Here is a 57,671-nt window from a genome sequence, read left to right on the forward strand (position 1 = left end):
CCACCATGATCATAGTAAGAATCACGAAGCTCAAACTGAATCACAAACTTCTTATCCTTACCATGCGTCCAAACATCACCATTCTGGCAACGCTGACGCCACCAGCCGCCACCTATATTCTCCTCTTGCGCAACAGGAGCACCAAGACGACCAGGACCGCCATGAGCATAATATGAATCGCGAAGCTCGTACTGGAGCACAAACTTCTCGCCTCCATTAGTCCATGTTTCACGACGACCAGAACTCTTTACAGTCCAGCTACCATAGTTTCGCGTTTCTCCAGAAGGATTAACATTAGTAATAACGTTACCAAACTCAGATACACCGTTAATTTCGCCGCCATCAGCCATGCCGAATGCGTTCAAATCAACGCGACCATCAATTCCGTCAACGCTGCCGTCGGAAGTGTACTGCCATCCGCGCAACGCTGTAGAAATAGGGAATCCTACGCGAGAACCGTAGCTAGCAACCCAGCTTGTACGTTCGTGAATATACTGAGAATTTAATGGTCCTCTCAAATAATTTGCATAAGAGTAAACGCCGAGCTTATTGTAGCCTGCAGAAACTAACTGATTCCACCATGAAGCAACAATATCCTGGTAAACGTATGGGGATGTTGGTGGTTTATGACCACTCCAGCTCCACCTTTCCAAATCGTAATAAACAGGATACGTTAGATCTTGAGGGCTTACTCCAGCACCCCTTAAAAGATTTACAATGTCTGCACCTTCAGCAGCACCATCTTCAGCTTTTTCAGCATAAGAATACATGTAAATGCCAAATGGAATACCAAGACGCTTGCATTCGCTAATATTGCGCAAAGCTTGCTTGTCATAGCCATTATCCCAGCCATAGCTAATACGAATAATCGCACCATCTACTCCAGAAGCTTTTACAGCATCCCAATCAATTTCTTTTTGATGCTCAGAAACATCAATAACCGCCTTAGCGTTATTGACAAACACATCATCATTTCCATCGATAAAAGCCGAAGTACCATCGCCATCGCTCCAGTGTGCACCATACTCATTATCGACAAACGAGCTCTGATACACAGTGCCAGAATGCGATTGAATAATAGGCATAATGACATTTTTGGTATGCACATTAGAATGCACATTTGCATGCACATTAGTACGCATATGTTCAACCGATGAAGATTTTTGCGGCGCAACGACATTCATAGTGAAAGCAGTAGCAGCCGACACTAATCCAACTAATACACGTACGATAATCTGTCCCACGAGTCCTCCAGACATGTTTTTTACGTGTTTCTTCGCTACTACCATAGCAATAGCACCCTAATAACAAGCATAAATTCAATGAAAATGTGAAAATAATATGTAAAATATGCGATTTTTATAAAAAATTGAAATAAAAGAAATGCAAAAAACAAATTGCAATAAAGAAATTACAAAAAACAAAGCAAAAACAAATTACAACGCACAAAGCAAAAATAAAAAATGGAGCGGACGACGGGAATCGGACCCGCGTAATCAGTTTGGAAGACTGAGACTCTACCATTGAGCTACGTCCGCAATTACGCACTATATTCGCACGAAATATTCACGCACAAATATCGACTCGTTCAAGTATACAGATGCTTGTGACATTGACACAAGAGCGCCAAACATATTTTTCTTTTAATTCAATTCTTCTATAAGACTTCAAGCATTACAACAGATGATGCGAAAGCTGAATTATCGTCTAATAATCCGTCATGGCTGAGCGAAATATGCCAACGGATATTAGCTACGCGATAGCTATTAGCTATATGCTCGCTACTATCCACGCACTCGCTGTGCGCACTTAAAAGCGATTTTACAAGTTGCGAATGCACATCTGCGCTGAGAATAACTCGTGGGCAACCATGGGAATCGTTAAGAATCTCAATACTCGCCCACGGCATGTTATCTAAAGTATACGGGTAAGAGATATTTGCTGTAGACAACGCCTCAGACCACGCTTTAATCACAGCTTCTTTACCAGCCCAACGTGCTGCAATATGTAAAGCTTTTTCATCATTCTTAGCTTGCGCACGAAGATCACATTGCCGAAGCTCTCGCACAGAAAACAGAGCACGCCAACCGTTGCCATCCTGCATCTGCTCAGCAAACTGCGCAACGTTTACTAAGTCGTGCCCTATTCCTGCAATCATATACACCTACTTTATACGCGCCTGTAAAGTTTCTGCCGTTTTTTGGCGCGGAAACGACCTTTATTTTACACAACTGTAAAGTTTCTGCCGTATTAAGGCGATAAAACGACCTTTATTTTACACGCGCGTAAAATTTAGGTCGGATTTAAGATAAAATCCGACCTTTTCTTTACATTTGCGACTACTTATACCTAGCAGTAGTATCCGTTCGCGTTAAGGCGAGCTTCAGGATTAAGCAGCATCGCCTTTTCCGCTTCGTGACCGTCGTAGCGAGTGCCATCCGGAAGGCGCGTGCCATCCTTCAGCAAGTGACGATTCTCAACAGGCTCGAACAAAGCAGATCGACCCATCATGCCTTCCTCAAATCGCCTCTGGCCTGCAGCCAAACGCGCATTTGCCTTGTTACGCCAATTCTTAAGAGCATCAGAACCGGCGCTAGCAGCAACAGCAGCTTCAAAAGCACCAGGATGAACCAATGCCACAAATCCGCTAACGTGACCGAAACCGAGCGAAGTTGCAAGAGCAGCCTTCACTGCACAAGAGCCTGCACCATCGCCAATGCGCATCGGCTCACGCAACCAAACCATGTGGTCGTCGCGCGCAAGCTTAGGATCCACGCAGTCAAGCGATGCGTTTCCAGGAATTACGCCACTTCTAAACAGTTGCGTCAAACCGTTGATTTGGAAGATGCACGCGCCGCCCTTTGCGTGTCCGGTCAGCGTCTTTTGGCTGATTACGAACAGTGGATTGCCGTCCGTGCGCCCGATTGCGTGCGCAAGAGTATTGTGCAACTCGGATTCGTTTGGATCGTTTGCATTCGTAGACGTATCGTGCTTAGAAACCACAGCAATATCGTCCGGAGTAACGCCGAGAGCTGCCAAATCGCGCACGAGCTTAGACTTAGCTCCACCCATGCCTGCAGCCAAAGCACCCAAGCCCGGAGCAGGTATAGAAGTATGAATGCCGTCAGCATACGAATGAATGAACCCGACTACGCCAGCAACAGGCAAACCAAGCTTCAAAGCAATATCGCCGCGCGTAACCAAAATCGTACCGCCGCCTTGTGCTTCAAGGAAGCCTCCACGTCTGCGATCGTTTGCGCGAGAGAAGAATCGTGGATCGATGCCCTTCGCATACATTTCTTCGCTATTGGCAGTTGCGTTCATGTTGCCGAAGCCAACCACGGATTCCACACCGATATCGTCAATTGCGCCAGTTACTACGAAGTCAGCTTTGCCAAGAGCAATCTTATCGACGCCTTCCTCGAGCGAAACCGCTGCAGTTGCGCATGCAGACACCGGCTGAACCATATTTCCATAGCCGCCGATATAGGTTTGCATTACGTGAGCTGCAACAACGTTTGGTAGCGCTTCTTGCAGTACGTCCGTAGGAATTTCGTGGTTAAGGAAGCGATCCAAGTACAGTTTTCGCATTGAGCTCATGCCACCGAAACCGGTTCCTTGCGTGGAAGCAACCATTGACGGATGCACAGATTGCAAAATCTCCGAAGGTGTGAAACCGGCGGAAATGTAAGCATCCACTGTTGTGACGATATTCCACAACGCAATCGTGTCAACGCTTCCAACCATCGAAGCTGGAATGCCCCACTTTAGCGGATCGAAGCCCTTAGGGAATTGTCCACCGACAGTTCTGGTCATTGCAGCCCTACGCGGCACGCGAATCATAGAACCTGCCTTGCGCGTAACAGTCCATTCGCCTGATTCTGCATCGCGAGCAATCTCAGTATGCGATTCGTCAAGTGCCACGTATTCGCGCGCAATTGTTTCTGTTGGAACGCTGAAACTCACATCGTGATCGAGGAAGATTTCTGCTTCTTCTTCGTTTGCTCCATCCTTGTAGTCGCCGCCCATGCCGGTTTCGAATGGTCGAATACCGGAACGTGCCACTACTTCATCGCGATATTTCTCTGCAATATCTTCTTCTGGAACAAGCGTGCCTTCAGCATCGTACCAGCCTGGCTTTGGAGAGTCTTGCCAAGTAAGCAAGCCCATATTCCAAGCCAATTCCAGTACTGCTCCTGCAGAAAGCTCCACGGATCCGTCTTCGCGAATTCCAAGTTCTGCTTCGAAACGAGTACGCCCGGAACCCCATGGCCCAAGCTCGCCAACGGAGACGATTACAATTTCGTCTTCTGGACGCGCTGTCACATTCTTCCAATCAGCCAAGTTGACTCGTGGCTGAGTTGGAACGTAAGGCGTTGGGAGTGCTTTGTTGGTTGATTTAGCAGTTGATTTAGCGGTTGATTTAGCAGCAGACTCGCCAGATTCTGCAGCTTCCGCAGCTTCTTCTGCTTCTTCCGCACGCTTTTGATCTTCCAACGCTTCTGCACGAAGAGCATTCAAATCAAGAGGCTCCTTGCCTAATCCGCCCGTAAAATCAACATCCAAAGGTGCAATTGCTGCCTGTTCGCGCGCCTCGCGAGTGCACAAATCAAGCAAACGATCTGCCATTTCTTGCGTAGAGTAGGTAGTTAATCCGTGACGCTCAACTACAGCCACAAGCGGATCATTTCCGCCCATTAAGCCAGTTCCACGCACCCATCCAATCTTAGGATGCGCGAAAGTCACGCGATCCGACCACACACTTTCCGCATGCGCACGGTTCACAATCGCATCGAAAGCGCTCTTGACTTCGCCATAGGCACCGTCGCCGCCGAACATACCGCGATTTGGAGATCCAGGTAACACAACGTGCATACGATGTTGCACATCCGTATCTGCTCCAATTTGCGCAAATCCAGCGATTGCACGCTCCACTCCCCACAGCATTAAGCGAGATTGCGATTCAAAAAGCGAACCAGAATCAGCCAAAGTACCGTGAACTGGAGGCGCTGCAAACGGGAAGAACATACTCGGCTCGTACGCAGGCTTCAAAATCGTAGTTGTTGCGCCGCTAACTTTCTTCGAAACTGTGCCAACCCACTTTACAAGCGCGTCGACATCGCGGTAGCTAGACAAGTTTGCTGGAACAAGCCACAACTTTGCGCCCATTTGAGCGTTTTCGCGATACGCTTTCTTTGCCCAAGACTTAACGCTCGGCTTGAAACTGTGCGAAGTTGCAATAACCGTAGCTCCACCCTTAAGCAAGCCCGTTACTACGCGAGCAGCAATCGAGTTAGGAGCAACGCCTGTAACTACTGCAACTTCTCCTGCAAAACGAGTTGCTTGAGCAGTATCAGCGTTGTTTTGCGCAAGTTTAGTGCGAGAATCGCGAGCAATACTATTAAATATTGTTGCAAGATTGTTTAATTCGCGAGATTTAGAAAGACTTGCAAACCACTCAGCTTCCGAAGCTACTGCTTCCCCGGCACCGAGGAAACTACCAAAATCATTTAAGATTTCAGAAACTTCATTTACCTGAATATCAACATTCTTTCCGGCATACTTGTAGTACAAGCGAGCAACGTCTTCGCGAGCAGAAGCCCAGCGGTCGTCGAAAAGAATCGCCTTTCGCTCATCAAATCGAGGAGCCACTTGCTTTGGCCAATCCGCACCTAATTCTGCTTCAACAGCAGCTACAACAGCAGCATTTTCGTCACTTTCAGTTTCTGCTTTAGGAGCTTCAACACCAAGCTTTGCTAACACAAACTTAGCTGTTGCAGCAAGTACGCCGTCTGCGCCAACAACTTGCTGCGCAAAAGCGTCAAGAGCTGCAGAATCAACAACAGCACCACCGGCTGCGCCAGCAGCGCCAGGCTGAGAAACGCTAACGCCGTGAGCTTGTGCAACTTGCTGTATAGCCGAGTCGATTAAAGCGTCGGCTGCAGCAGTATTCTTTGCAGGATCAGTTGAAAGTTGCGCAAGATTTTCACCGCGCACGCTAGCACCTTCACGCGTTTGCAAAACCAGAGCCGCAAGCACGTGCGCACGCCAGCCTTCGCCAAGCTGCCAGACTTCCGAAATACGCTTGTCGATTTGCGCTGGCTTCACACCTGCAGCACCGAAAAGCGCACGCAAACGTTCGCGCACAATATCGGAAAGCACTGCACCAAAAGCCTTGTAGCGAGGAGCAACCGAATCCACAAGCTTTCGCAACGCACTCATTGGAGCTTCTGCAGCACCGTCCACGCTAGCCACGCCAAGCTCGGAACTAATATCCATAAGAAGCTGGTTTCTGCGCGAAGATACGCCGTTTGTGAGCGTATCAGTTGTATCAGTGTCGCCGATTTGGTCAAGACGGATTTTTGCACTATACGCAATAAGCATTGAGATTGCGTCAGATGCTTTGAATGGCAAGTCTGCTACAGGTCCGCTTGCTGCTGCATTAGCTGCAGGAGCAGAAGCCGCAGGAGCAGCAGAGGCAACATTTGCGGCAGGAGCTGCAGGAGCAGCAGTCACATCAGCAGTGCTACTTGCTTCTTGACTATCTTCCTCAGTAAACACTTCAGGCACAAGCGAATCCGTGTCAGTCATATAAACGCGGCCTTCATCACGACCAACGTTGTAAACAGTCACTTTTTCGCCACTAAACTCCGGCAAAGCAAGAGTTTTAGCACCAAGATTTGCCAAAGTTGGCGCGTTTCCTAAACCAACTTCAACATACTCTTCAACGCCAAGACCACCGCGAGCGCGATCGGCAAACATAAGAGCCTGCGTTTCAATCCAGCGAACTGGAGAAGCAAATTGCCATGAAAGCAATTCGGTAAGCAACAAACGACCGAGCTTTTGCTCATCAGCAGCGTAAGACTGCCATGTAGTTTCATCTTCCAAAGCTGCTTCAATGCGCTCAGATGGCACAACATCCAAAATCTTTTGCGCAAATTCTCGCGTAAGCTCAAACGGGCAAGCCACAAGGTTTGGAATATAGCGGTCCACAAGCACAGAGTAGTCAATATACTTTGGCAGAAGCGAATCGAGCTTGTCGCGGAATTCCGGCACGCCCTTTCGAAGAATTCGAGAGTGGAACGGCACGTCAATTCCTGGAACAAACATGAATGGAGGCTTGCCACCATACTCCTTAGCGCGCTTAGAAGCGTCTGCAGCCAATGCCTTCAAGCCCTTAATAGTTCCAGCAATTGCGTACTGCTGACCTGCCAAGTTGTAGTTTACAATTTGCAAGAATTCGCCAGTAGCCTTGGAAATACCATCAACGTAAGCGTTTACGCCTTCGTCTGATACTCCAAACTGGTTTGGTCGAAGAGCACCCATGCGGTAGTTCGAGCGACCTTGTGCATCGCGCTCAATCAAGTGATGCATTGTAGATCCGCGGTGGAACACCAATTCAAGCACAGTTTCGAGCGGAATAATTTGCGCGAAGGAGCTCAAAGCATTGTACTCACCAAGCGAGTGTCCTGCAAAGTAAGCAGGCCAAATATCGCATCCTGCTTCACGCAAACGCGCGGTTTGTGCAAAGGCAACTGTTGCGAGCGCAACTTGCGTAAATTGCGTTAAGTTAAGCAATCCTTCAGGATGGTGATAAGTTACGCCGTGAGCAGTAAGTTCCTTCGGATTATCGCGCACGACTGCGAGGATTGAGAATCCAAGCTTTTCGCGAGTAAGCTTGTCTGCTCGCTCCCAAGTATCGCGCACTGCAGGCGACTTTGCACGCTCATCCAGCGACATTCCTTGCTTTTGAATACCCTGACCTGGGTATACGAATGCTGCGCGTGGAGCGCGAGTAAGCGCGCTTGCTTTAGACACGATTTGCCCATCAACTCTGCACGTAACTTCCAAAGCAAGTCCGCCGCGACGAACTTTTCCAACGCGTTCAACTGTGATTTCTACTTCGTCGTCAAGCTGAACCATGCCGTACATGTTGTATGACCAGCCAATGAGCTCGTAGCGAGCACCTTTTTCATCAACTGCTTGAGCAACATGTTGAGCTGTTGCGGAAAGCCACATACCGTGTACAAGAGGCGCAGAAAGCCCGGAAATTGCAGCACCTCGCTTAGAAGTGTGGATTGGGTTGAAATCTCCAGAAGTACGCGCGAAAGCGGTCATATCGTGAGGAGCGCGAACTACTACTCTGCGCAAAGCTCTGCGAGGCGTATCTTCAATTTCGTATCCGTGCAATCCTGCAGCTTCGCCATATTGCGCAGCTGGAGCAGGAAGCGCATTGCTGAAGCTTCGTCCACGAATAGCAAAACGCTCGGTTTCGTGTGCAAGTCGCGTGCCGTCAGCCGCAGTATGCACTACGTGAATAGTTACCACGCGTCCGGAAGCGGATTCTGCATACGGCTCAGCCCAGCCTAGTAAATTAATTCGCTTATCAACATACTTGCGGAAATCTTCGGCATCGACGTCAAGCTCTACTAAATGGTCTAGGTGAACAGCGTTAAGCAGACCCTCAATAATCGGGTAGCCATCAACCATTACGGAACCCAAAGCCGAGTAAATAGTTGGCCAAGCAGGACCTACTAACGCGTCTGGCACAATGCGAGAAGCAAGCAATCCATCTGGAAGTCTTCCAGCAGTAGCAGACTCGTGATCAATTCCAAGATTTCTCGAGAAAGTATAGGAAGAATGAACCAATCCAAATGGGAAATCTCTATATCCCTCTTCCAGCAAATCTTCCGGCAATTTCGCCAAACTGCCATCTTCTTTTACTGTTTCAACCTTAGGCATAGCGTCAAGCACATCGCCAGTAATCGCAGTATTTCCAATACCTGCGGTTGCTGCAAGCATTTCGTACACGTGCTTTGGCAAGCGCTCGCGGTCTACTACTGGTATGCTTCCAGCTTGACTTGCGTCAACAGTTAGCGGAATTACAATATCTCGTACTGCATGCTTGCGTTTTGGCGAGTTTGCAGCGTTTTTTGTAGAGTGTTTAGCAGCATTCTGTGCTTCCTGATTTTCTTGATTATCCCAGAATGTATCTAACTTAATATCTAAATCAAGCGAAATTACGTCATTATTAGTAGAAGTTACTGTAATTACGTAATTTTCGTCTCCTAAAGACGTTCCGTAAGCAGGGTTTGCAGTTACATGACCAACCCAAGAAATATTCGGGCATGCACGCACGTAAGCTTCAACGTTTTTAGCATCAGCAATCTGACTAAAAGCAGATTTTGAAGACTTGCTTGCAGCGTTTTCCTTATTTTCTGCTTCTACTCCAGTTTCCGCTCCAGATTCTGCACGATTGAGCATAGCTGCTTCAAAACGTCCTAGAATATCCGCAATCGGCTCATCCATAGTCGTAATTCCAGCCACGGAAATCGGTCCTGGAATTACGCGCACAGCGTCTGCCGAGTAGCGCGAATCTTCTGACTGCCAAAGCTGATCTTGACCCCACCAACGCAACAAATCGTTGTCAATAACTGGCACGAATGGCATTGGCTTCGGGTATTCGCGCACTAAAGTTGGGAACCATGCGGCATCCATTGGCACAACGTTCATCTCGCGAGCTTGAGGCAACGCATCAATCAGCGTATATAAAGCAGCTTGAGGGTGCTTAGAAACTTCTTCAATAGAAGGCAGAATAGAAGTAAATTCGCCTGAATCTTGATTAATTAAACGCGCTTCAATACGCTGCAACAAATGCATGTAGCGATCTGCGTAAGTCGGATCCACCCAAGGGTATGCCAAATCTAGGAAACGTTGAGCAAATTGCAAGTAAGTCATGCTTTCTACGTCACCAAAATATGGCTTTGCAGTAGAGTTAAGTGCTTCGATTACTTCATCGCGACGTGATTCAAGCTCTTCAGGATGTTTCATCATATGAACGAGCAATCTACCGCAGCGAGCAGAAGCGTTTTCTAACTCGTAAATATCTGCATGCAAATGGCTTAAACCACTCGTCACACCACCAATAACTTTGCCAGAAGGCACCCAACGCTCACCCATTGGCGCGAACGGATCCTCATCAAAACCTTCAATGCTAGAAGATTTCGGCATCGCAATACCCGGAGTTTCCACAAGCATACGCTTTACTTCAGGGCTTGTATGCGCTTCTTTTGCTGTCATTGCAGCTGTGCCAATCATTACAGCATCAACTGGCATATTTGGCAAACCGTATTCATTCGCCCATTCGCCAGAAATGTAGTCTGCAGCACGCTCAGGAGTGCCAATACCGCCGCCTGCAACAAGCACCAAATTTTCGCACTCGCGCACTTGCGCGTAAGTTGTCATAAGCAAATCGTCAAGAGATTCCCACGAATGGTGACCGCCTGCAGCACCGCCCTCAACCTGCACAATAATCGTGGCTGGAGCAACAGCCTTAGCAATTCGCACAACTTGACGAATTTGGTCAACTGTTCCTGGCTTAAACGTTACGTAAGGGAATCCATCAGCTTGCAAAGATGCTACTAATTCCTTAGCTTCGTCAAGTTCTGGAATGCCTGCAGAAATAACCACGCCATCAATAGGAGCTCCCGACTGCCTCTTTTTTGGCACGATTCGCTTCGAACCAAATTGCAAATTCCACAGGTAACGATCCATAAACATGGCGTTAAATTCAATAGTTGCGCCTTCGCGAAGCTGATTTTCAAGAGACTTCATATGACGATCGAAAACTTCTGCAGTTACTTGACCGCCTCCAGCAAGCTCAGCCCAGTAACCAGCATTTGCTGCTGCAGCAACGATTTCCGGCTCTACTGTCGTTGGTGTCATTCCTGCAAGAAGCACAGGAGCTTTGCCTGTAAGCTTGCTAAATTTAGTAAGTACTTTGCGTCCTGCAGGCGTGTTGATGACTCTAGGCGCAAAATCAGCCCAGCAGCCCGTACGCTCTGGCTCAGAAGCAGAGTCAGCTGTTGAAAGCTCTGCACGCGAGCGCAATGTAGCAGCCTCTACTATTCCAGCGCCTGTTCCTTGCACAAGCACTCCAGTAAGCTTTCCGAGCACTTCGCTAGGACCCATGTCTAAAATCCAAAGCGAGCGCGCGTCGTTCTGCTCCAAAACTTCGCCAATTTGCGCAGCCCAATCAACAGGAGTTACAAGCACTGCATCAGCCAATTCGCGAGCAACTGTAGTGTTCAAGCCGGCCTCATTTGCCCACTCTACTACCTGCTCAACTGCAGATTGAAGCATTGGAGAATGGAATGGCACTGTAACATCCAAATATTCAGCAACTGGCGCAAATACAGCTCCACCGCGAACTTTCATTTCGCGCAATTTTTTCGAACGCTTTGTTTCTTTTTGCGCTTCGTTTGCAACAGCTTCCATATCTTCCGGGTATCCTGCAATAACCACGTGATTGTAAGCGTTTTTAACAGCAATTGACACTTCACCGCGCGTGCGCTCTACGCGTGAAATTAACGCTTCTGCCTGCTTTTTAGTAACTCCTTTAAGTGACAGCATTGGCGTGTGCTCGCCGTCACCAGTAATTTCAAGCATGCGAGATTCGCGATCTCCTGCAGCTCCAATTAAGTAGGCAATTGCAAGTAATTCTTCGATTTGAGCGCGAGCCTTCTGCCAAGACTTTGCTTTTATGCGAGCTTTTACCATTTCTGCTGCGATTACGCCTTGAGAATGACCCAAAACTGCGCACGGCTTGTTTACTTCAAAGTTGTATCCAAGATTTGTTAAGTCGCGCACTGCACCGAACTGTGCAAGCGTAATTCCAGGCACGCTAAGAAGCGCGTTTGCAGCGTTAATATGCTTATTTTCTAGCGCATCAAACACGTTTATGTCGCCGCCTGCATTTGCTAAAAGCTCAGAATAAATTGGCGACAGCAAAGCTTTTGCGCCTGCTTCATACTCGTGAAGTTCCGCGTTTAATTCTTCGTCTGAACTAAGCTCGCGCAAAGAGTCAACCCACGGAGTTGACTGACCTGCAAACACGAGTGCATGCGGATTATTAGCGAGTTGGTCGAAAAAGTATGTTGTCATGATGTTTCCTTCTCGTCGATTTGTATAAGTTTTATAAATTCTGTAAGTTTTGTAAGGTTTATAAGTTTTGTAAGTTCTATAGTTTTTAGTTATATGTACTTATCATCCCTATAGTTTTTAGTTATACGTTTGATAATTCCTATAATTTTTATAAATCTGCTTACATTGGCTGATTTCCGTGATGCTTTCCAGTTCTGAAAACCCGCTTTTTACTGCGCAAAAGCTTCAATGAGCCGGCAATCATATCGCGAGTCTGCTCCGGGTCAATCATTGCGTCAATCTGACCAGTTTCCAACGAAAGATTTGCATTAACAGTAGTCGCCTCATACTCGTCAACCAGCTGCTTTCTAAGAGCAGCAACGTCTTGCCCACGCTCTTTAGCTTTTTGCAAATCCTTGCGGTGAATAATATTCACAGCGCCTTGCGCACCCAAAACCGCAATCTGGCTGGTTGGCCACGCGTAATTTACGTCCGCACCCATCGACTTGGAACCCATAACGATATAAGCTCCACCGAAAGCCTTGCGCAAAATAACTGTAACAAGCGGAACTTGCGCATTCGCGTACGCATAAATCACTTTTGCACCTCTGCGAATAATTCCTGCGTGCTCTTGATCCGAACCAGGCTTGTAGCCAGGAGTATCAACCAAAGTCACCACAGGCAAATTAAACGCATCGCACAATCGCACAAATCGCGCAACTTTTTCAGAAGAATTTACATCCAAAATACCAGCGTTCACCTTCGGTTGATTTGCTACGATTCCAACAGGATGACCCTCAATGCAAGCGAAACCAACCACTGCAGAAGCAGCATACAATTCTTGCACTTGCACGAACTCACCGTAGTCAACTATTCTGCGAATCACGTCGAGCACATCGTAAGGCTGACGGTCGTTATCCGGCACAATACTTGCCAACTCGCGCGCAGTTTCGCGATCCGCGCGCGTTGCAGCGTATGCAAAAGTTGGAGGCTCTGCCTCGCAGCTAGATGGCAAATAAGCCAAAACTGTGCGCGCGTAGTCAATTGCATCCGCTTCATCTTCACCCAAATAGTGAGCGACACCGGAAGTTGCGTTATGCACAAGACCGCCGCCCAAATCGTCCATGCTAATAGCCTCGCCGGTTGCAGCTTTAACAACATCCGGGCCAGTTACGAACATATTTGAGTGCTCGCGAGTCATAATAATCAAATCCGTCAATGCAGGGCAATAAACTGCACCACCAGCGCAAGGACCCAAAATAATTGAGATTTGCGGAATCAAGCCGCTCGCTTCGCAAGTTTTTTTGAAGATGCGACCGTATTGCATAAGCGCGCTCACGCCTTCCTGAATGCGAGCGCCGCCGGAATCAATTACAGCAACAACTGGCACGCGAAGTTCAACAGCCATATCTAAAAGATGGCAGATTTTCTCGCCTTCAGCTTTGCCTAAAGTTCCGCCGCGCACAGAAAAGTCTTGTGCGTACACAGCAACTTTGCGTCCGTAAACTTCGCCAAAACCGGTGATTACAGCGCATCCGGCAACATCGTTATTTATGTCACCGCCGTTAAAGCGTCCGATTTCCACGAATGAGCCTGTGTCAAAAAGCAGGTCGAGACGCTCGCGAGCAGTGCTTTTGCCTTTTGCGTGCTGACGTTCTAAAGCTTTTTGTTCTGCGTCACGAGCAAGTTGTGCTGCGTGCTGAACTGCAGCTTTTCCGCGACGAGGCTGCAAGTTTGTTTCGTCAGAATTATTCACACTTTTCTCCGAAATTTCAGACTTTTCTTTTACTAAAGTGCTCATTTCTGCTCTCCTTCCGGCTTTTCGGAAGACTTCTCGGAAGACTTTTCGGAAGACTTTTCGGAAGACTTCTCACCTTCAGACGAATCTCCCTTATTTGAACCAGAAATGTCAATCGTCACAAGCTTTGCACCCGATTCCACGCCGTCACCAGGCCCCACAAAAATTCCAGTAACAGTACCAGCTGCAGGAGCGTAAACGTAATTTTCCATTTTCATAGACTCAAGCACCACAAGCAAATCACCCTTGGCAACCTGCTGGCCTTCAGCAACATTCACGCGCGTAATAACAGCTTGCATAGGCGCTGCGATTACGCCAGGAATCTGCTTTTGTTCTTCAGATTTGTGAGTACTGCCGCGAAGCGAACGTCCACGAAGCGGCTGCGAAGCTCTAGAAACGCTACGAACGCGCGCAGAACCAGTCAAATTGTCAACAATATCTTGCGGAATCGTAAGCTTTACGCGCTTATTATCAACCTCAATAATGAAGGATTCCATTGCAGGCTGCTTATTTTCGGACTCATCAGCAGACTTTCCAGAAACAAGCGAAGCCGGCTGCCCACCCAAGGAAGCTGCAGGAACGCGGTTCAAATACTTGCGTTCCATCCACTTAGTAGACACGTCAAAACTGTGATTTTCCGCAGTAAACTCAGGGTCGTTAAAAATCTGCTCAAAAAGTTTCGCTGGAGTTGGCACGCCCTCAATGCAAAGTTCCTTCAAAGCGCGACGCACGCGAGCAACAGCAGTTTCGCGACTTTGCGCAGTAATAATAAGCTTGCCCATCATCGAATCGAATTTTGGCGAAATATTATCGCCAACTTCAACACCAAAATCGACTCGAATACCAGGGCCGGAAGGCCACTTAATCTTCGTCAAAGTGCCGGAACTTGGAGTCAAATTCGTAGCAGGATCTTCCGAAGTAATGCGAAGCTCGAAGCTGTGTCCGCGAGGCTCTGGATCCTTAATCAACTCGCCGCCGTCAGCAATATTGAGCTGTTCTCGCACTAAATCAAGTCCGCTAACTTCCTCACTAACCGTGTGCTCAACTTGCAATCGCGGATTAACTTCCAAGAAGTAGACTTTATGCTGAGAAGTCACCATATATTCGCACGTGCCAAGACCAACGTAGTCAACAGCTTCAAATAGGTTACGAGAATATCGGTAAAGCTGATCTTTTTCATCGTCAGTCAAGAACGGTGCAGGAGCTTCCTCAACCAGCTTTTGGTTTCGGCGCTGCACCGAGCAATCGCGCGTGGAATATACGGTGAAATTTCCGTGAGCGTCGCGGCCACACTGCGTTTCAACGTGGCGAGCTTTGTCAATAAAACGCTCAATAAAATATTCGTCTAAGTCGCCGCCCTGAAGAGCGTCATGATTCATGTAAAAACCGCGCAACTCGTCGTCGTTACGAACGACTGTAATGCCGCGTCCGCCGCCGCCATCCGTGCGCTTCATCATCACAGGATAGCCGTGCGTTTGCGCAAAAGTTAAAAGTTCTCGAATATCTTTTACAGGCTCCGAAATGCCTGGAACTGGCGGCACTTTCGCGCGAACTGCCACGCGACGAGCCGTAATTTTATCTCCCAAATCAATAAGAGCTTCCGGGCGCGGACCAATCCAAATAACCCCAGCATCGTTAACTTTTTTCGCAAAAGATGCAACTTCCGAAAGGAAACCGTAACCCGGGTGCACAGCATCCGTGCCGCTTCTTTTAATAATGTCAAGAATCGCATCTTCGTTTAAATAAGTATCGCGATACGTGTCTCCGGAAAGTGCGTACGCTTCGTCTGCCATTTCTACAAACTGCGCATTGCGATCAGTCGGTGCGTAAATAGCAACGGTAGAAATGCCCATTTCGTGAGCCGTGCGAATAACTCGCAAGGCGATTTCACCGCGGTTTGCGATGAGAATTTTTTTGATATTCGTAACCATACGTTACAAGATATTAGAAAAGTTGCGTTTACGGATGAGTCGACATACACAAAAGCTAGAGCAAAATTTTGTACACTTCTCCAATGCACATGATTTTTTAGGCACGTAATGTGATTAGCGAAACGGAAAACAACCGGCAAAACCGTTTAATTGACAACCTATTAGCTGCAAACGGCAAACCGGAAATAACCAAAAGAAGGTTTTCATGACTAACATAAATCAAAATAATGCAGCAACAGCATCAGCAAATTTAAACGTTGCAAATAAGTTGAAAGTAGCTGCAGCATGGCTTGCAAAGCCAGCACTTCTCACTGTGCTTTTGGCTCTTTCTACTATGGCAGGCGCAATTTATCTTCCTATTACTCCTGTGCCTATTACGTTGCAAACTCTTGTTTTGTGCATTATTGGTTTAACTTTGAGCTGGCGCGAAGGCGTAGCTTCTGTAGTTATGTATCTTGCTGTTGGCGCAGCAGGTTTGCCTGTGTTTGCTGGCTTTAAGGGCGGCTGGGCTGTTTTCGTCGGCCCTACTGCAGGATTCTTAGCCGGTTTCATTTTTGGCGTTGCTGCAACCGCTGCTTTGAAGCGCGTATTTGACGTAGCTCTTGACGCAATGATGCCAGAAAACTCCTTCAAGAAGACTTTCGCACGCTTCTGCACTTACTCTGTAGCTTCTATAATCGGCACGATTGTGATTTACGCATTCGGCATTTTCGGTCAAAGCTACTTAACTGGCATGCCACTTTCAACTGCTGCTGCAACCTTGATTATCTTCATGATTGGCGATTTGATTAAGGCTTTTGTTGCGAGCGCAGCTTGCTCCGGCTTGTACAACGCACTTAATAAAAAGCGCGCGTAACGAATAAATCTAAATGCTCTAAACGGGAACATTTGTCGGAAAATCTCCGGCAAATGTTTCCATAAAACTGCCATGCTCGCGCGCTATGCGCTCGCTTACGAAACTCGCGTTTGTGGACTTGCAGTGGGTGTATGTCCACAAATGCGCGCATGTTGTCTCGCGTTTGTGGACTTGCAGTGGGAGTATGTCCACAAATGCGCGAATGTTGTCTCGGTTTTGTGGACTTGGGTGGTGCATAAGTCCACAAATGTGCGCATAGTTCCTCGCGTTTGGAGCGTTTTTACTTAATCTCATTTTTCATACGCAACTGCGTGCACATCGCCGCTTTTTACCACGATCTCCTCGCCAGATGCCTCACGAATCGTAAGCGATGCATCTTCTCCAAGCCGCACAGCAGTTCCTGTCACCACACTTCCGTCAACTGGATGCACGTTAACTTCGCGCCCAAGAGTCCAACACACACCATTTACTTCTTGAAGCAAATCTGCAGCGTTACTTGGATAATCGCGCATAAAATCAGCAAGTCTAGAACGCAATCCAGTAACGATTTTCGCAGCAATCTCATCGCGCAATTCTTTAGCTTCCGGCAAATCAGTCATATGCATTTGCAGCGAAGTTGCCATTTTAATTGGCAATACTTCTTGCGGCACGTGCAAATTCAATCCAATTCCAAAAATTACTCCAATAACATCATCCTTGCTTGGATCAGCTACGATTTCTGTTAATATTCCGCCTTCTTTGCAATCGTGCAAAAACACGTCGTTAGGCCATTTAAGTTTTATCGCGCAAGCATCACCGTGCATTGGCGAGCTTCCGCACTCTTTAAACGTTTCTAGAAGTGCGTCACGCGCTGCAAGCCCTGCAATAATAGGCAGCCACCCATTGTGACTTGCGTCCATAACAATTGACTTCGGCAGCAAAGTTACGAATGAAACTAAAAAGCTTTCTCCCGGTCGGCTTACCCACGCGCGTCCAAGCCTGCCGCGACCTGCTGTTTGCTCGTCTGCCACAATCGCAACTATTGCTGGCTTTCCGTCATCTCGCGCGATTATTTCGCCTTTTTGTATCATTTCTCGCGCAATATTTTGCGTAGAATCTGTAATTGCGAAATATTTTACCAAATCTGCTACTTCTGAGGTCTGCGGCATCAATGCCACACTTTGCGAAGAAAAAATAGTCATATGTATAATTTACATCAGATCATATTTTTGCGCGCGTCATTGCATGTTTTGCGCGCAATAACAAACAAAGTAGCTAGGCATCAATTAAGCAGGTGTTAACACATGGAGCGCATACGTCGCAAAACGCAGTACGAAAAGCCGCGCAAATTGCGTGCTATTGCAGCACGTTTTTTAGATTACACTCTTGCTGCTTTGTTATGTTTTATACTTGCTTTTTGCACTAGCTTGGGGCCAATTTTCCGCAGTCAAAATATTAAAGTTCATTTAGGGTCAATCGCTGATTTTTCGTCAGTTAATGCTTTTATTTTCGTTGCTGCCTTCATAATATACGCACTAATATTGGCTGCGCTTATTTACTACGGTAAAAATAAAAAGTTTTTGCCTAAATATCAACCTTTTACGAAATTAATAAAGTCAATTGCGTTAAGAAAAAATAGCGAAAATAAAAAACAGTCAAAATTACAAAAATTTATTACTAAACACACTATTTTCCGCAATATTTCGCATTTTCTTTTAAAATCTGCAAAACTATTTTTTAATTGCGCTAAATGGTTTATTAACCACTCCACTCGCAACAGAAGAAACCTATTTCTTACTTTTTTCGTGGGTTGGATTTGGGTTCCAGCTACGTTACTTGCCGCATACGGAGCAGACATATGCTCGCAAATTCGCGAGTACAGTTGGACTTGGAATAAAGTTACAGGCTTAGATCAGCCTTATATCGGCTTCTTTAGCTTTGTCCCAATGGATATTTACCCAACTGCGCACTACTTGTGGCCACCTCACCCAACTTATTTAACAGATCAGCACAACATTGTTCTAACTGTTATTTATGGCGCAACAACAGCAGTCTCCAGATACTTTACCGACTCAAATGACGCTGGAATTGTACTTCTTGCTTTCATGCAATTTGCATTTGCAGCATGGTGCGTTTGCGCAACAGCACACCGCTTCTTAAACAAACCTTGGCTTAACGCAGAATCTAGCTCAACGAATTGCAACACAACAACTTTTGCAAGATTTGTTATTCTGCTTATGTTTTTGCTTAATCCGCTTGTGTTGTGCTCAACTATTGCGCTTACAAAATCTCCGCTTTTTGCGTTCGCTTTTGTTTGGTGGTTTGGCATAAATTACGAGTTAACTAATTGCTATCATGCGAACGACACTGAAAATACACCTGGCACAAAGCCGAGTGCGCAAAAGCCTAGACTTCACACTGTTTTGGAATTAATTATTTCAGTGTGCGTAATGCTTATTGCTGCAAAATACGCTTGGTATATTCTGGTTTTTCAATTCGTGCTTTTAGTTATTTTTGAGCGCAAACGCTGGCGTTTGTGGGTTTGCGGAATTTTGCTTCCAATCGTTGTGATTCACGGCTCGTTAATTATGCTTATTTCGAGCGGTGCTATTATTAGCGGCGATCCTATTGAGAGTCGTGGCATTCAGTTACAACAAATTGCACGTATAGCTAAGCTCGATCCGCATAGCATACCACGTAGCGCAAAGCGCATTATTGCACCAATTTTTAATCTGGATCAAACTGCAGAAGCATACAAACCTTATGACGCAGACCCTGTGAAATCTTCCGGATTGCAGTCTAAAAAAGTGAGTTATCGTTGGAGATACGTTACTAAAGATAATATCCGTAAATTAGATTTCGCTTGGTGGCAAATGATTACGCATAGTCCCCTCGTTGCAACTGACGCTTTTCTTGCGAAGACTTACGGATACTTTGATATTTTTGACCGCCCGTATGTTGGACCAGAATATTACATAGACACTGACAGCATACAGAAATCTGATTGGATTAAATATTGGAATCCTAAGTGGAGAGCTAAATTTGCAGAAGATATTAGCACGTTTAGCGATATTCCTGTTTTAAGTTGGCCAATTCACGGAAATACTTTCGTTATTTTTACACTACTTATTGGTGTTGCAGAAATTATTCTTCGCCGTTGGCGTACATTGTTATGGCATATTCCACTTGCCTTGCTAGTTGGAGTTATGATTCTTGCTCCAGCTAATAATTTTGATCGGCATATGCTACCGTTAGCTTTTGTTTTCTGCTTTGTAGCGCTTACTTTTTGGCGAGATACTTTTACTCAAGCGCGCTATAATAGTAAAGAATGTTAGGATCAAAGGCATAAGATGGACGAGAAGAATACACCTCAGTTTGCGCAAGATAGCAGCGCTGCTTCTTCTGTTATGTCCGAAGAGAATCATGAAGATAAACTTGAGGAAAACAACTTACTTAGTAGCGATTTTCTTTCGATACTAGCAAGCGTACAGGCAGCAGAAAATCATGCGGAAGATTCTAATATTGCCAATTCTCTTGAAAATGAACAGTTAAACAAAACGCAAGTAAACGCTGTATCAAATGATCAAGAGAGCTCTTCTAAATCAGAGCAAGAAAACGAAGAAAAGCACAAGCACCACTTGTGGCATCGTCTTTCATCAAATCAAAGTCGCTCTAGTCGTTCAAGTCAATCTTCTGAAAATAGTAGAGGCAATAATTCACCGAGTTTTACTCCATTGCCCAGCGCGCAAAAATCAACTAGCTCGGAGCCGCTTAGAATTTTCGACAATCGTGATGGTCAAGTTTTTGACGCTGCGATGCGTTTGCAATTACATTCGATTATTGCAACGTGCTTAATGAATGGTATTGCAGATGCTCGCATTGACGCTTTCATGCATTTGCTTCAATGGTCAGATTCGCCAAAAGTTATTGTTATTGCAGGAACTTTCGGCACTGCAATTAAGCCAGATGACGGGCCAAATCGCAAGCCAGCACCAGATATTCCACCTGATAACACTGACACTTTGCGCCGAAATATTTGGCCGCAGCTCGGCAGTTGCAATGCTTACGATGCGATAGTTGAGCGCGCACAAAGTAGTGCTTTGCAACGCATTACGGGAGCTTGGCAAAAAACGCAAGCACTGATATCGGCATCTACAAAAAATTCTTCTAATTTTGCAGCACCTTCTCACATTATTCTGCTTGCTGTGCGCGAAAATCCTAGCGATCAGGCTTTAGAGAAGCTGTGCAAAGTTTTTGAAAATTCTAATAAACCGATTTGTGTCAGCAGCATGGTTGAAGGAGTTGAGCAGATTTCTTCCGCTCTTACTGCTACGCTTGCCGCGATTGCTGTTGCTCCAGCAGTAAAACATTTGCAGCAAATAATTCACACGGATGATTTGCTTCCAGAGCGAGCGCTTATTGGCGATGCCACAGCTTTTGATACTCTTTACAACAAGGTTTATCAAAGCTTGGCTCCTTACAGCCACGACGATCCGACTTTGGAAACTATTGATATGTTCTTGCGCTTTGGTGGAGCTCTCGACCAAACAGCACACGAACTTAATGTGCATCCAAATACTGTGCGTTATCGTTTACGTAAAGTTGCGCAAACTACAGGATGGGATGCTACGGATCCGCGCGCCGCTTATGTGCTGCAAACAGCTATAACAATTGGCAGAATTCGCGATTCACACTAAGTCTAAATTCGCGATTCACAATAACTCTAATTTTACAAACAAAAAAAACGTGCGGCGCAAAACCAAAGGTTTCACACCACACGCTAAAGTGCAAGAAAAAGTAAGCACAAGGAATAAGAATATATTGGCTTGTGCTTACAACACTAATTTAGTGACGAATCTTGCGAAGAGCAGCGCCCATGCCGGCAAGAGCAGAAGCAACTACAGCAACCATAGCTACTGCAGCACCGGTAGGAGGAAGCTTATGAGCTGGCTTAGCTGGAGCTGGCTTAGCTGGAGCTGGAGCTGGCTTCTTATCGTTCTCATGGAAGTCGCTAGTAGTAGCTTTGTTGTACAAAGTATATGTAGCAGGCTCGCAAACTACAGTGCCCAAGGAGTTCTTGTAGCAGTGATTCCTATCAGGAACCTGGGTAGGATCAGTATAGCCCTCAGGATTAGCAGGAGCCTCATGAGTCTCTGGATACAAATTTTGTCCATTCAATGGATCTGGAGTACCGTACTCAGTAAGTACAGTATGATCTTCATCCTGAGCCATTGCTGGAGCAGCAAAAGCACAACCTGCAAGCAAAGTAGCAGCTGCAGCAAAAGCTGCAATGGTCTTCTTCTTTAACATATTAGACCTTCAATCTCTTTTATCTAACCCCTGCAAAAAAGTTAGTGCTAAAACGCAGAAGCCAGATACCAATATTAAAACTGGAATAAACCAACTCGGAATAAACCAACTCGGAATAAACCAATCTAGATTACAATAACACAGGGTACACCACTTTTTTACAAATAGAAAGCATTTTAAAGAAAAACACCTAAATAAGGGCATTTTTTGCAATAAACAAACTACTAGTAGTATAAGAGAATGTTTAGAACTTCGCGCAAAACACAACACGCAGTGAGCCTACATGCGTCGCGAATTCTCTATAGGCGCAACCTCTCCCGCGCCAAAACATCTCCCGTAACCTATTCGCGTTACTAACGCAGATAGCGTACTGCACCAGTAACGCAAAACCTCAATTATTCGTTATTAACGCAGAAACGCAGTGACGCGAGTAACAAAAAAACGCTGAAAACATGACTCAAAAGAGCACATTTTCAGCGTTTATAAGTTTTAAACTTAATTTACTACTTACCAGTCATGCTTTCGCACAAACTATGCAAGCAATAAATCAGGCAGCGATGCTGGCGATATCAACTGGAACACCAGGAGCCATCGTGGAAGTCACAGTTACCTTAGTAATGTAACGACCCTTGATGGTGCTTGGCTTCAAGCGGCGGATTTCGTCTGCAACAGCCTTGAAGTTCTCTTCAAGAGCCTTAGCATCGAAGGAGAGCTTGCCGAAGAGGAAGGACAGGTTGCCCTGGCGATCCACACGGAACTCAATCTTACCGCCCTTAATATCAGCAACAGCCTTGGCTACATCCATAGTCACGGTGCCAGTCTTTGGGTTTGGCATCAAGCTACGAGGACCGAGCACACGACCCAAGCGGCCAACCTTACCCATCATATCTGGGGTTGCAACGACTGCATCGAAGTCAAGGAAGCCACCGGCAACCTTTTCGATAAGCTCGTCATCACCAACGATGTCGGCGCCAGCTTCCTGAGCCTCAGTAGCCTTTGGGCCACGAGCGAACACCAAAACCTTAGCGGTCTTACCGGTGCCGTTTGGCAAGTTAACTACGCCACGAACCAACTGATCAGCCTTGCGAGGATCCACGTTAAGGCGCATAACAGCCTCAACGGACTCGTCGAAAGCGTGCTTTGGCATGCTTTGCAACAAAGCGATAGCTTCAGCTGGGGTGTACAGGTTATTGCGGTCGATCTTCTCAGCCGCTTCACGATACTTCTTAGAACGCTTAGCCATTTCTACACTCCCTTTCAGTCGGTAACGGTAATACCCATCGAGCGAGCAGTACCCGCGATGATCTTCATACCGGCCTCGACGTCACGTGCGGAGAGGTCAGGCATCTTAATTTCGGCGATTTCGCGCACCTGAGCCTTGGTCACAGAACCAACCTTGTGAGTCAATGGATTCTCGGTGCCCTTCTGGATTCCAGCAGCCTTAAGCAACAAAGCAGCGGCTGGTGGGGTCTTCAAAATGAAGGTGAAGGAACGATCTTCGTAAACGGTGATCTCAACTGGGACGATCTGACCCATCTTGTCCTTCGTCTGGTCGTTATACGCCTTGCAGAAGTCCATGATGTTCACGCCGTGGGAGCCTAATGCTGGGCCCAGTGGTGGAGCTGGATTTGCCTTACCAGCCTGAATCTCGAGCTTAATAAGCGCGGAGACTTTCTTTTTCGGAGCCATAATATGGTTCTTCTTTCTTGTACAAGCGGTTCAAACGGTTGCTGCGAACGTTGCTATAGTCGCTTCTTACAGAAGTAAAGCACTTACGAAACGTTGCTATAAAGCCGTTTTGCAGCTTCCTCCCGCATCTTGTATTGCTGTGCTGTGCTAGCGGATTCCTCCTCCAGTCACAAGCCTTCCTATTATGCCACATCTTCGCGACACGCACTATTACGAAAGCTGCGGCTATTTTTGCATAGTTATCTTTGCGCAACAGCAAAAGTTGGAAGTCTACTTCCAGTTGAGTGCAAAATAGCAAAAGTTGAAAGACAGACAGCGGAAGTTTGCAAACGCTTAACAATCACCGCACTTGCTGCGAAAGAAGCAGTTTGCATGCTTCGCGCACAACATCCCCAATCTTCACACCCTGCTTATCCGCAGAAGCTTTTAAAGCATCAGCATCTTCAGCAGATATACGAAAAGTTATAGGCAACATAGCTTCTTTGTAAAGAGGCGGTCTACCAAGCGGCTTTTTAATACGCAAATTACCAGCTTTCCCATGATAGATACCTTTTTCAGCATCACTTTCCCATTTATCGAGCATTTCATCAGTGACATCAACGCCACCTTCACCACGAAAATTAGCCATAATCACTCCAACTCTCAATACTTTCGTATACGAAATGCTATCACATATTAATTAGACTTATCAACTATTTACTAACAACATATTTTTTACCCACATGCTTAGCGCTGGCAAGGTTTGCAGCACGGCGACGACGCTTGCGAACCGCAGCAATAATCATCGTCGCAAGAATCACCGCACAACCGATGAGCGCGAGCATGAACATCGTCATCCAAAGCGGCCACTGCAACTTATCGCCAGGTGCGAAAACTGGATCTGGCAGCACACGATATCCCGTAACCAACAGCCTCTGCGTATTCACACCATACGGAGTACACGTAAGCAGCGTCGCCAAATCGCGCCCATTCTCGCGTTGAAGCAACCTAATATCATGCGGATCGACCACGCTAATTCGGAATACCCTGTAACGCAGCGTCTCCCCTTGCACATCAAAATAGAAATAGTCACCCTTCTTCAACTCCACCAAATCATCAAACATGGTCGCATTCGGCAAACCCGTATGCGCCGTCACGACCACATGACGCGTTTTGCCACCAACTGGCAAATCCGTGCCATACAAGTGCCCAGCGCCATACGCCAAAACCTCCTGCGAACTACCGTGATAAATCGGCAGTTTAACGCCAATCTTCGGGATTTTTACGATACCCATAATCCCCATCGGCTCATCCAGCTGCTTAGCGTACTCCTTATACTCCGGCGTCTTCATGTAATCCGTCGTGCCATCGTAAGGATCAGCCGTAATAATCGACTTGTGGCGCGCATTATAACGACGAGCCGCGTTCAAAATCTTCTCGCGAGCACTCGCAGTCTGCTTACGACTCAAACGATCATACGCAGCAGAAATCTCCTTCGACACCTTGTTATTCCACAATGTTGACGCAACCGGGTATGTGAAGCACAGAATTGCAGCAAGAGCGAGGGCAATTGGCTCTAAAATACGGCGCAAATGCGATTTCTTGCGTTTTACTTGCTTTTCCTTTTTCTTAGCCTTCATTCCTACTCCAACATATTTTCACGCTTCACTACTATCAAGTGTTGCGCACTTCCCTTACTTGTTGTTGCGCGAACGACATGACCTGCATTCGAGCTTTTCCCAAGATTTGTTACATATGTCTTTCGCGTGAGACATATGTAACGTTTTTTGACCCAAATTCGTTATATTTGCATCATAGATGAGACATTTGTAACGTTTTTTAGCTTAATTTCGTTAGATTTGTCTCACTCATAATGCAAATATAACGCGCGCGATTTTCCTATTTAGCGTTGCTGAGGGCTGGGTGTTTCTTGTCTTACAACGCTCTGCCTCTTGCGTCTTGCATGGTGTTGCGGTTGTTCCGATTTGGCTTTGATTTTGTTTTTTGGTTGAAGTTTGTTTGTAGTGGTTGATCATTTGGATTATTTGGTATCGGCTGCCGCTCTTATACTGTTCGACCAAGAATCACCCAGCCCTCACTGGCATTCTGTTCTTGGTTTTGTTTACCAACACGCCAGATAAGTAAACAAAATCGGGGAAGTGTTCTTGATTTTGTTTACTTGAAGTCAAGTTCTATTCAGGGCGAAAAATCTCGAATCTCTGCCACACAAATATGAGTCTAGGATTTAGTTAAGTAAACCCTAGACTCACACTTTGCTATTAGACTACAAGACCAGCTTTAAAAAGCGGATCAAGCGTTCTGCTGCTGTTCTTCTTCCTTACGATTGCGCACGTACATAATCACGCTCGCAACAATAAGAACCATGCCCACAACAGCGAAAATCAGTATTCCGTAAGCACCAGTTGCAGGAAGATTGAACCAGAAGCTCTTGCCGTTGTCGCCACCCTTAAGTGGGAAGTCCTCAAACGGCTCAGTCGTAGTCTTATCTTTCTCAACAGTCACAGCGTGGACTACAGGAGAAAGCGCATAACCCGTAGGAGCTTTAACCTCAACAAGATAAACCGGCTCACCAGCGCGAGTCTTGTACGGAGTCGCGAAGTTACCGCTATCATTTGTTGTGGCAGTCTGTACGTCAGTAGTAGCAGCGCCATCAGCAGGTTGTGCACCAGCTGCAGCAGTACCACCAATAGTTGAAGCAGCCTTGCACTCTTTAACATTGTCTGCTTTCTTGGTAGGATCTGTTAATCTTTTAGCACAAGCATCAGCCTTATCTTTATCAGCAAAAATCCTGAACTCAGCACCAGAAAGATCAGTCTTCTCGCCGTCCTTCATGTAGTACTTATGCACATCAAGGAAACCAAAGTCGATAGTTGCTTGAGAATGATCATTATCAGGAATGATTGGTGGCAAGTCACTCTCATTACTCTCGTGAGCCTGGAAGAAGCCGGACTTATTTATAATCTGATCCTTGCTAGTGTCAGATGCAGTCTGACCATCCGCAGGAGCGGTGCCAGTCTGATAATCAGGAGCAAGCTCAAACTCGAGATTAACCGTAACCTTAGGTGCTTCTTGACCTTCAGTAACGTTATTCAAAGCATCAGCAATCTTACCTAAGCCAGCATCGGTAAACGTTACAAGAATACGAGTATGATCAGCAGCAAGATCCTTACCTTCAGGTTTAGAATTATCAGTCACTAAAGTGACATTGTAATCCTTAGTGTCAGTAGCAGAAGTACCCTTTTCAAGAGTTGTTGTGCCAATCTTCACAGTCTTCACAGCATCAGCAAGAGTTGGATTAGTTGTTGATCCAGCAGGCTTTTGTACTGTCAAAGCAGCTGTTGGAGCATCATCGAAGACCTTATAACCCTGAAGATTAGCAGCAGTCAACTTACCATCTTTAGGCTTAGCTTTGTTCACTTCTGCAGTAATCGTGAAAGGCACTTTATCCTTAACGCTAGCGAACTTAGTCTTATCGTAAACCTTCTGAATAGTAGTCGAGAGATCCTTGTTCTTCGGCTTCACAACAGGATTGTAGTTATACGAAACAGTCGTAGTAGTCTTACCACCATGCTCTGTTGTAGTGTACTCTGGCAAAGGAAGCGTCATATAGAAGGATTGCAAATCAGAAACACCATAGCCCTTAGGCGCGCTAGTTTCCTCAACCTTGTACAAGCCAAGAGCAAGAGGAGTCTCTTTACTACCAAACTTGGCTATACCTTTATCGCTAGTGGTCTTCGGATCAATGGTGTTAGTAGTATCAAACTTGACTTCTGCATCATCACCACTGTCTTTAATAGTGTGATCGTTCAGCTTAGTAACAAGTTTCGCAATCTTCTGCCAAGAATCAAACTTGCTAAGATCTAAGTCAACATACTTTTCGCCTTCCTTAATAGAAGTAACCTTAGTCAATTTGAACTCAGCGCCTTGAAGTGCCTTATAACCAGTAGGGCAAGAAACCGTTGATCCCTGAGGAATAACCTTCCCACCTTGCGGATTAGAAGAACCAGAAGGAGTATCTTCTTCGCCCTTCGCCTTCTTCACGCACTTAAGGATGGTTATAGTACCCTTACTTGTAGCACCAGCCTTCCACGGAGCCGGAGGTATATCCGGTTCTCCAATCAAACCATTACCCCACGCAACGCCAGCCATTGTTACAGCGCCGGCGACGCACAGCGTGCCAGCCATCGCAAGCGACACCACCGCCGCCACGAATTTATTAGTGAACTTTTTCATGTTCACTCCTTTCATTTGCCGTTTTACGGCAACTAGAGAATTAGTTTGCATTAATAATGCTCATACGAGTAAAGTTTTAAAATTTTTAGCATTTACCTTGTGTTATCACGCTCCCGAATCCCGAAAGACTGCGCAATAAAACAATGCACAATAAAACAATGCGCGAAACAGGAAGGCTTTATGCGCAAATGCGTACGTAGTCGCCTTATGCGAAGCACCGCGAGTAAATGCATATACAACTGCTTCATACGTAATTGCATAAGCCTCGCCACCTTCCAAAAATTAATTTGCGACCGCGCTCACTTTGACTTACCACGAAGCCAGCAGCAAGCAGATTCACCAATAATGCGGCAAGAATACCCAGCTGCAAATTACAACTCTGACCGCCCGTGTGCGGCAAAGTAAAATTACTCACCAAGTGAATATTGAGCGTAAAAGCAGCAAAATCCTTATGTTCTTTAAAAGATGCTGGAGCAGCAGTTAGCGAAGATTTTATCGACGTAGGGGTTAAACTGCCTTTTAGACCATCAAACGTTTCGAGTGCTTTAGGTTTCAGAGCAAACACAACGCACTGGTAATTGCCAACCTCAGTCGGCTTTATGCTCACTTCCATATCAGTTCGCGCAGCCACATTCGTCTTAGGATCAGCCGACACACAAGTCTTCTCGCCTTCTTTATTAGAGTGGCACGTATTTTGATTATCATCCGCAGGCACACTCAATCCAAGCTCGGCAAGATTACTGCTCCAAGTTTTGTATACAAGAGACTCCTCAGCTTGCGGCGATCCAGCAGTTTGAGACGGTTGCGACGGTTCAGAGGGTTGCTCAGATCGCGAGCCAGAATCCTTCTTCTCGCCCTTCGAGCACAGCACGCGCAATGTAATCTTATTCGCGCTATCCGCCGCAGAAGTAGCATCAACAAACGGCTTAAGACTCATACCGAGTATCGCAGAAATCTTGTTATTGTCGCTAGTCAACGCTGTTGTAGAATCCTTAAACGGATACACTTTCAGCGTAAGATCATTATCGCCAATTTTTGGCAGCTCATCTCCAAACTGGATTGTTATAGTCTTATAATCCCAGTCAATGCCTTTCTTCTTAGAAAGCGATTCTTTATTGTTACCAAAAGCATCCATCGGATTATCGAAGGCAGACTTTAGTTTACTTTTATCTTTAGCGTTCGAATCAAATAAATCTACATAGCTTTCAGATACAACTTTACCTGCAGAAAAATTAGCATCATTAATAGCAAACACTCTGCAAGTATATTTACCTTCACTGCCAACTTTTGGAGTTCCAGTAATCCAGCTTTGGGAACGCTCGCCAATGCTGTCACCGTCGTTTTCGTACAGCTCACCGCTAGTAAAATCGTTAAGCACACTGCCACTTGTGCGATTCCCTAAACGATGTTCCCACTGCTTTTGCGTGGACGACTTAGCTGAACCAGACACATCACTATCGCTAAGAGTTAAGTCATTATTAATTGAATTAAGATAGTAATCACTATCACTGTCTTTATGGCAAATCATGCGATGGTAAATACGGTTAAACTTTCCAGAAGACTGGCTGTCAATAAAAATTGTACTTGGGTTAAATTTTCCATCTTTATTTAAAGTAAAAGGAACATCATCAACTTCGGTACGACCCTCAGCTTTCTGGTGATTGTAAACCTTTAACGATAAAACATTATTATTTTTAGTATCATTGTATCTAATCTTGACACGAAATTGTAAGTATTCCTCATAACCTTTAGCTTTAACTTTACATTTACTCTGCTCAGTGCAGGATTCCAGATGAGTTAAGGCAGACCCGTCCTTATATTCTACTTTTACATATACGTCATAGTAACCCTTCTTCAACCAATTATTAGGACGTATTGTAACCGCGCCAGAAGTAGAATCTACTTCAACAAACTTATTAGTTTCCTCTTTCGAATCAAGTAACTTTTCATCAACTACAATTCCCTCTAAAGAGAAACTTTTTACAAAGCCTTTAACTTCATCGTACGAAACATTTATTAATTTTGACGGATCACCATTATTACTAAGTTTAGTAACACGATAAAACTTTGGTTCTCCAGTATAAGACTCATCTGGTTTGGTTATATTGGCATACGATACATATTTGTTCTTATATTTAAACTCATACTTTGCTACATAGCATTTTGCGAGTTTATCCATGCCAGCTTTCCTGCACTCTTCCGGAAGCTGAGGCTCTTCAGTCACACTTCTGCCAGTGCCGTTAGCAGCTTTCGCAGAGGCGTCTTTCTTTTGGGCATCTTTAGCGTTTTTCTTTACATCAGAATCAGTCGACTTAGCCTTATCATCAACCTTGTTACTATCAGAGTTCTGCTTTTCAACAGACTTCGATTCCTTATTATTAGTTAAAGTGCTTGAAGAGCCAGTATTTTTCTTATTAGGCTCAGTATTATTATTAGATTCACTCTGATCAGGCTGCTGCTGCTCAACATCACTCTTAGTAGAACCAGCCTTCGCGCCCTCAACCTTCTCAGTAGAAGTAGCACTTCCGCCAGCATTTTCACCAGCGCTTAAAGCATAAGTTGGAGCAATCACAAAAGTAGCAAGCAACATTGCAATCGCCACGAAAAAAGCAAATAACGAACGGCGAATTGAGCGCACTAGTCGAAAGAAACGGCTAAATATATGCAAATTAAACATATACACCTACCACCTAATTCGCCCTCTTATATCATAATGTCGTTATTACAACGGCACTAAAAACTCGAATTCCCTGCAAAACACTCTGCTAAAATTCTCGCTAAAATTCTCTGCTAAAAACGCTCTTCTCAAACACTCAGCACTATACCCCCCCCCCATGCCTATTTGCAAGCAAAACTAGATATTTGGAAATATTTATTATTTAGATTGATAAAAGCACGATAATTGCAAGAAAATTTAGGATTATTTCCAAATTTTACGGCGTGTCGTCGTAAATAAGCGAACTAACTAAAACGAAAAACCAAGCAAAACCAAAAAACTAAACAAAAAACCGGAGTGCAATACGCACCCCGGTTTGTAAAATCTACAAAAGCTAGCTACAAAAGCCTAGGCTTTCAACTCAAACAATCGGCTCCACTTGGTTAAATCCAAGCTCCACAGGAGTTTCACGACCAAAGATGGAAACCAACACTGTAAGCTTCTGAGTTGTAGGCTCCACATCCGAAACCACAGCTGCCATCGTTGAGAATGGACCGTCGGTAACTGTTACCTGATCGCCAACCTTGTAAGCAACCTCAACCTTACGCTTGCGTGCCGCAGCCGGCTTATCGCCAGCATTCTTCAAAGCTTCGGAAGCAATCATCGGAGCCATCATTGCCACAACTTCCTTGCGGCTCAATGGTGCAGGCTCTCTAGAAGGACCAACGAAACCAGTCACGCCCTCGGTTTCGCGCACAATGCGACGAGCGTTCTCATCCGGCCACATGCGAATCAACACATAGCCTGGCACACGTACGCGAGTAATAACCTTCTTACCCTTTTCCGTATGCTTCTCGACTTCTTCCATAGGAACTTCAATCTGGAAAATCTTATCTTCCAAACCAAAGCTCTGCACGCGAGATTCAACGTTAGTTTTTACGCGCTTTTCGTAACCAGAATACGTATGAAGAACGTACCACTTGCCTTCCAAAGTGCGAAGTTTCTTAGAAAATTCTGCTACAGCGATTGCGCCGGCATCAGTTGGGTCGGCTTCGTTTGCATCGTCAGTATCGCTAGTTTCGCCATCATCGCTAGAAGTATCAGCAGCACCGTCAGCAGCAGCTTCCTCAGCTACATCAGCTTCAACAGACTCGCTAGAAGCAGTATCCTCATTATTCACAGCTGATTCGTTTGCTTCGTCAGCATCATGAGAAGCAAAAGCCTCATCAGCTTCACTTGCTTCTTCGAGATTGAATTCATCAGTCATCTTGCATACACCTTCAAAATTTCAACTCAGCCAATTTCAACTCAGCCGAACAGCCACATTACGGACTTACCCAAACCGAAGTCCATGCAGGTGACGAAAGCCATCAAAAATACAACAAATATGAAAACCGCAGACGACCAAGCAAACAACTCCTTGCCATGAGGTGCAATAACCTTGCGCGTCTCGTCAATAGTTTGCTTAACGAACATGCCAATACGCACGAACAAGTTATGCTTTACTGCTTTCTTAGTACTGCGTGCCTGCGCCATGCTTGAATCCTTCGTGTAAAAAATTGAACAAAAAACTGGCAGGGACGGCGGGACTCGAACCCACAACCTACGGTTTTGGAGACCGTTGCGCTACCAATTGCGCCACATCCCTAAGGTGAACTTGCTCATCATACCCCAAAAGGGATGAAATAGCAAACCGCCAGATAGATATACTATCTCATGGGCATGATTTCGTTATATCATCACACAAAAGCGAGTGTCGCATTTTGCGATGGCAAGCAAGTTCTTATTTTGCAACGGCAAGCAAGTTCTTATTTTGCAATAAATACTTGCTTAAGCTTCAACCCACTTCTTCATGCGACGCATGCCCTCAGCAAGCTGGTCGTCAGCAAGAGCGCAAGAGAATCGCAAATAGCCAGGAGCACCAAAAGCTTCTCCCGGAACCGCAGCAACATGCGCTTCGTCAAGCAACATTTCAGCAAATCGAGAAGAAGTATGCGGCACTTCGCGCTTCTCGCCAAGCGGACGCTCAAGCAGCGCTTCAACGTTAGCAAACGCGTAAAAAGCGCCGTGAGGAAGAGGGCAAGTAACGCCGTCAATATTGTTCAACGCTTCCACAATCGCTTTGCGTCGAGCATCAAAAGCCTCACGCATAGTGGCAACCACGTCCAGCGAACCGCCGACTGCAGCAATTGCTGCACGTTGCGAAATATTAGAAACATTAGAAGTCATATGGCTTTGAAGCTTAATTGCAGCTTTAGCAACATCTTCTGGTGCCACCATCCAGCCAACACGCCAGCCAGGCATGGCGTAAGTTTTCGCAACACCATTCAAAATCAACAGCTGCTCGCGAATTTCCGGCACCTCGACACCAATATACGAAGTCGAAATGCCGTCGTAATGCAAGTGCTCGTAAATCTCGTCAGAAATAACCCAAATATTGTGTTTTACAGCCCACTCGCCGATTGCGCGAATAGTTTGCGCGCTCCAAATAGCACCCGTAGGATTCGAAGGCGAAGTTACGATAATTGCGCGCGTGCGTGAAGTGCGAGCGGACTCAATTGCCTCAATATCTGGCTCAAAACCGCGATCCGCACCTGCCAAAACCGGCACAGGCACGCCGCCTGCAAGCTTTACTGCTTCCGGATAACTCGTCCAATACGGAGCTGGAATAATAACTTCGTCGCCATCATTTAAAAGAATTTGGCAAGCTTCGTACACAGCTTGCTTTCCGCCGTTTGTAACTACGACTTGATTTGGGGAAACTTCGTAGCCGGAATCTCGCTGCACTTTGCGCGCAATCGCCTCCCTAAGCTCTGGCAAACCTGCCGTAGCAGTATAACGATAGTTGCGCGGATCTTTGCAAGCTTGCGTTGCAGCATCAACAATGTAAGAAGGAGTAGGAAAATCTGGCTCGCCCGCGCCAAAGCTTACAACATCAATGCCGTCAGCTTTCATAGCTTTTGCCTTGCCGTCTACTGCCAAAGTTGCGCTCGGAGCGACTCGGTTTATACGCTCGCTTAATACGCGCCAATTTTCTGAGGATGAAGTTTCTGCAATATTCTCTGCCATGATTTACAGTGTAACCTTAAGCCGCGAAACGACAAATCTGCCGCACACACCACACCAAACAAAACCACTACCAAACAAAACAACGGAGGTGATATAGCTACTTTAGTGAGGGAGATTAATGAGGTAGAGATTTGAGATTTTTCGCACTGAGCGCGGCGAACGTCAGAGCCGCAGGCTGCTGATTCGCCAAGCGAAGAAGAAAAATCGAAAATCTCGGCGATAGGATGAGGTTATTAACGATTGGTAAGCAGAGTTTGGGAGATTTCTCTACGAGTACTAAAAGAGGACTGAGCGAACGCAACACAAGATAAATAAAGTTAAATAACGTAAAAGAATTTTACACGAAAGCGGAGTGAAGGACGGGACGTACGAGGAGAGAAATCTCCCAAAACTCGCGCCACTAAAAGCAAAAGACCGCCGCGCATAACACAGACCGCGTTTCAGTCTCAAGTCGCCCTTTTAAAAACACAAACTCAGAAACAAGAGACAAAACGCATAAATTACACAAGCACGAGATTATCGCGATGAACCACCGGATGCGCATACTGACGGCCGAGTGATTCTTCAAGCTCATCGCTCGTACGCCCCATAATCTCCGGAATTTCCTCCGCGTCGAAAGCCACCAAGCCCTTAGCCAAGTGATTACCCTGCTCATCGTCAATCCACACAGGATCCGTCGCCGAAAACTCGCCGCGCACGCCAACAATACCAGCAGCAAGCAAGCTCGCACGACCTCCGCGAACCGCCTTCGCAGCACCATCATCAACCACCAAAGCTCCGTGCGGATGCGAAGCAAAACCAATCCAAAGTCGCCTTGAAGAATCGCGCGTATGCACCGGCGCAAACACAGTGCCAACAGCATCTCCAGCCAGTGCCGGACCAGCATTTCCAGCGCAAGTTAGCACAGTTGGAATTCCAGAAACTGCAGCAACATGCGCAGCTTCCATCTTCGTCACCATACCACCGGTACCTACGCCTGAAACACTTGCGCCAACTTTCACTTCTTCAATCGCGCGCGTCACATCTGGCACAAAACTCACACGCTTAGCACCCGGCTCACTAGGAGGCGCAGTATAAAGAGAATCCACATCCGTAAGCAACACAAGAGCTTCCGCTCGCACAATATTTGCTACAAGAGCCGCCAAACGGTCGTTGTCACCAAATCGAATTTCGTTGCTAGAAAGTGCATCATTTTCGTTTACTATTGGGATTACGCCAAGCTCAAGCAAACGTAGCATTGTGCGCTGTGCATTGCGGTAGCGCGACGGCGAAATAGTAACGTCCGCAGTAAGAAGCATTTGCCCGACTCTGAAACCAAATTGCGAAAATGCAGCTTCGTATTGAGCCATAAGCAATCCTTGACCAACTGAAGCTGTTGCCTGCTGAGTCGGCACATCTTTAGGACGCTCATTAAAGCCGAGCAAACCAAATCCAGCTGCAATTGCTCCAGAAGACACAAGCACAATGCGAGCGCCTTGCATTTGCGCGTGACTTATTGCAGTCACAAGAGCGCGCAACTTTTGCAAATCCAGCTGCCCGGACGCGCTCGTAAGTGAGCTTGAGCCAACTTTTACAACGATTGTGCGCGCCTCACGAATTGAACACCGAACCCCATCTTCGGTAAGCTCAATTTCTGGATTATTCATAAGATTCCTTTTGACATTGATTCTTCTAGTTTTCTTACTCTTCGCCACGGCCAAACAAGCTATTTTCGTCATGGCGATCGTCATCCACAGAAGGATCCGCCCAGTGACCCGACTTTCGTTCAGCCATCATCGCGTCTCGAACTGCGCTCTTTGCATCCATCATGCTGTGATAATCTCGTCTACGCTCAGCATTCGTGCGTCTTGCTCCGCGAGGATCGTTCGCTTCGATTCGCAAATCCTTGCCACGCGCACCCAAGTTAGCGCCGTCCAATCCTTCTGCACCAGCAGCAATACTTGGATCCCAGTCGAAGCAAACCATATGGTTCCCAGTGCCAATACGAATTTCGTCTCCTGGACGCGCGCCCTTCTTGCGCAATTCATCCTCAACACCAAGCTTTGCTAAGCGATCCGCCAAATAACCAACGGCTTCGTCGTTGTCGAAATTCGTTTGTACAACCCAGCGCTCAGGTTTCGTGCCAGTAACAGTGAACCAAAAATCACCATTCCTGTCTTCTTCGCGCTTAATTTCAAAGTCTGCACTATTTCCACGTCCATCATCGCGACGGCGACGCAAAGCTGAAGTCTGCTGCTCAAGAGGCTGGATGACAACACGCTCTTCTTCACGCGCTGCTTCCTCGGCAGCGAGCTTCTCGCGCATTTCTTCAACCATTCGTCCAAGCGCAAAACCGAGCTCTTTCAAGCCTTCGTGAGACGCGGTAGAAATCTCGAATACAGTTAATCCCATTTTCTCAAATTCGCCGCGTACAAAATCAGCCAATTCTTTAGCTTCAGGCACATCAACTTTATTTAGCACAATAATGCGCGGACGCTCTGGAATTGGAATCGCACCCAACGGAAGCTCAAGTTTATCAGCGTATTGCGCAAGCTCATGCTCAAGAGCGTGGTAATCGCTAATTGGATCGCGATTTGGCTCCAGCGTTGCGCAATCGATTACGTGCGCAATAATTTCTGTGCGCTCAATATGACGCAAAAACTCAAGACCTAAGCCTTTTCCCTCGGAAGCACCTGGAATTAAGCCTGGAACGTCTGCAATTGTGTAGCGATAGTTGCCAAAGCTTACAACGCCTAGGTTTGGCACCAAAGTAGTAAACGGGTAATCAGCAATTTTCGGCTTAGCTGCGCTAATTGAGGCAACTAAGCTTGATTTTCCTGCAGAAGGGAATCCAACTAAAGCTACGTCTGCGATAGATTTGAGTTCCAAAATTACGTCGCGCTCTTCGCCAGGCTCGCCTAAAAGCGCGAATCCTGGGGCACGACGAGTTTTGTTTGCAAGTGCTGCATTGCCAAGACCGCCAGCACCTCCCTGCGCTACAACGAATTTGTCTCCAACATGTTGCAAATCCGCCAAAACTTCGCCCGGTCGCTTTTGAGAGCCTGCGGCACCGCGTGCTGTAAAAACAACAGTTCCAACAGGCACAGGAAGTACTAAGTCTGCACCTTTTGAACCGTCTTTAGTGTCACCTAAGCCCATCGTACCGTTTTCTGCAGTGCGGTGAGGCATGAAGCGGTAGTCAAGTAAGCTATTTGCGTTGCGATCAGCTACAAAAATAACGGAGCCGCCGTCACCGCCATTACCGCCATTTGGGCCTGCTAATGGCTTGTACTTTTCGCGACGAACTCCGGCAGATCCGTTTCCACCATCTCCGCCTTTTACATGCACTGTTACGCGGTCTACAAAATCACTCATACTGCTACCTTACTCGAAGATAAACACTTAAATTCTCGGGAACATGCGAGAACAAAAAAGCCGCACCGAACTGGGTGCGGCTTAAACGTTTTATCGTCGACTTATTGTCGCCGACTTATTGTTGAAGCGCTTAGGCTTAGCTAAGATTCAGGCGGTAACAACGTCAACAACCTTGCGGTCGCGACGAATACCGAACTTCACATTGCCGTCCACCAAAGCGTACAGCGTGTGATCCTTGCCCAAAGCAACGTTCTGACCTGCGTGGAACTTAGTGCCGCGCTGACGAACGATAATGTTGCCAGCCACTACAGCTTCACCGCCAAACTTCTTAACACCAAGATATTGCGCTTGTGAGTCGCGACCGTTGCGCGAGCTAGACGCACCCTTCTTATGTGCCATCTCACTGTCCTTTCAGGTTTATAACACCGTCAATCAGGCGATGGCCGTGATCTTGACGAGAGTCAACTTCTGACGATGACCCTTGCGACGAGCCACACCAGTCTTGTTCTTATACTTCATAATGCTAATCTTTGGACCCTTGGCTTCGTCGTTCAAGACTTCTGCCTTCACCGTGATCTTAGCAAGATCCTTGGCGCTCAAGGTCACCTTAGCACCGTCAACAACGAGCGCGACCGGGAATTCCACGGTATCGCCCTTCTTTGCATCGAGACGGTTCACGAGAATGGCGTCGCCAACCTCGACCTTCTCTTGATGGCCACCGGCCTTCACAATCGCGTACATAATTCGTTCCTTAGCTCAATTGAAAGCTTACTTTTGCCTTGCGCACAGCAAAACGCGCGCGGCAAGACACCGACTATCAAAAATACACCTACCCATGTACTAACGTCAAGTCGCTAGATTCATGAGTCAATGCAGACAATATTCAATATTGTACTCAAGGCATATACTTAGTCACTATTCAGAGGCGCAATCATCACTTTCTGTAGGTTCTTGCGTAGTCTCCTGCGTAGTATCTTGCGCAGGTTCTTGCGCAGTTTCCTGCGTAGGTTGTTCCGCAGTATACTCAGTAATCTCTTGCGTAGTATCCTCTAAATTATTTTCAACTAATTCTTCAGAAGTTTTATACGCTTCACTAGTTTCAGCAACTTCACTAGTTTCCACAACTTCGCCAGCATCCGCAACTTCACTAGTTTCCACAACTTCGCCAGTTTCAGCAACTTCGCCAGTTTCATCCGCATTAGAAGATACAGAATCTTCTTCAGAATTCAAAAAATTACTATACTGCGTTTCTTCTTCAGATTTATGAGCTGTGTCAGTAATTACAGACGCGGCAGCTATACGCGCTAACTTAGCTCTCACTTCCGCGCTAGAACCCTGCTGCTTAACGGGAGCAGGCTGTTCCGTTGCGCTTCCATGACCATACTTGTTTGTTTTAACAAAAGGATCTCCACCCTTAAGCGCGTAAGGATCAGCATATTCTGAAGAAACAGTAGGCTCATCGTGCAAAATAAATCCACGTCCCTTGCACGTTGGACACTCTTCAGAGAACGCTTCAACTAAGCCTTGACCAACGCGTTTACGTGTCATTTGCACAAGACCAAGAGACGTAACTTCAGCAACTTGATGCTTCGTGCGGTCCCTAGCCAAGCATTCCAAAAGCCTACGCAAAACCAAATCGCGGTTCGCTGGCATAACCATATCGACATAATCGATCATGACCATGCCACCAATATCACGCAAACGAAGCTGGCGCGCAATCTCTTCAGAAGCCTCCAAATTACAACGAGTAACCGTTTCTTCCAAAGACTTACCACGCCCGATGAATCGTCCAGTATTAACATCGATCGTAGTCATTGCTTCCGTACGATCAATCACAATAGAGCCGCCAGCCGGCAAATAAACCTGACGCTCCATGCCCTTACGAAGCTGACTATCAATCTGCCACTTATCGAAAACGTCTTTGCCTTCATGCTCAGCAGGATCCCAATATTCAACCTTGCTGCGCAAATCTGGAGCCATCATCTCAAGATATTCATCAATTCGCTGACGCACTCCCTCACCTTCAACAATAAGCTTTTGGAAGTCATCGTTGAAAATATCGCGTACAACACGAATTGCCACATCAGGCTCACCCTGTAACAGCTTAGGGCGCTTTCCATGCAAGTATTCTTCGCGCTTAGCTTCAATGCGCTCCCACTGCTTAACAAGCGAATCTAAGTCTTTTTCAATCGACTCCTCGCTTGCACCGTCAGCGGCAGTACGAATAATAACGCCCATATCTTTTGGTGCAATCTTCGACACAATAGCGCGCAAACGCGAGCGCTCTCGATCCGAAAGCTTGCGGCTCACACCTGTCATGCCGCCAGATGGCACAAGCACTAAGAAACGCCCTGCAAGAGTTACTTGCGAAGTCAATCGAGCACCCTTATGTCCAATTGGATCCTTAGTAACCTGCACAAGCACAGGATCGCCAGACTTAAACGCAAGCTCAATTCTACGAGGCTGACCTTCAAGACGAGCCATATCCCAGTTAACTTCGCCTGCATAAAGCACGCCATTCCTGGCTTGACCAATATCTACGAATGCCGCTTCCATGCTTGGAAGCACGTTTTGAATGCGCCCAAGATAAATATTTCCAACAGTAGCAACTTCTTGAATATCAGAAACGTAGTGTTCAACAAGAATATTGTCTTCAATAACGGAAATTTGCGTGTGACGATCGCGCTCACGAACAACCATTAATCGTTCAACATTTTCGCGACGAGCAAGGAAATCTTGCTCCATAAGAAGGTTCTGACGGCTACGCTCACGTCTATTATCCCTACGGCGTTGGCGCTTTGCTTCAAGTCGCGTAGAGCCTTCAATATCCGTAATTTCGTCTATATACTGCTGCTTGCGCGAGCGGCGAGAAGTTAAGTCGTCATCGTTCGCATTAGTGTAGTCGGACGACTCTTCCTGAGAAGATGCGGAATTTGCGTCATCGGAGGATTTAGAACGGCGGCGACGACGGCGACGCGTATAAAGAGTTTCTTCCTCATCTTGCTCACGAAGCTCTTCTGGATCTGGAATTAAATCGCGATCTTCTTGAGAGACTTCATCTATTCTTGCGCGTTTTGTGCGAGAATTTGCGTCATCGTCAAGATCGTTAGAAATATCGATGTCGAAATCGCGGCTTTCGTTGCGGCTTTCGTTGCGATCAGCGCGAGAGTTACGGCGGCGACGACGGCGGCGCGTAATCATTATTTCGTCGTCATCATTGTCATTATTTGCATTATAGTCGTCGTTTGCGCTTCTGTTATCGCTTTCGTCACTGCTATCGCGGCTATCTCTTCTATCGCGACCGTCTCTGTTATTGCGATTACCTCTGTTATCTCTGCTATCGCTGCCACTTCTGCTGTCTACTGCATCGCTTTCATTTCGAGCGTCATCATCATCAGAAATGTTATTTGACATATTGCGACGATTAGAACGCCTATTTGAAGTATTTTCTGCAGATAAAATATCGCTAACGTCAAGAGTTTCATCGATGCGCGTATCAATAGGAGCGTAAACAATATTGTCGTATGTAAGATCTTCTTCAATTTGCTCGACTTCAGCTGCAGCACGTCGCTCAACAGCATTCAACCTGCGAGAACGGCGAGAACGCTGGTTTTTGCGAGTTTTTTCATCGCGACCATCTTGCGAATCCTGAAAATCCTTAGCGTACTCAGAATCTTGAGAATACATAGAACGACTTGTTTCACGCGATGTTTCACGGCTATTTCCTCTGCCGCTATCACGCTTCATTTCGCTCGAATTCTCGCGTCTTTCAGAACGCGACTTGCGTTCTCTACTATCGCGACTATCACGACTATCACGACTATCACGAGCATCACGAGCATCACGAGCATCACGGCTATCGCGACTATTGCGTCCAGTGTGCCTTCCGCGAGAAATATCGCGCAAGTCATCGCGCAAGTCATCATTCAAACCGTCGCGCAAATCGTCACGCAAATCGTCGCGCGAATCATTGCGAGAACCGCTGCTTTCTTCACTACGATCGTTCACTACCTTAGGAAGAACTGGCTCCTGGAATAGTAGCGAAGTTATCGGGCGCGATTTAACAACATGCGGCTCAGAATTCTTCGCACTAGAATCCTCAACTTTTAGTTCCATTGCTTCTCCAGCAGCACCTGCACCACGCGTAACTCGTCGACCGCGACGGCGACGCGTAATACCAGAGCTTTGCTGCAAAGTATCACCGGCAGCTATGTTACTTTCCGAAGAATCTGCAGATTGCATTGTTTCGGACATATCCGCAGAAGTAGCAGTTTTAAACACAGTTCTACTATTTTCAGCTTCAGATTCATTGAAGCGTTCTCTTATTATTCTGGGCACTATGCTCCTCACGAGACGCTGCATCGCCTCGCATCCCTGGCTTTAAGTTGAGCACGCACGTGCGCGAGCCACCCCAAAGCTCTCTACAAAGTCTAGCTGCGCGACAGCGGACGCCAGCCTCGGAAAACGCTCACGAGGGGATCGACGCCATCGATTGCCTGGCGGCTTGCAGTGCCACCGCTCTCTAGTATGCCATATTGCCGAGTCAAATATCCAATTTACTGAATATTAAAATTTACAACGTTACTTTTAAGTCAAAAGCAGCAAAACTACACGCGCGCTACTATCTGCACTAATGAAAATCGTTGCGCACGCATAAAAGTTGCGTATCGCTCCTATAGTTGCAGCAGAGGTTTGTGCGAATATATTTGCGCACTACTTACTATTTGGAAATACTATTTTGGATACCCTTTGGAGGCAAGAAATGGGCTTAATCAGCGCAATGCAAGGCTTTTGCGTAATTGGCATTGTTATTGCTGCAGGCTACGTTACTGCTCGCATGCGCGTTGGCGGTTCACAAGCTCAAATGGTGCTAAATCGCGTAAGTTTTTTCGTTTCCAGCCCTTGCTTAATGTTTGCGATCCTTTCTAAAGAACCTATTTTTGAGATTTTTCACTCTTCGATTTTTGTTGCATTCTTTTCTGCGATGATTGTTGGAATTGCGTTCGTACTGCTTAATCGCATTTGTTTCCATCTCCCTGCATCTGATTGCACTATAGGCGCTCTCAATTCTCTTTATTTAAATTCAAACAATATTGGCTTGCCAGTTGCGACTTATATTTTGGGAAATCCTGCGCTTGTTGCTCCGATTTTAGTTATGCAACAAGCTGTGTTTACTCCTGTTGGTTTGACGGTTCTCGACATTACAACTACTGGAAAATGTTCGCTTAAGCGCATAGCTCAGCAGCCTTTAAAACAGCCACTTTTAATTGGTTCGCTTGGTGGAATTATTATTTCAGCAATTTCCGCAAAAGTTGGCTACTTCCCTGTTCCGAATTTTCTTTACGATCCAATTAAGATGATTGGCGATTCTGCAGTTCCAATGATTTTAATGGCTTTTGGAATGTCGCTTTACGGCAGCAAGCCTTTGCAAAAAGATTCTAATCGAGCTGCTATTGCCACGGTTGCTGTGCTAAAAAATCTTATTATGCCTGCAATTGCGTTTTTGCTGGCTTACTTTGTGATGGGTTTTCGCGGTGCGACTTTGTATGCGTGCGTTGTGTTAGCTGCGCTTCCAACCGGTCAAAACGTTTACAATTATGCTGCGCGCTACAACGTCGGCTTAAGTTTTGCGCGCGACGGCATACTGTTTTCTACTGTCACTAGCCCAATTTGCATAGCCGTAATTGCAGCCGTTTTAGGGTGATTTCGTACGCGTTTATGCCGCCTGCGCACGCAATCCCGACAGAAACTTTACAGTCGCGTAAAGGAAAGGTCGTTTCCGCGCCTCAACCCGGCAGAAACTTTACAGCACTGTAAAGAAAAAGCCGGTTACGCGCGAAAAAACGGCAAAAACTTTACAGTAGCGTAAAGAAACGGTCGTTTCCACGCTTCAATCCGGCAAAAACTTTACAATCGCGCTGCTAGCGAATCGATACACGCGTTAAATATTTTTGCAGTCAATAGAAAATGTCGAAAACATCTTGCGATTTGGTATTTTCGACAGTTTTGGCTTACGCTTTGTTTATTTCACCAAACGATTTGGCATTTTCGACATTTTAGTAAGCTGCAAAAAATCGTGGCGAACGCACTACATAGCAGTACTCAAACAGGTCGTAGCGGTAATTCATTAAGACTTTAAAAAACTTTAAGACTTTTCAATCAGCCAATCAACTACATACTTCACGCGAATCCCATCTATTAAATCAACACCAGCATATCTGCCAGTAATAAGGAATTTCGCGTAATTATCGCGTATTTTAAGCAAATTATCAGTTTCATGCGTATTCTCCGGCAACTGCTGAGTAACCTGATAATATTCAACTACATCACCTTTGCGCGCAATAAAATCTACTTCACTACCCTCAACCCTAGCAACATCGACATCATATCCTCTTCTTAGCAACTCCAAAAATACAATATTTTCTAAGCGATTACCCATATTCCCAGGCCTATGACTAACAGCCTGATTCCTCAAACCACTGTCAACAATAAAATACTTTGCATTCTGCCTTAAGTATGCTTTACCTCGAATATCGTACGGGCGAACTTCAAAAAACAGATAAGCATTTTGCAAAAGCTCTAAATACCTAGAAATAGTATGATTTGAAACTTCTATACGCTCGTTTTTTAAAAGACTCGTAACTTTGGAAGCATTAACTAGCTGACCAACATTATCAGCCAAAAATGCGACTATTCTTTTAAGCGTAAAACTGTCTTTTATTTGCGCGCGAGCAGCAATATCGTTAAGAATAATAGAATCATATATGCCGGAAAGAATAGTGTATCTAAGCGGCTCATCTGCAAGAACAACACTAGGAAATCCGCCATATTGTTCATATTCTTTATACGCCAGATCTACTTCCCTAGAATTAACGTCGATTTGCTTCGCTCCCAAAAATTCCTTGAAAGAGAACGGGTACACTGGTATTTCAACGTACCTTCCACTTAAGTTAGTGGCAAGCTCGCCAGAAAGAAGTTTCGCGTTAGATCCTGTTATAACAATATCGCAATTAAAACTAACTCTAAGTGCGTTAATGGCTTTTTGCCAACCATCTACAAACTGTATTTCGTCTATTAAAATGTATGTTTTTGGTTGATCTACATTTGTTTGTTGACTTTTGCCACTGTTCGAATTTTCGCCACTGTGCATTTTTGAACAGATAACATCCATAAGATTGGAATCTGTAAGCACATCGCGATATTCAAAACTTTCAAGATTTATGTACATTATGTGCGAGTCTGGCACTCCAAGCTCGCGAAGAGAATCCATGTATTGTTTAAGGATTACCGATTTTCCGCAGCGGCGTACACCTGTTATCACTTTTACAAAATCAGTGTCTCTAAAAGCAAGAAGCTTATTAAGATACTCAGTCCTAGGATACATACGTTTGCCTTTCGCAAGTTGGAAGCCTACTTCCAAGTTTAGTGCAAAATGACAAAAGTTGGAAGTCTACTTCCAGATTGCAAATCTCTTCGCGCAACTATCTTTGCGCAATTACCTTCGTGCAGCTACTTTTGCTCAACCACCTTCGCGCACGATTTAAAAAGCTAACTAACTAGCGCTTGCCTGAAAATGTTTACTTAAAGCATGTGGTATGTGCCCATTTCTGGACACATACCACTGATGTAGCTTTATAAATGCTTGCTATAAGCAAACTTTTATAAATACATCATCTCACGCTCTGGATTAAGGAACTTCGTGAACTTTACAGCCTTTAACAGCAAAGCTACAAGACATGGCAAAATAACCAATAGAAGAATCGAAACAACAAAAAATTCTGCTGCATCTAACAATAATTCAAAGGTTGATGATCCAAGAGTAAACCAACCAATAATATAAATATCACAAAGAGTATTGGCAATGCAGGAAATTATAACTGATATTAAATTAACAAGCATATATTTTAAATTGTTTTCAGGCTTATATTTGACTATAACCCATTGCAATATTTCTACGGAAACAAAGAAAATAACAACAGGTAACCATACTAAGCTCTGAATTATAGAATTATATGAATTTCCAGATATAGGATAAAGTTTGAAGTAACAATACATCATCGAAGCAGTCATAATAATAAAAACAAATACACCACTTGCTGCAGTAAAGAATCTTTTACGTAATACTTGAGCAAAGCTAAGTATTATTGCAAGCGGAAACATCCATCCTGCATAAGCTAGAATTCCAAACAAAACCTGGTGTTCATCATTATATTTAAAAACTTCTTTAATATTTATCCATAAATTAACACATAAATCAATGCCATATATAATAAAAAGAGATTCAAGAATCGCTACTACAGCAACAACTATGATTGCAGAAATAATTTCTTTAGCATTCCACCTAAAAGAAAACTTACGAGCCTGCTCTTCAATATAAGCAGGATTAAACATGCCATTAGCATAACCAGTTTGATAACCAAAAGCTTGAGCAGCACCAGCTTGATAAGCACCATATTGATTAGTAAAAGACCCACCTACATATTGACCACTGTATTGACCACCATATTGCAATTGACTGTATTGAGACTGGAAGTACTGAGACTGTTGACCAACAGGGAACTGATTGTACTGCTGAGTATACTGCTGATTTGATTGCTGAGCGTACTGCTGATCTGGCTGCTGACTTGACTGAACATACTGCTGGCTCATTGAAGACTGCTCGTATTGCTGATAATACAACTGGGCAGACTGAGGCTGCTGCTGCATCGGTTGATTATGATTCTGCGCCGACTGACCATACTGCTGAGAATATGATTGGCCATACGACTGACCATAAGGCTGACCATACGACTGACCATTTTGAGAATAACCAGCACTATCAGAAGCACCATTCATCTGATTTTTGCCACGATAATCATCAACACCATTATTGACATCACTCATAGCAAACCTCCAAATCTAACACTCACTGTTAAAAAAATTTCTCCCAAATAAAACAGTCAGACGATAAAACAATCCAACAAAACTGTCAGCTTATTATACCTCCATCAACAAATTAACCCCACAAACAGTAACATTAAAAAAAAAACTCAACACTTCCCTATTAAAAAGTCCGCAAACACAGGCACATTACCCAGTGATTGTGGACTTAATCGATGCTATAAAACAAACTCACACTATTCAATCACAATGCTTGCTGAGCAAGAAGCAGTTTTCGCGCCTTAATCCGACAGAAACTTTACAGCGTTGTAAAGGAAAAGTCGTTTCCCACCTCAATCCGGCAGAAACTGCGCAGCGACGTAAAGTTTCAGTCGGGAAACCGGCAAAAAACGGCAAAAACTTTACAGCTGTGTAAAATTTATGCCGCCTACACGTGCAATCCCGGCAGAAACTTTACAGTAGCGTAAAGAAACGGTCGGCTACGCGCGAAAAAACGGCAGAAACTTTACAGTCACGCTGCTAGCGAATCGAGGAGAGCGAATCAAGGCGAGCGCGGAATGACGGCCAATCCGTGCGCATTGCCGTAAGCAGCTTCAGCTTAGGCACGTCGTCAATCGGCACCCACTTAATTTCCATACTCTCGTCATCGTGCGCACAAGGATCCACACTATGCCCTGGCTTTTCAAACGCAAAAACCGTTGTATAACGCCAGTTTCCGTGATCTTCGCGGTAAGCTCCAACAACCTCAATATCTCCCGAAGTAATATTTGCTTCCTCGAAAGACTCACGCAATGCGCCCTCAATCGCGCTTTCGCCATCGGAAATTGCGCCGCCCGGAATTCCCCAAGTGCCACCTTCAGCGCTCCAAAGCGCGCGATGTTGCATCACAACGTGCGTCACGCGACCAGTTTCAGCATCTCGCCTAGCAAGCAGCACTCCGGCAGCGCCGTTATGACCCCAATGCCTTCGACCACAATCGCAATGCACCCATCCATCTCCCGGCTGATGCACATTTTCTTTAGGCACCTCCGTGGAAGTCGGATCGTTCTTTTCGCCAACTTCTTCCAAGCTTTCCTTATTCCACAAATCCGGCAATGCGTACCCAAGCTCGGTGACCATACTGCGAAGAAGCGGCAAGCTGATTCCAAGAACACCGTGCGGATCTCCATTAATACTTTCAATAAAAGCTCCGCCAAAACCTTCTAGCGTAAAGGATCCTGCAACTTCCAGCGGCTCTCCAGTTGCTACATACGCGCGAATTTCCGCGTCACTCATTTGCGCAAAAGTTACGCTTGCGTGGCTTGTTTTGCACACGATTTTGCCGGTTTTTGCGTCGATTAAACAGTGACCAGTCCACAATTGTCCTGTTTTTCCGCTCATTTGCTTGATTCGCTCAAATGCCACTTCGGGGGTATGCGGCTTCCCGTAGCACTCGCCATCGAGCAGGAACATGGAATCGCAGCCAACAATCAGCACACCGCTACAATCATGAGAAGATTTATTTGTATACGCAAAATCGTGAATATCGAAAGTTTTTGTAGGAACAGTAACGCCTGAAAAATCGCGAGTTTGCGCCGTATCTACGTTATGCGTTACATCTGATTGCGAATCGCTTGCTAAAGCGTTACCAGCAGATTCAGCAGATTCCGCAGATTCAGCAGATTCTGCAGGTTCAGCTTCCAGCGGATACCCCACAACTAAATCGCCACTAGCACTCGCCGCTGCATCCGCCACAAGTTTCCACGCATTGTACACAGCTTGAGCTTTTGCGCGAGCCAAAATCGACACGCGCTCACATGCACTCAACTGCTCAACGCTTGTACCTCGCTCACTAGCAGCATCACGCAAAGCAACCGGCTCATCCACTTCGCTTACGTGAATTACCGGAATCACTCCAGCTGCCGCCAAAACCGCTCTACGCGCCGGAGACTGCGAGGCCAAAATCAACGAAACTGTCATACCTTACTCTTCCTTTTACGCCTTTACAACTTCGCACAAATCATTCGCGACTTATTGCAACGCCAGTAGAATCAACAGGCACGTGCAAAACGCGCCAGCCAGTACGCGAAAGCCACGGCTCGGCAATTGCGTCGATTTTTTGAGCCGCACTCTTTTTATACTCAGCATCTCCTGCATAAAATACAGCAACGCACGATCCTGCTCCAGAAATCGCTGCCGCAAAACCATTCTCGCGCAACGTTTCCACCAGCTTCCACGAATCCTTCATAAGATTTGCGCGATACGGTTGATGAAGAGCATCTTGAGTTGCTGCAAAAAGTAACGCATTTCGCGAAATATCAGATTTTACTGTGCCTAATTCATTTTCCGAATCACTATTTAACTCACCAAAAGCAACCGGAAGCATTGCAGCTCGCGACACGTTAAATATTGCATCACCATACGGCACTTTTGCTGGAAGCGCGCGCCTAGCAAGCTCTGTAGAAAGCTCGAAATCAGGAACGAATACAGACACGGAAATATCTTGTGAAACTTTGTATCGTACAGTATGAAAACCAGTAGAAAGAGGAGCTTCGCAATCTCCAGCCACGCGCACAGAGCCTTTTCCTTCTCCAGCATCAAGCTTCCAGCTCATCGTCAAACCGCCAAAAACTGCAGGAGCAACATTGTCTGGATGACCTTCAATTGCAGCCGCGATTTCGAAAATTGCTTCGCGATTAAGCTCACCTTCGTGCGCAAAAGCCCAAGCAGCAGCAACAGCAGCCACAATCGCTTCTGCAGAAGAGCCCATACCGCGCGCTTGCGGAATCCGATTATGCACTTCTAACGTAAATCGTAAGTTTGGCAGACCAAATATTTTGCAAGCTTTGCGAAAAGTCGCTACAACTAGATGCGTTTCATCTTTTGGAAGCGTATCCTCGCCTTCGCCGTGAATAATTACACGCACGTTTCCAGCATAATCGAGCGAATCAAGCGAATTTTTAGAATGATTATCATCCAGAGTAAAAACTAAAGAATCCGCATAATCAAGCGCAATACCTGCTGTATCAAACCCAGAACCGAGATTTGCACTAGTTGCTGGCACACGCACGGAAACACTGTTACATACTGGATTCATACGATCACCTTCTCGCTTTTCACTTTATAACGCGCAAAACTAGCGGCTTTCCGCACACAACGTCCAACTTCTGCAAATCTTCGCAAATAGCTTGAACTGCAGCTTCCGAACATTCGCTCACAAGCACGCGCACACTGCCAGGTCCACCAAGACCGCACTGTGGGCAATCCGAATCACCTTCAGCCTGAGCATACTTAGCCTGGCACGCCGAAGCCAAGCGCTCAGCTGCAACACCATGATCTGCAAAAACATCCATAACTTCGCTGCACAAAGCCAAAGAAGTATCTTCCATATTGCAACGAATCACAAAATCCGCTCTAGTCTGCTCGCTAGAAGCCGGCACATACTTGTTGTACATTGGCACGCCAAAACCTGCGCATCCGCGCACAATATTTCGAGCAGCACTAACAACATCTCCAACAACAGCGCTTGCAGTTGGAGCGCCACCAGCACCGCGTCCGTAGAACATTAAGTCATCGGCAGCCTGCGCCTTCACAAACACAGCATTGAAACTGCCATGCACAGAAGCCAAAGGATGCTCCGCGCTGACAAGAGCTGGATAAACGCTAACGCTTACGCCGCCATCCGAGTTGGACTCGCCGTCATCATGCCTTTCAACTGCCGCAAGCAGCTTAATTACACGATCTTCCGCACCTGCAGCCGCAATATCTTCAGAGTCAATCGCGCTAATTCCCTCAACAGAAACGTCGTCAATACTTACTGGCATTTGGAATGCGAGAGTTGCCAAAATAGCAGCTTTATTCGCTGCGTCGAAACCTTCAACATCTCCGGTCGGATCCGCTTCAGCGTAGCCCTTCTCTTGAGCTGCGCGCAAAGCCGAGTCAAAATCAAGTCCGCACACAGTCATTTCGTCAAGAATATAATTAGTAGTTCCGTTTACGATTCCGAAAATTTGCGTAATTTCATCGCCAATAAGTGACTCTCGTAGCGGACGAACAATAGGAATCGCTCCTGCTACAGCAGCCTCAAAGTACAAGTCAACTCCGTGACTTTCTGCACACTCGTATAATTCCGGACCAAACTTTGCAAGCAGCGCTTTATTAGCTGTCACAACAGATTTTCCGTGACTCAGCGCGCTTTTTACAAAAGTATGCGCAGGCTCAAGTCCGCCAATAAGCTCGATCACAATATCAACGTCCTCGCGAGTGCACAACGATGCCGTGTCTGTAGTTAGCAAATCACGCTTAATCCAAGGCGCGTCAACTTCTTCCGGACGCAAGCACGCAACTCCTGCAAGCTCAATATTCGCGCCAATTCTAGCTGCAAGCTCATCACCTTGCTCAACTATAAGTCGCGCTGTTTGCGAACCGACCGTGCCTGCACCAAGCAATCCAACGCGAATAGTTTTATTAGCTAATTTTTTGCTTAACATATAACTCGCCTCCTTAAGCCATGAATTTTGAATTTTCTTTTTTACTAAAAATAACAGTTACTAAAAATAATAGTTGCCAAAAATAAAAATAGCAGTTACAAAAATAACAGTTACTAAAAATAGCAGCTACGAAAAAAGCATCATCACATTAAGAATCACAGAAATAATCAAAAATGTAATTACACCTACAGTTCCATAAAGCGATTTCAAATTATCTTTCTTAGGCAATTCCAAAGGCGCATCATAGAAAACTAAATATCGGCGATTGCGAACAAGTAATACTATTCCAACTATAAGCACTGCAAACACAAATATGCTATATAATCCAGCTAGCACGAATCCAGAAGGCAAATTCATTAACTCTTCATTTGATAGTTTGTCAACTTCTATAAGATTTCCTTTTGCATCCGTCATCTGTTTTAGTAACCATAAAGCGACAACGCTTCCTTGGAAGTTCACAATCATGTGAAGAAATATGCTGTAACGCAATTTAGAAGTGCGCACGTACATGTAGCCGAGAATAAGCCCAAGCCCGAAAGCGTAGAAAAATTGGAATATATTCATGTGGTATAACGCAAAAGCTAAAGCAGAGAACACAATTGCTTTCTTTTCGCCATACGCACGCAATCTAGAAAGTATTTGCTTTCTAAAAAACCATTCTTCCACAATAGGAGCAAGAATTACTACGAATACAAGCGCTTCCCACATATTTCCAGACACAATAGTTTCCGAAATGCGATTTTTTGCTTTACCGTCTGTAATAATTGAGGCTAATGTTTTACCAATTAAGCTTCCGCAGCACGCAACTGGCACACTAACTGCGTAGAATCCCAAAAATTGCCGCAAAGACATAGGAAATTCACGCGACGCAAGAATTGGTACTGATCGCATAATCAGTATTGCAATAGGAATCGCTATTAAATATTGCGCAATATCAGATACTAATATTGTTCCAATAGATTTTTCTAAAAATTCTTTAGGCAAAAAATATGGAAAGCATGCACTTAATACAGATACAGAAGCAATCCACACAACCATGAACACGCATAATGACATTCCAATAGTTCCCTGTCGCTTTTGCGCCAACAAATATTGGTCGTCATATTGTATATCTTGCATACTCATCCTTTTATTATTTTTTACGCTTTATTTGGATTTTTCGCTTTTTTATTTGACGTGTGCTAAGTTTGCGCTGCTTGCGGCATTTGCGCTACTTGCAGCACTTGCGATACTTGCATTACTCGCATTACTTGCGCTGCTCGCGCTATTCACGCTTACTTAAGCACACCTTCAATAAGCTTTGTAATTAAATCGCTATAGCTTATTCCAGTTGCTTCCCAAGCTTTTGGATACATGGAAATTGGCGTAAATCCAGGCATTGTGTTGATTTCGTTGATCATCACATGACCTTCAGGAGTCACAAACGAATCAACACGGCTTAATCCTCTACCGTCTGCTGCTTTGAATGCTGCGAGCGCCGTTTTACGCACGAGCTCCAAAGTTTCCGCAGGAAGATTTGCTGGAACTTCAACGTGCGAAGCTGCGGAATCCATGTATTTGCTGTCAAAATCGTAGAACTGGTCTTCACCAGCCTCGCGCTTGTCTAGCACAATTTCGCCTGGCAAACTTGCTTTCGGCTCCTCGCCATCGCGAGCTGCAAGAACCGCGCACTCAATTTCGCGCGCGTCAATTCCTTGCTCTACCAACACTCGCCAATCGTGCTTTGAAGCTTCATAAACGGCATCTGCTAAAGCTTTAGCATCGCGCGATTCAACTTTTGTAACTCCAAAGCTAGATCCTGCACGGCTTGGTTTTACAAAAAGCGGATACTCGAGTTTCGCAGCTTCAACCTGCTCAAGAATTTCATTTGTGTACGCAGCAAAGTGATTCGACGAGTCGCTTGCAAACTTGCGCGCATCCAACGCGATTCCCGGAGCCACGTCAATTCCGGCAGCCTTAAACAGCTGCTTTGCGTAGTATTTATCCATGCACGCAGCCGAAGCCAATACTCCGCAACCAACGTACGGCACTTGCATCATTTCTAGCAAGCCTTGCAAAGTGCCATCTTCACCGTTCGGACCGTGAAGAACTGGGAAAACAGCGTCAATATGACCTAAACTTTCAAGCGTACCGTCTGCCTCTCGCACCAAAAATCCGTCTGCACCCTTTGCAGGGTCAAGCACAACATCGCGCGTTCCAGCGGTTTTTGTGATTACTGGCAACTCGCCTTCTTCCATGTGGAAGTTACGAGGATCTTCGCCGCCAACAATCCATTCGCCTTTTTTAGTAATCGCAATGCGAATAATATCAAAACGACTTTCGTCTACAGCACTGAGCACTCCAGCAGCAGATATGCAAGAAATCGAATGCTCGTCTGCTTTACCGCCATACAAGAACACTACACGCTTTTTCGTCATTTTTTTCCTTTATATATTTTTGAATTATTCTAATTATTTTGGATTAGTTTTTATTATTTACGCGCGCTACTCTTCGCAAACGCTACTTACTCTTCGCAAACGTCTTCATCGAAAAGCATTGCGAGCATTTCTTGGCAGGAGATTCCTTCTTCAAGCACGCGAGCCATTGCACTTGCGAGCGGAGTTGCAACGCCCAAACGCTTGCCCATTGCAACTACTGCGCTTGTGGTTGGCACACCTTCTGCAACGCCATTGCTTACAGCAGTTGCTTCTTCAACGCTCATGCCTTTTCCAAGATTTGCACCGAAAGTGTAGTTACGGCTTAGAGGGGATCCGCAAGTTGCCACTAAATCACCAAAGCCTGCAAGACCTGCGAAAGTGCGAGAATCTGCTCCTTCTGCAACGCCCAGTGCTGTCAATTCTGCAAGACCACGCGTTTCGATCATAGCTGCAGTATTTTCGCCGTATCCTGCGCCTCGAGCCATACCAACTGCGAGCGCAACAACGTTTTTAAGCGAGCCGCACATTTCTACGCCGATTACATCTGTTGATACAAACGCTTTAAAGTAGCTGTTTGAGCATGCTTTTGCAACTACTTCTGCTTGAGATTTTTCTGCGCAAGCAACTACTGCTGCAGCCGGGTGGCGAGAAGCAACTTCCTTGCTTAAGTTTGGTCCGGAAAGTGCAGCAAAACGGTTACGCGGTAAGTTCAAAGCTTCGCAAACAACTTCATCCATACGCTTTCCTGTTGTGCGCTCGATGCCTTTCATAAGCGAAACAACAATCGCATTTTGCGGAATCAGCCCCACAAATTCTGCTAACGCAACGCGAGCAAACTGTGCTGCAATCGCCACGACTACAATATCCGCGTTCGCAACAGCTTCTGCGCGATCCCCAGTTGCAGTCATGTTTTCTGGAAGTTTTTCCACGCTTGGCAAGCGCACGCCGTTATGGTGATGATCGCGAATTCCTTCAACAATTTCCGGCTCTATTGCCCACATTGTCACTTGATTTCCTGCATCCGCAAGCACTTGTCCAAACGCAGTTCCCCAAGCACCAGCACCCAACACCGTAACGTTCATGTTCTACGTCCTGCCTTTCGGTTGTGAGTTTTATAAGCTACTGTATAGCTATTTTTATTTGTAATCACACTATTACATAATTCTACACATGCCGCTTTACGGGATTTTAAAAAGATACTTTATTTTATTCTTCCGTATATTTTTTATTCTTCCGTAACGCGTTTCATCTGCCTGTAATCGAAGTATCCTTCAGGCGCTTTTTCGCCGCGAATTTCTTCCATAATTTGCGTCATACGAACACGCACGCGACGAGCCAACTCTTCAGCAGATTCCATTGGAGGCATCTCCCCCCAGTTTTCGCTTCCCTGCAGCAAGTCGGAATAATCAAGCTGAGTATCGTAGCACATTACAACATTTTTCTTCGGCCACGGCCACCAGTGATTAATGCTTGCAGCACCCCATGTGACAGCGCAAAATAGCGGTATTTGATGTCCGAGCCTGCGCGATGCTTCGAGAGCGATTATTCCAACTCCGGGCTTCATGCTCATAGGCCATTTTTTAGGATCGCGCGTTAATGTGCCTTCTGGCCAAATGCTTAAAGGTCTTCCGTTTGTGAGGATTTTGATTGATTCTTCCTCAATTTCGCGCGCTTTTCCGCTTCTGCGCGGCACAGACTGCATGCCTACTAGCTGGAACCATTTGCCTAAGATTGGCCAGTGCGCAAGTTCCGCTTTTGCCATGTAGCGCGGCCTGCGTCCTTGGTGGAATAGTGCGGTCATAGGTATGAAAACGTCAAACATCGTCACGTGTGTGCAAGCGGTAATAAACACGCCTTCTTCTGGCACGTTTTCTAATCCCCACGCCTTTACTTTGCAACGCGAACGCAATACGCGCGACGTTCCTTCGAGCAACCTTTCGGCGGCTTTAGGATTTTGCGCGTCAATTTCTGCCTGGTTTGGCTTACGTTTTCCTGCCGGATAGTAATACGTTGGATCAACTAAATTGTGTTTACTTGCTAAAAGCTTTACTTGCTCATCACTGAGTGGTTTTACTGCACTTCTTGGCGAAGGTTTTCCTTTTGATACCATGCTTTCTATTGTGCCGCACGCTATAAACCTACGCTACGACCTACTTTTGCAATCAACCCATGTTTAGGAGAGCACGCCCAAGCGAGCACGAATAGAGCGGTTGCTACGAGCACAATTGTTCCGCCTGTTGCTGTATCAAAACTCCACGAAATATACATTCCAACAATCGACGAAACGCAGCCAATAACAGGAGCTAAAATCATCATTCTCGACAGCCTATCCGTAAGCAGTCGCGCAGTTGCAGCAGGAGTCACAAGCAGAGCAAGCACAAGCACGTTTCCAATAATTTGCACGGAAACAACTACAGCAATCGCCACCAAAACGTATAACATTCCATCTAGCCAGGCAACTGGCAATCCCATTGCGCGCGAAGTTTCGCGATCCATCGATACGCAAACAAACTCTTTGTGGAACATGCATAATATAGCCAAAATAATCAAACCAGTAACAGCGACAACAGCAATATCTGAATCAGGAATACCTGTAATCGAGCCAAACAAGAAGGATTCCAAAGAGCCTGCGTAGCCGGATGCTTTAGAAATAATCACAATTCCAAGAGCGAAAGCAGATACGAAAAATACGCCAATAAATGAGTCTTCGCGAAGCCTGCGATTTTGGCTAAAAATAGATACGATTAGCGCGGTTGCAATTCCTGCGAGCGCTCCTCCAAATAGCAGATTTCCTTGCAATACGAAGGCTATCGCAAGTCCTGGGAATACTGAGTGAGCTACAGCATCTCCAATAAACGCCATTCCTCTAAGTACTACGTAGCATCCAACTACACCGCAAATTACGCTAGAAAGACACGCTACAATAAGCGCTTTTAGCAAAAACCAAAGGTCAGGATTTGTTAAATCTTGTATAAATTCTATTGGAGATAACATTACTCTTTTACCACACTTTCCTTACCAATTACGCGCTCAACTGCTTTAATAAGCGGATTTTGCGGAGCTACGTGGAAGGTTCGTACCCACTGTTCTGTTTGCAAATGTTGCGGATCATCGTCGCCCACAATAGTGCCATCAAATAGCATTATTCTCGAGCATGAGTTAATTGAGCCAATAATATCGTGCGAGCTCATGAGAATTGCTTCACCAGAAGCAGACAATTTTAAGAACAAATCGGTAAGCAGCTCCTGAGTAGGCATATCGAGTCCAGTAAACGGTTCGTCTAACAGAAGCAAACGCGGCTCTCCAGCCAATGCTCTAGCAACAAGTACGCGCTGACGTTGACCTCCAGAAAGTTCTCCAATCGTTCGATCTTGAAAATCAGCCATTCCTGTGCGTTCAAGCGAGTTTAATGCAATCTCGTAATCTTCTTTTTTAGCGCGACGAACGTAACCAATATGACGAATCCTACCCATCATCACTACATCTAAAACAGAAAGTGGGAAATCCCACGCAATATCGTGACGTTGAGGCACATATCCAACGTAAGATACGCGAGAATTAAGTTTCGCACCTTCCATATGAGGAGCACGCACTTCGAGTTTTCCAGTATGTGGAATCAAACCCATAATTGCACGAAATAGCGTCGTTTTACCGGCACCGTTTGCGCCAAGCAATCCCACGAATTCGCCACTATTAATGGTAAAAGAAACGTCTTTTACAACAGCGCGATTCCCGTACGAAATATTCAAATTTTGTGCGCAAATTACTGCATTTTCTTCCATATTTACTACCTTTAACACTTTCACTTCAAACATTTAGCTAAAGAATCCGCGTTAGCTCGCATCATATCCGCGTAAGTTCGCACATTCGCGTCGAAAGCGTCACCATAAATTGGGCAAACTTTCACATGCGCTTCAGCTGCAAGCTCTTTAAGTACAGACGAGCGAGAAATCAAATTCGGCTCTAAAAACACTGCAGGAATTTCCAAGTCGCGCAAAATTTGCGAAAGCCTACGCCTATCTTGCACGCTTGGCTCGCTTGAAGGGTTAATTGTTACAAATCCTGCGATATTTACACCGTAAGCTTTACCTAAGTATGCAAAAGCGTCATGCGTTGTAACCAAGTTGCGACGTTCTTTTGGAATTGACGCAACTTTTTTACGCATATAAGCATCTACGTCGAGAAGTTTGTTAATATACCGATCCGCATTTGCGCGATATTTGCGAGCGTTTTTAGGATCTACTTCGCACAAGCGGTCCGCAATTGTGCGCACATAAGCAATTCCGTTTTTCACTGACTGCCATAAATGCGGATCAATATCTCCGTGAACATGTTTTCCAAGAACAGCTTGTGGAAGTTGATAAATTTTCTGCCTTGCAAATCCAAGGAATCTATAGCCTTGTTCAGCTGGAATTTCTTTTAAAGCATTAGTCGGCACTTCTACTACTACGTCTCGCGGCTCATAGTATACGCGCTTTGGCGCAACCGACCGCTTTTCTTGCAAAGTATCAACTCTGTACAAAAATCCGCGTTTAGCTAAATCGTAAGCCAAATCTGCATGACCTTGATTCAAAACTACGCTAGCTCCACGCTTTTTCGCTAATTTCTGCGCGTTAATGCCGACAGCAAAACGCATAGTTGCGTTTCCTAAACTTGCAACTCTTTCGTTTTGAGCATTGAGCATATCTGCGTGGAAATCGAGAGTGTATTCTCCTGGCTTACTAAAAGCCCAACTTAAATGCGTGTGCGCGTCAGCAGGCAAATCCACATGATCTTCATCGTTAATTCCGTTTGCTGAATTAACGTAAGTTTCTACGCTTCCAAAAGTGCCAGTAAGGTAAGCGAAAAGCGAACCAGGACCGGTTACTTTAGTTGCAGTTAAGCGGATCCTGTCCGAACGCTTCATGTTGTATGCTTTTGGCTTTATTACAGTAGCGCGTCCTTCTTTCGTTACAGTTGAAGGAGCGTTTGATTGCGAAGACTGAGAAACTTGAGAAGACTGCAACTTATCAGATTTCTTTTGAGATTTCTCTTCAGATTTTTGCTGCTCTTTAGCGTCTTTAGCTTCTTCAACCGGCTGCGAAGTTTGGCGTTCTGTAGCAAGACCA

General features: G+C 45.7%; 37 protein-coding genes and 2 tRNA genes (1 of these 39 running past the window's edge). 4 read left to right on the forward strand and 35 right to left on the reverse strand.

Going from position 1 to position 57,671, the window contains the following annotated elements; translation table 11 throughout:
* The 6 genes from ACJV2T_RS04100 to ACJV2T_RS04125 all read right to left on the reverse strand — a co-directional run.
* Positions 1-1,289, reverse strand: a 1,289-nt coding sequence (locus ACJV2T_RS04100) for a glycoside hydrolase family 25 protein (protein WP_419399224.1), incomplete at its 3' end; no start/stop codon positions are given.
* A 175-nt stretch (positions 1,290-1,464) separates the two neighbouring features.
* Positions 1,465-1,538: transfer RNA gene (locus ACJV2T_RS04105), tRNA-Gly, on the reverse strand.
* Between the two features lie 119 nt (positions 1,539-1,657).
* A complete protein-coding gene (locus ACJV2T_RS04110; RefSeq protein WP_419399225.1) occupies positions 1,658-2,158 on the reverse strand; it encodes a holo-ACP synthase in 501 nt (166 codons plus the stop codon).
* A gap of 191 nt (positions 2,159-2,349) precedes the next feature.
* Positions 2,350-11,943: a fatty acid synthase subunit beta domain-containing protein gene (locus tag ACJV2T_RS04115; protein WP_419399226.1), complete on the reverse strand. Its 9,594-nt coding sequence runs from the start codon at positions 11,941-11,943 to the stop codon at positions 2,350-2,352.
* 160 nt (positions 11,944-12,103) lie between these two features.
* Entirely contained in the window at positions 12,104-13,723 is a 1,620-nt protein-coding gene (locus ACJV2T_RS04120; protein WP_419399227.1) for an acyl-CoA carboxylase subunit beta, read from the reverse strand.
* On the reverse strand, positions 13,720-15,651 hold the full coding sequence (locus ACJV2T_RS04125) for an ATP-binding protein (protein ID WP_419399228.1): 1,932 nt from the start codon (positions 15,649-15,651) through the stop codon (positions 13,720-13,722). The genes ACJV2T_RS04120 and ACJV2T_RS04125 overlap by 4 nt, the downstream gene beginning before the upstream one ends.
* A gap of 205 nt (positions 15,652-15,856) precedes the next feature.
* Between ACJV2T_RS04125 and ACJV2T_RS04130 the strand changes: the two genes are divergently transcribed.
* Positions 15,857-16,507 carry a biotin transporter BioY gene (locus ACJV2T_RS04130; RefSeq protein ID WP_419399229.1) on the forward strand — a complete coding sequence of 217 codons (651 nt, stop codon included), beginning with the start codon at positions 15,857-15,859 and terminating at the stop codon, positions 16,505-16,507.
* Positions 16,508-16,797: 290 nt separating this feature from the next.
* On the opposite strand, the gene ACJV2T_RS04135 is transcribed toward ACJV2T_RS04130, so the two are convergent.
* Complete coding sequence (locus ACJV2T_RS04135) at positions 16,798-17,688, reverse strand: biotin--[acetyl-CoA-carboxylase] ligase (RefSeq protein WP_419399230.1); 891 nt, start codon at positions 17,686-17,688, stop codon at positions 16,798-16,800.
* A gap of 102 nt (positions 17,689-17,790) precedes the next feature.
* On the opposite strand from ACJV2T_RS04135, the gene ACJV2T_RS04140 reads away from it, so the two are divergent.
* On the forward strand, positions 17,791-19,821 hold the full coding sequence (locus tag ACJV2T_RS04140; RefSeq protein WP_419399231.1) for a DUF6020 family protein: 2,031 nt from the start codon (positions 17,791-17,793) through the stop codon (positions 19,819-19,821).
* Positions 19,822-19,836: 15 nt separating this feature from the next.
* Entirely contained in the window at positions 19,837-21,183 is a 1,347-nt protein-coding gene (locus ACJV2T_RS04145) for a PucR family transcriptional regulator (RefSeq protein ID WP_419399232.1), read from the forward strand.
* A 148-nt stretch (positions 21,184-21,331) separates the two neighbouring features.
* On the opposite strand, the gene ACJV2T_RS04150 is transcribed toward ACJV2T_RS04145, so the two are convergent.
* The 16 genes from ACJV2T_RS04150 to ACJV2T_RS04225 form a co-directional block, all read right to left on the reverse strand.
* Positions 21,332-21,796 carry a hypothetical protein gene (locus ACJV2T_RS04150; RefSeq protein WP_419399233.1) on the reverse strand — a complete coding sequence of 155 codons (465 nt, stop codon included), beginning with the start codon at positions 21,794-21,796 and terminating at the stop codon, positions 21,332-21,334.
* Between the two features lie 547 nt (positions 21,797-22,343).
* Positions 22,344-23,039 (reverse strand): 50S ribosomal protein L1, encoded by a 696-nt coding sequence (rplA, locus tag ACJV2T_RS04155; protein WP_004106273.1) that lies wholly within the window; start codon positions 23,037-23,039, stop codon positions 22,344-22,346.
* Between the two features lie 14 nt (positions 23,040-23,053).
* Positions 23,054-23,485 (reverse strand): 50S ribosomal protein L11, encoded by a 432-nt coding sequence (rplK, locus tag ACJV2T_RS04160; protein ID WP_004118588.1) that lies wholly within the window; start codon positions 23,483-23,485, stop codon positions 23,054-23,056.
* 340 nt (positions 23,486-23,825) lie between these two features.
* A complete protein-coding gene (locus ACJV2T_RS04165; RefSeq protein ID WP_419399234.1) occupies positions 23,826-24,113 on the reverse strand; it encodes a toxin-antitoxin system antitoxin subunit in 288 nt (95 codons plus the stop codon).
* 64 nt (positions 24,114-24,177) lie between these two features.
* Complete coding sequence (locus ACJV2T_RS04170) at positions 24,178-25,104, reverse strand: class C sortase (RefSeq protein WP_415689451.1); 927 nt, start codon at positions 25,102-25,104, stop codon at positions 24,178-24,180.
* A 670-nt stretch (positions 25,105-25,774) separates the two neighbouring features.
* Complete coding sequence (locus ACJV2T_RS04175) at positions 25,775-27,718, reverse strand: SpaH/EbpB family LPXTG-anchored major pilin (protein ID WP_419399235.1); 1,944 nt, start codon at positions 27,716-27,718, stop codon at positions 25,775-25,777.
* Between the two features lie 244 nt (positions 27,719-27,962).
* Complete coding sequence (locus ACJV2T_RS04180; RefSeq protein WP_472850115.1) at positions 27,963-30,395, reverse strand: Rib/alpha-like domain-containing protein; 2,433 nt, start codon at positions 30,393-30,395, stop codon at positions 27,963-27,965.
* A 400-nt stretch (positions 30,396-30,795) separates the two neighbouring features.
* A complete protein-coding gene (gene nusG, locus ACJV2T_RS04185) occupies positions 30,796-31,641 on the reverse strand; it encodes a transcription termination/antitermination protein NusG (protein WP_419399237.1) in 846 nt (281 codons plus the stop codon).
* A 41-nt stretch (positions 31,642-31,682) separates the two neighbouring features.
* Positions 31,683-31,910 carry a preprotein translocase subunit SecE gene (gene secE / locus ACJV2T_RS04190; RefSeq protein ID WP_004106254.1) on the reverse strand — a complete coding sequence of 76 codons (228 nt, stop codon included), beginning with the start codon at positions 31,908-31,910 and terminating at the stop codon, positions 31,683-31,685.
* A gap of 36 nt (positions 31,911-31,946) precedes the next feature.
* Positions 31,947-32,022, reverse strand: a tRNA-Trp gene (locus ACJV2T_RS04195).
* 182 nt (positions 32,023-32,204) lie between these two features.
* A complete protein-coding gene (locus ACJV2T_RS04200) occupies positions 32,205-33,443 on the reverse strand; it encodes a pyridoxal phosphate-dependent aminotransferase (RefSeq protein ID WP_419399238.1) in 1,239 nt (412 codons plus the stop codon).
* Positions 33,444-33,943: 500 nt separating this feature from the next.
* Positions 33,944-35,089 (reverse strand): glutamate 5-kinase, encoded by a 1,146-nt coding sequence (gene proB, locus ACJV2T_RS04205; protein WP_391496014.1) that lies wholly within the window; start codon positions 35,087-35,089, stop codon positions 33,944-33,946.
* Positions 35,090-35,123: 34 nt separating this feature from the next.
* On the reverse strand, positions 35,124-36,797 hold the full coding sequence (gene obgE / locus ACJV2T_RS04210) for a GTPase ObgE (protein ID WP_419399239.1): 1,674 nt from the start codon (positions 36,795-36,797) through the stop codon (positions 35,124-35,126).
* 147 nt (positions 36,798-36,944) lie between these two features.
* A complete protein-coding gene (gene rpmA / locus ACJV2T_RS04215) occupies positions 36,945-37,196 on the reverse strand; it encodes a 50S ribosomal protein L27 (protein ID WP_004106248.1) in 252 nt (83 codons plus the stop codon).
* Between the two features lie 33 nt (positions 37,197-37,229).
* Positions 37,230-37,538, reverse strand: a complete 309-nt coding sequence (gene rplU, locus ACJV2T_RS04220) for a 50S ribosomal protein L21 (protein WP_004111933.1) — start codon at positions 37,536-37,538, stop codon at positions 37,230-37,232.
* Positions 37,539-37,712: 174 nt separating this feature from the next.
* Positions 37,713-41,135 (reverse strand): Rne/Rng family ribonuclease, encoded by a 3,423-nt coding sequence (locus ACJV2T_RS04225; RefSeq protein WP_419399240.1) that lies wholly within the window; start codon positions 41,133-41,135, stop codon positions 37,713-37,715.
* Between the two features lie 424 nt (positions 41,136-41,559).
* On the opposite strand from ACJV2T_RS04225, the gene ACJV2T_RS04230 reads away from it, so the two are divergent.
* Positions 41,560-42,501: an AEC family transporter gene (locus ACJV2T_RS04230; RefSeq protein ID WP_419399241.1), complete on the forward strand. Its 942-nt coding sequence runs from the start codon at positions 41,560-41,562 to the stop codon at positions 42,499-42,501.
* Positions 42,502-42,942: 441 nt separating this feature from the next.
* Here the strand turns inward: ACJV2T_RS04230 and ACJV2T_RS04235 are convergent, their stop codons facing one another.
* The 12 genes from ACJV2T_RS04235 to ACJV2T_RS04290 all read right to left on the reverse strand — a co-directional run.
* Positions 42,943-44,181, reverse strand: a complete 1,239-nt coding sequence (locus tag ACJV2T_RS04235; protein ID WP_419399242.1) for an ATP-binding protein — start codon at positions 44,179-44,181, stop codon at positions 42,943-42,945.
* Positions 44,182-44,456: 275 nt separating this feature from the next.
* The gene (locus tag ACJV2T_RS04240) at positions 44,457-45,680 is read right to left on the reverse strand and encodes a hypothetical protein (RefSeq protein WP_419399243.1); all 1,224 of its coding nucleotides are present in this window, start codon (positions 45,678-45,680) and stop codon (positions 44,457-44,459) included.
* A 516-nt stretch (positions 45,681-46,196) separates the two neighbouring features.
* Entirely contained in the window at positions 46,197-47,636 is a 1,440-nt protein-coding gene (locus tag ACJV2T_RS04245; RefSeq protein ID WP_419399244.1) for a Maf family nucleotide pyrophosphatase, read from the reverse strand.
* Between the two features lie 40 nt (positions 47,637-47,676).
* Entirely contained in the window at positions 47,677-48,753 is a 1,077-nt protein-coding gene (thrB, locus tag ACJV2T_RS04250; RefSeq protein ID WP_419399245.1) for a homoserine kinase, read from the reverse strand.
* A gap of 19 nt (positions 48,754-48,772) precedes the next feature.
* Positions 48,773-50,146, reverse strand: a complete 1,374-nt coding sequence (locus ACJV2T_RS04255; RefSeq protein ID WP_419399246.1) for a homoserine dehydrogenase — start codon at positions 50,144-50,146, stop codon at positions 48,773-48,775.
* Positions 50,147-50,272: 126 nt separating this feature from the next.
* Positions 50,273-51,265, reverse strand: coding sequence for a CPBP family intramembrane glutamic endopeptidase (locus ACJV2T_RS04260; protein ID WP_419399247.1), 993 nt, complete (start codon positions 51,263-51,265; stop codon positions 50,273-50,275).
* A gap of 155 nt (positions 51,266-51,420) precedes the next feature.
* A complete protein-coding gene (locus ACJV2T_RS04265; protein WP_419399248.1) occupies positions 51,421-52,563 on the reverse strand; it encodes a D-alanine--D-alanine ligase family protein in 1,143 nt (380 codons plus the stop codon).
* 86 nt (positions 52,564-52,649) lie between these two features.
* A complete protein-coding gene (locus ACJV2T_RS04270; RefSeq protein ID WP_016636822.1) occupies positions 52,650-53,645 on the reverse strand; it encodes an NAD(P)H-dependent glycerol-3-phosphate dehydrogenase in 996 nt (331 codons plus the stop codon).
* 143 nt (positions 53,646-53,788) lie between these two features.
* The gene (locus tag ACJV2T_RS04275; RefSeq protein WP_419399249.1) at positions 53,789-54,673 is read right to left on the reverse strand and encodes a lysophospholipid acyltransferase family protein; all 885 of its coding nucleotides are present in this window, start codon (positions 54,671-54,673) and stop codon (positions 53,789-53,791) included.
* A gap of 20 nt (positions 54,674-54,693) precedes the next feature.
* Positions 54,694-55,557, reverse strand: coding sequence for an anchored repeat-type ABC transporter permease subunit (locus ACJV2T_RS04280; RefSeq protein WP_419399250.1), 864 nt, complete (start codon positions 55,555-55,557; stop codon positions 54,694-54,696).
* The gene (locus ACJV2T_RS04285; RefSeq protein WP_410309329.1) at positions 55,557-56,345 is read right to left on the reverse strand and encodes an anchored repeat-type ABC transporter ATP-binding subunit; all 789 of its coding nucleotides are present in this window, start codon (positions 56,343-56,345) and stop codon (positions 55,557-55,559) included. The genes ACJV2T_RS04280 and ACJV2T_RS04285 overlap by 1 nt, the downstream gene beginning before the upstream one ends.
* 20 nt (positions 56,346-56,365) lie before the next feature.
* Positions 56,366-57,671: the 3' portion of an anchored repeat ABC transporter, substrate-binding protein gene (locus ACJV2T_RS04290; protein WP_419399251.1), read on the reverse strand. It continues 455 nt past the right edge of the window; the window shows 1,306 of its 1,761 coding nt (coding positions 456-1,761); its start codon lies beyond the right edge, outside the window — the gene reads right to left on this strand; the stop codon is at positions 56,366-56,368.

The organism is Gardnerella phocaeensis (assembly GCF_048545075.1).
Taxonomy (GTDB): domain Bacteria; phylum Actinomycetota; class Actinomycetes; order Actinomycetales; family Bifidobacteriaceae; genus Bifidobacterium; species Bifidobacterium vaginale_J.

Coding starts and splice junctions, on each gene's coding strand:
- ACJV2T_RS04125 (WP_419399228.1), bottom strand. CDS start 15,651: ATGGTTACGAATATCAAAAAAATTCTCATCGCAAACCGCGGTGAAATC.
- ACJV2T_RS04180 (WP_472850115.1), bottom strand. CDS start 30,395: ATGTTTAATTTGCATATATTTAGCCGTTTCTTTCGACTAGTGCGCTCA.
- ACJV2T_RS04170 (WP_415689451.1), bottom strand. CDS start 25,104: ATGAAGGCTAAGAAAAAGGAAAAGCAAGTAAAACGCAAGAAATCGCAT.
- ACJV2T_RS04175 (WP_419399235.1), bottom strand. CDS start 27,718: ATGAAAAAGTTCACTAATAAATTCGTGGCGGCGGTGGTGTCGCTTGCG.
- ACJV2T_RS04260 (WP_419399247.1), bottom strand. CDS start 51,265: ATGCAAGATATACAATATGACGACCAATATTTGTTGGCGCAAAAGCGA.
- ACJV2T_RS04245 (WP_419399244.1), bottom strand. CDS start 47,636: ATGACAGTTTCGTTGATTTTGGCCTCGCAGTCTCCGGCGCGTAGAGCG.
- ACJV2T_RS04150 (WP_419399233.1), bottom strand. CDS start 21,796: ATGTTAAAGAAGAAGACCATTGCAGCTTTTGCTGCAGCTGCTACTTTG.
- ACJV2T_RS04115 (WP_419399226.1), bottom strand. CDS start 11,943: ATGACAACATACTTTTTCGACCAACTCGCTAATAATCCGCATGCACTC.
- ACJV2T_RS04280 (WP_419399250.1), bottom strand. CDS start 55,557: ATGTTATCTCCAATAGAATTTATACAAGATTTAACAAATCCTGACCTT.
- ACJV2T_RS04145 (WP_419399232.1), top strand. CDS start 19,837: ATGGACGAGAAGAATACACCTCAGTTTGCGCAAGATAGCAGCGCTGCT.
- nusG (WP_419399237.1), bottom strand. CDS start 31,641: ATGACTGATGAATTCAATCTCGAAGAAGCAAGTGAAGCTGATGAGGCT.
- ACJV2T_RS04235 (WP_419399242.1), bottom strand. CDS start 44,181: ATGTATCCTAGGACTGAGTATCTTAATAAGCTTCTTGCTTTTAGAGAC.
- obgE (WP_419399239.1), bottom strand. CDS start 36,797: ATGAGTGATTTTGTAGACCGCGTAACAGTGCATGTAAAAGGCGGAGAT.
- rplK (WP_004118588.1), bottom strand. CDS start 23,485: ATGGCTCCGAAAAAGAAAGTCTCCGCGCTTATTAAGCTCGAGATTCAG.
- ACJV2T_RS04120 (WP_419399227.1), bottom strand. CDS start 13,723: ATGAGCACTTTAGTAAAAGAAAAGTCTGAAATTTCGGAGAAAAGTGTG.
- ACJV2T_RS04200 (WP_419399238.1), bottom strand. CDS start 33,443: ATGGCAGAGAATATTGCAGAAACTTCATCCTCAGAAAATTGGCGCGTA.
- ACJV2T_RS04275 (WP_419399249.1), bottom strand. CDS start 54,673: ATGGTATCAAAAGGAAAACCTTCGCCAAGAAGTGCAGTAAAACCACTC.
- ACJV2T_RS04230 (WP_419399241.1), top strand. CDS start 41,560: ATGGGCTTAATCAGCGCAATGCAAGGCTTTTGCGTAATTGGCATTGTT.
- proB (WP_391496014.1), bottom strand. CDS start 35,089: ATGAATAATCCAGAAATTGAGCTTACCGAAGATGGGGTTCGGTGTTCA.
- ACJV2T_RS04270 (WP_016636822.1), bottom strand. CDS start 53,645: ATGAACGTTACGGTGTTGGGTGCTGGTGCTTGGGGAACTGCGTTTGGA.
- rpmA (WP_004106248.1), bottom strand. CDS start 37,196: ATGGCACATAAGAAGGGTGCGTCTAGCTCGCGCAACGGTCGCGACTCA.
- ACJV2T_RS04240 (WP_419399243.1), bottom strand. CDS start 45,680: ATGAGTGATGTCAATAATGGTGTTGATGATTATCGTGGCAAAAATCAG.
- ACJV2T_RS04255 (WP_419399246.1), bottom strand. CDS start 50,146: ATGTTAAGCAAAAAATTAGCTAATAAAACTATTCGCGTTGGATTGCTT.
- rplU (WP_004111933.1), bottom strand. CDS start 37,538: ATGTACGCGATTGTGAAGGCCGGTGGCCATCAAGAGAAGGTCGAGGTT.
- ACJV2T_RS04165 (WP_419399234.1), bottom strand. CDS start 24,113: ATGGCTAATTTTCGTGGTGAAGGTGGCGTTGATGTCACTGATGAAATG.
- rplA (WP_004106273.1), bottom strand. CDS start 23,039: ATGGCTAAGCGTTCTAAGAAGTATCGTGAAGCGGCTGAGAAGATCGAC.
- ACJV2T_RS04130 (WP_419399229.1), top strand. CDS start 15,857: ATGACTAACATAAATCAAAATAATGCAGCAACAGCATCAGCAAATTTA.
- ACJV2T_RS04140 (WP_419399231.1), top strand. CDS start 17,791: ATGGAGCGCATACGTCGCAAAACGCAGTACGAAAAGCCGCGCAAATTG.
- secE (WP_004106254.1), bottom strand. CDS start 31,910: ATGGCGCAGGCACGCAGTACTAAGAAAGCAGTAAAGCATAACTTGTTC.
- ACJV2T_RS04285 (WP_410309329.1), bottom strand. CDS start 56,345: ATGGAAGAAAATGCAGTAATTTGCGCACAAAATTTGAATATTTCGTAC.
- ACJV2T_RS04110 (WP_419399225.1), bottom strand. CDS start 2,158: ATGATTGCAGGAATAGGGCACGACTTAGTAAACGTTGCGCAGTTTGCT.
- ACJV2T_RS04135 (WP_419399230.1), bottom strand. CDS start 17,688: ATGACTATTTTTTCTTCGCAAAGTGTGGCATTGATGCCGCAGACCTCA.
- thrB (WP_419399245.1), bottom strand. CDS start 48,753: ATGAATCCAGTATGTAACAGTGTTTCCGTGCGTGTGCCAGCAACTAGT.
- ACJV2T_RS04265 (WP_419399248.1), bottom strand. CDS start 52,563: ATGACGAAAAAGCGTGTAGTGTTCTTGTATGGCGGTAAAGCAGACGAG.